Genomic DNA, 48438 nt, shown 5'->3' with positions numbered 1-48438 from the left:
CGTTGCATGAGCTCATCTAAGCTTTGTTTTGCAACTTTCGCCTGCTGTAAACGTCCTAAAACACCGGTAATTTGTGCAATTGGCCCTAACATTCGTGAAGATAAAATTGAACAGGCCACTAAAGCACCCGTAGTCATTTCACCCTCCATTACCGCAAAACATCCCACTAACACTACAATCGCATAGGTCAGACCCTGAAGCATTTGAGTCCATGACATTAAGGTACCAACGATTTTACGCTGTCTCATGCCAATATCGGCTGAAACTTCATTCATGTGGTTCCATTGGTTTTGGAAACGCGATTCTGCACGCAACAGCTTGATATCTTCAATACCCTGCACCGCTTCAACAAGAATGGCATTACGGATTGAAGATTCTCTCATACCTTCCTGTGCGAGTTGCGCTAGCTTTTTCTGCACCAGAATACCCGGCAAAAGCATAAGTGGCACAACCAGTAGCATCACCCAAAACAGCTTGCCGCCAATGATGGCAAAGATGATCAGGAACAGGAAAAAGAATGGGAAATCGGCAATTGCACTAATGGTGGTTGAAGTCACCAGTTCACGAACACCTTCGAGCTCACGAATCTGGGAAATAAAACTACCAGTAGACTTTGAACGGTCTTTATTCTTGATTCTTAAGGCATGACCAAATACACGGTCAGAAACCCGTAAATCAGCACGTTTACCAATAATGTCGGATAAATACACCCTTGATATACGTAAGGTAAACTCAAAAATAGCAGCAATGAGTACACCGCCAGCCAGAACCCATAAAGTCGGGATGGACTGTGATGGAACAACGCGGTCATAGACTTGCATTGAGAAAATAATGGTTGCCAGTGCCAATACATTGGCAATGAGTGAGGCAAACATAATATCAACGTAGCGCTTCCAGTCTCTTAGAACAATTGACCAGAACCAGCTTGCTTCATACGGTTTGATATATTCATCAATACGCGCATCGGGAATAGAAGTTTCAGGACGCAGAATATAGACATTCTTAATCGTATTTTTTAAGACATCTAGGCTTAAATTTTGAGAAAGGCCATGATCTCCACTCAACTGGATACTGACATTTCCCTGGGTATCGGCTTTATCAATAACACCGACCTGTCCGTCATTAAACTCGACCATAACAGGTAAGCGCCACGGGTTCAGCACCTCTAAAGAAAATGGTACTTTACGTAAATTTAGTCCAACCTGACGGGTAATGAGCTGTAAAACATCATCAAGGTTTTGATTCTGGTTCCAGTCAAGTTGTAAACGGATTCTTTCTTCTGAAGGCTCAATTCGATAATGTTTAGCAATCGTTAAGACCGACTGTAACCAGGGCTGGTAGTTTATTTTTGTCATCATGGTTGTACTTCGAACCCCTGAATTGAAATATTATTTAAGTCATAAGCTTGGCGGGAACGTCCTGTTGCCGAAATGTACTGAATAATACTGTTATAGATGTCATAACGTGCTGATTCGAGTTCTGAATTGGCACTATGAATGGCCTGTTCTGCATTCAACAAATCGACCAATGAACGTGTCCCGAGCTTGTACTGCTCTTGATAAAGCTCACGTGTACGAACGGTTGTTGCCTGACGATCGGTCAGCACCTGCATTTGACGTTGTTTATTTTCAATTTGCTCACGGCTGGTTCTAATCTGGTCGAGAACATCCATATAAACAGAATTCACTTTAGACTTTGCTGCTTCTTCGGCATAACTTGCCATTTTAACCTGAGAAGAAACTGCGCCACCTTGATAAAACTGACTGCTTGCTTCAAGCATGACGGAACTATATAGACCGTCATCTTTATCATTGTTTGGATTTCTGCCATTAATGGCCTGACTTAAGGAACCTTTTACCGCCAAAGTCGGATACCGACTCAGTCGAGTCTGTTCCTTTTGTGCCTTGGCAACTTCAACACTTGCTTGTGCTGCAATCATTTTTGGGATGGTATTGAATTCAGGTTCACCATATAAATCGGACACTTTCACCAGATCATCTGAAATAATCCAGCCAGTCCGAGATACATCTGCACCCAGCAATGTTCTTAAATGTTGTTGGTACTGACGTAATAAAGATTGCTGAGCAATCAAACCAGACTGGGCAGCTTGCAAATAAGACTGGGCTTGAATTGGATCAGCTTGGCTACTAATACCTGCATTTGCACGTAAATTAGCAATGTCCTGAATTCGTTGAATACCTGCAATTTGCTGCTCGGCAATTTTATTTAATTGAAGATAGCGCTGAATATTGACAATCGATTGTGCAACATCAAGTGCAATATCATCAATGCTGACCAGTACATTGGCCTGTTCAACCTGGACCTTGGCTTGCTCAACATCTACGCCTGATTTAATTTTACCAAAATCATAGAGCATTTGAGTCGCATTTAGGGTCAATAACTGCCGACCACGCTCACCGCTACTCAAGTCACCTGTGGTGATACCACCTGAAAGCTGTGGATAATAACCTGCCTTGGCAAAATCAATACCCGCATTTTGGCCAGCTAAAGTGGAAATGGCTTGAGAAATATCAGGGTTGCGCTGGATTGCGATTTTCACCGCTTCCTGCAAAGTCATTTTCCTTGATGGCAAATTTGAATAAGATGAAGCTGCTCTATCATTGAGTTGAACAGTAGGAAACTCCTTAACTCTAGATTGATCTAACTTAAAATTACTCAGCTCTTGCATCTTGGCAACTTTAAATTCATCACTACTTTTAGGGGCAAAAAGTTGTGATAAGTTGTCTTTTAAGGTGTGATATTGCTCACTGGGTTTAGCAGCATATATCACCATAGGTACATGCAATGAAGTTAAAAGCATCAACCCTTTCAGGAAAGCCGGCTTTTTACATGTCCTTGTTACTCTTCTCTGGTTATATCCAATCATGCTTGTCTTGTTGATCTTGTTTGTTATCGTTTAAAAGCTTTTACATTCTACATATTTTTTTGCATAAAGAAGCATAATTACAGGAATAATTCACACATTATATTTTCATCAGGTGAATGAATTAATTTATTGTTTTTAATAGATAAATATAAAAAAACTAAAAAGAGGCATTGACCTCTTTTTAGACAAATAGATTAACTATTTTATTTAAACTGTAAAATCGTCACCTAAGTAGACTTTACGGACTTGTTCGTTATCCAGAATTTCTTGTGGTGTACCTTCTGCAATTACCGCCCCTTCACTCACAATATAGGCACGTTCACAAATTGCCAAAGTTTCACGTACGTTATGGTCAGTAATGAGTACACCGATACCACGATCTTTCAGAGTCTGGATAATATCTTTAATATCTCCAACCGAGATTGGATCAACGCCGGCAAATGGCTCATCAAGTAACATAAATTTAGGATCTGCAGCCAAAGCACGTGCAATTTCAGCGCGGCGGCGTTCACCACCAGACACACTCATTCCCAATGAATCTTTAATATGACTAATTTTAAAGTCATTTAATAATTCAGTAAGACGTTGCTGGCGTTGTTGCTTATTTAAGTCTTTGCGTGTTTCTAAAATAGACATAATATTTTCAGCAATGGTCAGCTTTCTAAAAATAGAAGCCTCTTGCGGAAGATATCCAATTCCCTTACGTGCCCGTTCATGCATTGCTAAATCGGACATATCAAGATCATCAAGGTGAATTTCACCTTTGTCCATACGCACTAGCCCTACAACCATATAGAAGCTTGTTGTTTTACCTGCACCGTTAGGACCAAGCAAACCAACAATCTGTCCACTTTGCATACTAAAAGATACGTCTTTGACGACCCAACGCTTACTATAGTTCTTTCCTAAGTGCTTAATACACAAAGTTTGGGGTTGTTGAAGAGCTTGCTGCATTAGTCACGCGCTCCTGGAAAGCTTTTTGAACTTGATGGTGGAATAATAATTTGAACACGATTTGTCGATGAGCCTTGAGCTTCAACATCACCTTTGTTCATACTATATTTCAATGAATTACCACGAATGCTTGAACCATCTTGATATAAATATGCACCACCATTCAATGTAATAATGCCTGTATCTGCATTATAAACAATGGTCTGCCCCTCACCACGTGCCACACCTTTATCAGCACTTATTTGTTGCTGAAACTTAGACGGTCTGCCCTTGGCAGTAATGGTTTGAATTTCACGTTTAGAGTTTAGCGTAGCAACAATTGAATCGGCTTGAAGCTTCATCGTGCCTTGCTCAATCACAACATTGCCCGTGTAAGTCGTCAAACCAGTTTTTTCGTTATACGTAGCACGGTCTGCCACGAGTGAAATTTGTTGACTACGGTCAGACGGCAATGCAAAAGTCGAAGCTGATGATAAAGCAACGAATGTAATGACCGCAGCTTGTTTTAGGAAAGCTGAAGAACGTTTTAAATTAAGACTTTGGTGCATACTTTCCTCGAATATTAAAAAATTCGTACTGACCGTTATTCAAATTGGCTTTTAATCCTTTGCTGACAAAACTGCCCTGTGGAGACTGAACAATCACTTGATGATTCGTTTCAATTTCTCTGGTCTTTGGATATCCAGTTAACTCATCGGTCTGGAATTCAATTTTCCCCTGTTGAGCAAGTTTAGTTGCTACCACATCACCCGATAATATAACTTTACGGTTATCATCATAGCCATTTGCCTGTTTTGCAAAGAACGTTGCATCAACTTTGCCATCTTTATACATAGAGGCATTAAGTTGATCCAACTTTGATGTTTTTTGTTGCATATCCTGTTCAAGCTGACGAACTTCAGCACGAATATACAAATTGCCTTGATCATCAGTTTGAGTCAAATGGACGCCCTGCGCCGAATATGTCATATTCTTCGCCGAACCAATGTCTAGTTTTTTTGCTTTGCCACTATAGTAGTAATAACCACCACTTATAGCAGCAATAACTACAGCAACAATAGATAAAACTCTGGTATCCATGAGCAGGAATAGCCTACCTTTTTAAGTAATCTTATTATTAATGCGGTACTGCAAGATATTTTTCAAGAAGTTCTTGGTAAATGCCTTTTGCGATCAGTAACATATCACAGACTTCACGTACAGCACCACGCCCGCCCATTGACTGGGTAACTAAATGCGCACGGCGACGCACTTCTTCATGACCATTTGGCACCGTGACACTCATTCCTGCTATTGCAAAAGCAGATAAATCAGGCCAGTCATCACCCATATACAAGCAATCGGCAGGCAAAATATTAAACTGTGCACAAGCTTCGCGTAATGCAGAGCCTTTGTCTTCACGGCCTTGAAAAACGAGATCTACACCTAAATCAAACATACGTTTTTCAACGATATTACTTTTTCGGCCTGTGATAATAATGATCTTCATGCCCGCTTGCTGTGCAAGTTTCATTCCTAAACCATCACGAATATCAAAAGACTTAATCTCATCGCCACTATTCGTTAAAGTTACAAAACCATCACTCAAAATACCATCAACATCCAGAACCAATGCCTGTAAATGACGTGCTTGTTCTAACAATGCATAAGATGCCATTGATTAATTTACCCCTGCCTGAATAAGGTCATGCATACTAATTACACCAATCACTTTATTTTGGTCATCCACCACAACAAATTGACTAATTTTTTTCAGGTTAAGCTGTTGTAGAGCTTCTACCGCACGTGCTTCTTGAGAAATAGTTGACGGTTTTTTTGTCATTACTTCAGAAACAGGTAAATTCACATCGAAACCTTGCTGTTTATCAATTAAACGACGCAAGTCACCATCGGTGAAAATACCAAGCAAATGTTCCTCATCATCTACAATCGTGGTCAAGCCTAAACGCTTATTAGAAATTTCGTAAAGCACTTGATTCATTGGCGTATTTGGTGAAACTTTTGGCAATTCATCGCCTGTATGCATCAGATGTTTTACATGTAAAAGTAAGCGCTTACCCAATGCTCCAGCAGGATGCGAGCGAGCAAAATCATCTGCGGTAAAACCACGAGCTTCAAGTAAAGCAACAGCCAGCGCATCACCCAATACTAACGTCGCTGTCGTGCTCGATGTCGGAGCTAACCCTAATGGGCACGCTTCGTCAGACTCACCTAAAGTTAAAGCAATGTCGGCATTTTGAGGCATTGGCCCTTTATCAGTACGGCTAATAGTAATAAGAGGTACACCAAGATGTTTGATGAGTGGCATTAACATCATGATTTCATCACTTTTTCCAGAATTGGAAATCGCAATTAATACGTCGCCACGAACCAGCATTCCCAAATCGCCATGCCCAGCTTCGCCCGGATGCATAAAGAAAGATGGTGTGCCAGTTGAAGCAAAAGTCGCAGCCATTTTACGGCCAATATGCCCGGACTTCCCCATGCCAGTAATCACAACACGGCCTTTACACTGTAACAATATTTCACAAGCCTGATTAAAACTGTCATTAATTTGTGTTGCTAACACGTCTATGGCTTGCTGCTCAATACGCAATGTTGCTAATGCGCTGCTTTGAAAATCTGTAGGGTTGGGCATACGAGTTTGACTCAAAATAATTGATCTGATCTCTTGTGAAGATCGGTGATTTTAATCAAAAGATTTGGGGGCATTCTAACATAACTCAATCATATACACGTTTTTAAATGTATAAGATTTCACAAGCTTATAAAATTCTTGCATAAAACTTTGTGAAAAATGATGCATCAGTTATGATGTAACACTGTTTTTGTTGAGTGTTTGAAAACCCTTATGCAACCGTTTTTTTTATATAACTCTGAGCAACGAAAAAAAGTTGAATTTGTACCTCGCAAAGAAGGTCACATCGATATGTACGTCTGCGGAATGACCGTTTACGATTACTGTCATATCGGGCATGCTCGAGTTATGGTTGCATTTGACTACATTATACGTTTCTTACGTAGTCAAGGCTGGAGTGTTCGTTATATTCGCAACATTACCGACATTGACGACAAAATTATTAAACGTGCGAATGAAAATGGTGAAACCATTCAGCAGCTCACCACTCGTTTCATTGATGCAATGAACGAAGATGCAGCAAATTTAGGCTGTGCTGCACCCGATGAAGCACCTAAAGCGACTGAATATATTGATCAGATGCAAAATATGATTGGCAATCTGGTCAATAAAGGTTCTGCTTACCCTGCTTCAAATGGCGATGTTTATTTTGAAGTCACCAAATTTGAGAAATATGGTCGTCTCTCTGGACGCAAGCTTGATGATATGCAAGCTGGCGCAAGTGACCGTGTCGACGTAGAAGTTGAAAAGAAACATCCGTTTGACTTTGTACTTTGGAAACATGCCAAAGAAAATGAACCATCGTGGGCGTCACCTTGGGGCAATGGCCGTCCGGGTTGGCACATTGAATGTTCTGCAATGTCGACTTGCTGCCTAGGCAATCACTTTGATATTCATGGTGGCGGTTCAGATTTAATGTTCCCACACCATGAAAATGAAATTGCGCAAAGCGAAGCGTCAACTGGTGAGCAATATGTAAACTACTGGATGCATGTTGGCTTCATTAACGTTGATGGCGAAAAGATGTCTAAGTCTTTAGGCAACTTCTTTACCATTCGTGATGTGATGGAGAAATTCCACCCTGAAGTGATTCGCTACTTTATTGTGTCTTCACATTATCGTAGTCCTGTGAACTTCTCTGATGTGGCATTGAAAGAAGCAAAAACTTCTTTAACTCGCTTCTATCATTCATTTAAAGCTTATCAACAAGTGTACGGCCAAACGACAATTGAAACGCTTAATCAAAGTTTTATTGAGCGTTTTAACAATGCGATGTGTGATGACTTCAACACTGCCGAAGCAATGGCTGTATTGTTTGAACTCAACAAAGAATTGAACCGTGCTGTAAAAGAAGAGCAAGCTGACCAAGCGACTGTGCTTTATTCAACGTTACGTCACCTCACCAACATTTTAGGTTTGGTACAACACAATGTAGATGATTTCTTAAAATCAGATATTGGACAAGAAGCGCTTACTTTGTCTGATGCTGAAATTGAAGATTTTATTCAACAACGTGTTGATGCAAAAAAAGCAAAAGACTTTGCAAAAGCAGATGGTATTCGCCAGTCGTTGCTCGACCAAGGTGTTGTATTAGAAGACACTCGCCAAGGGACAGTTTGGCGTCGTGCTGATTAAATGTTCAATTAAATCACAAGAGTGTTGACACTTTAGTGAAACACTCTATAATGTGCTCACATTGCGGGAATAGCTCAGTTGGTAGAGCATAACCTTGCCAAGGTTGGGGTCGCGAGTTCGAGTCTCGTTTCCCGCTCCAAAATTTAAAGACCACTTAATTCGAAAGAATTAGGTGGTTTTTTATTGTCTATTGGTTAATTCAAAATTCGCATTAAAAAACGCTTTAATTTCCACTGCAGTACCATGAAATTTGGAGTGTTATTATGCAAAAGCCGGTTAAGCATGGAAATGTATGGCGCATCACTGCTCGTTACTTAGGCAACCGTTACACAGCTACTCGAGATACAGCGAGTGAGTGTGAACAATGGGCCGCTAAAAAATTATTAGAATTACAATCTGAACAGGCTAATCCTGAGCCTGAAAAAATCCATATCTCCTTCTATGCCCTTTTTGAACAGTACTATCAAGAAGAAGGCAGAAAAATGAAGAGTACCCGCTTAATTGTTCAAATGCTTAAATGCCTAAAGAATAATGAATAATGAATAATGAATAATGAAAATATAATTAATATTTTATGATTAAACCCATCATTAAGTTTTTATTGATATTGAAATTAAAAATTGACTTAAAATTAAAAAATTAGCTTAAAAGTATATTATCGCAAAGTCTCCCCCATTGAGGAGACTTTCTAAGTATTAAATGAATTAAGGATGAATTTTTTTCAATCCATCTTCTATAGCAAATTTAGCTTCCTCCCACTGTAAACGTGAACTGCCTTTAACTTGTTCCCATTTAGTTTTCAATTTAGATTCAACCTCGGAAAAATTAATTTCTGCATTATTAGGTACACGATTTTCATAACCTAAACGATAAGCCGCCCGATAATCACGATCATATTCTAGATTCTTATTTTCAGTATAATATGGCATTTTTTTATAGTTTTCTCGCCAATAATTATCTTCTTCTTGCCAGTAATTACTATCATCTTTTTGATTATTTGTTTGAGCTATATCATTACCTGCTATTCCCCCTACCACACCACCAACAATCCCCCCAACAACAGCACCTGGAGGCCCCCCAACAACACCGAATGCAGCACCTATAGCCGCTCCTCCCAAGGTTCCTGCACTTACAGCTGCCAAATTTTCTCCCCCTTCATTCATATCAGGTATATGATTGTTATTGGTCGGTGGTGAGTTTAAATCTGGACAAGCATTATCATTTGTGGATGAAGTATCTTGTATTAGTTTGCTATTTAATACATTACTATTGGAAGATGGCTCTTTTTGAATCGTATGATTACCATCTGAAATTGATTGTTTTGTATTTACCATTTTCTTACTCCCTATATTTTAAAATCTAGTGTCTTTTAAAAGAGCTAGAACATAAAAAGGATTTTTGGAATATGCTGAACAATTATTAGTATAATTTACGTTTCGGTTAGTTGTGTTTTATAAGTGTCCAAATTAAGTGAGGAGATGTTATTAATTAATAAAAAGTATTTCTCATTTATAAAAATTCTTGTCCAGAGAGTCTTCACAATTACATCATGCTTCATCTCACAATCGTTATATTTCGCTAGAGTAAACATTGCTGATAACATTCCAGCTTTACCCTGACCGACAAGAAATTATGATTTTATTTATACACAATTTAAAAAGCCTAGTTAATTAATACTAGGCTTTTTACATGTATTTTTAAAAGATAATAATTGTATATTATTTCATCTTCTTAAATGTATCTTCAGCTGCTTTTAGGTGTTTCGCAACAGCATCACGTGTTTGTAGGAGCATATTTTTTAATTCAGAACTTCTCGTGTTTGGTATTAACTGCTTATCAATTATCATCAAAACTTTACGGTGAACTTTAACTTGACTCATCATATAATTTTTATCAGTATCTGATGTTATTTGATTAAGCTTACTAACAATTTTATCACTATCATTTTGCAATGATTTACTAAGATTACTGGTTTGTGAAATCAACTGTAACCGACTTGCCAAAGCTTGTGCATTTTTTTCATTGGCTGAATGTTCTTTAATCATCATTTCAGCATATTTCTTAGCTTCATCCATTTTTAGTTTTGGCAAGGCAGTTTTTGCCTGCTTAATTTCACCATTATTAGCTGTACTTAATATCTTGAAAATTTGACTATCAGTCAAATTTTCATGGTTTTCATTTAATATTTTAGAGTGATTATTCCCATCATTTATAGTTTGTTGATTTGCTGCCATAATCTCAAATGCACTGAAACTTAAAACACCACTAATTGCGATACAGCTAATAATTTTCTTCGTTAAAATAGCTTTCATACCAATATCCTTTAACTTAATTCATGAGTATTTCCACTTATGGGTAGCTTTTTCACATTTCCATTCTATATCCCTACTTGTAAATTCAAGGTTGGGTTTATTTATTCATTATTTCAATCAAACATATTTAGACCGCTCGTTGAATATTCTTCGCAAAGGGTAAATAGCTTATTTAAAGTAGATGATATAAATTTAATAATGAATCAAGCATCTGTATCCAATCTTATTAATGTAAATATAAAACATATATAATTTTAAAAAACATTAACTTAAAAACAATTTTTATTTTTTATTTTTACAAAAATAACAATAAAGCTCGTTATATTAACTTATAGATACTAAAGCTAAAATTAAATATATTTAAAGAAAATTTGAACCAATTTAACTTATTCCCACATCTATAAGAAAGCGTTCTCCTAAAGACTTTAATTCACACACTGCACACAAACAGTGACATGCACTTTTGTAGATATCGTATGAGCTGTGCATCCTGAAAGCAGAATGCACAGTAAAACCAGAACCTTCATAGTGAAACGCGGTTAGCGATCCAACCATAAAAGAATTGCTCTTGGGTAGGATTCCTTTCACAGATTTCTATGTAACGCTGGCCCTGTATGATATTAAGTACTCGCACTAATACTTTCTCTCCTTCTTTACCGCGCTTAGCCAGTGTTAGTGAAAAGGCTTACTATCCTTAATTCCATCTACTCTCATGCTGAGTTATCTACTCCTCCATTTATTATTGACTCTCCACGACAACAAGATATTAATTCTGATAATTATCATAATATGCTTAATATTTTAATTAGTAATACACCTGACGATGTACAGTTAATTATTGCGGCAGTGCAAAATAACTTTATTGACAGCATTAAAGGAAACTTTGAAGAAATTAACCTTGAATCAACACCTTTAACTGCAGAAGAGTATGAACTTGCCAATTTCTTAATCTTACATAGTTAAATAATTTGACCTTAACTTATACACAACAAAAAGCTCTCTGAAATTCCGAGGGCTTTTTATAACTAAGAGGTAAGTAAGAATCAAAAACCTATTTTCCAAACCCCAGCTAGCTATTCCCCACTACCCCCTCAAATATCATTAGCCAATTCTTTTGCTAAACATTGTTCATGCCAAGTGGTTTGAAAGTTCTCGACAGCTTTTGACTTAATAAGAGGGTCTTCAAATAACTTTGAAGAATATGCAGATTTGATAAGCTCTTGATAAAGTTGTTTGGCTTGTTGCTCTTCAAGATGATTGGCGATGTCATGTAACTCTTTAGCGGACACTTCATGTTGTCTAGCATCCATCACACCACTCGCTGCTTTTTTTACAGTTTCACAGTAATGAAGTTCCATTGCTTCTGATGCTGCATAACATTGAATTGAAATCGCGCTTATAAAGAGGAATATAAATCTCATAATCTCACCTTAATTTGACGCGCAAGGTTATCAATTAATCTCTGCAAATTTAAGTTAAAAAAGGTTATTTTTGTTTTCTCTTCTTTTATTTCACCTTTTGCACTTCAGTATTAGAAGCTCTCAGCACTGTTCCATCTGCCGCGACTGGTGCCATAAATGGAATTTGCTGCCCCGTATTTTTATCAATTAACAGAGAATGGCGCTCACCACCTTCAAATAGGTTGTGCTCTCCCCATTGTCGTAAAGCCACAACAACTGGAAACAAACTCTCCCCTTTAGCGGTCAATACATATTCTTGATAGGCCGTACCATCCGAAGCATCTTGCATTTCAAGCACGCCTGCATCAACCAGCTTTTTCAGTCGATCAGAAAGAATATTTCGCGCAACTCCCAGACTTCGCTGGAAGTCTCCAAAACGGCGCATTCCATCAAAAGCATCACGCACAATAAGCAGTGACCACCGATCTCCGATGAGATTAACACAGCGTGCAACAGGACAAGGCTCATCTTTTAAAGATGTAGAGTTCGCCATTAAATTTCCTTATGGGTGATTAGGAACAAGATACCTAGTTGCATTTTAAAACTAGTAGACTTAACATTCAACTAGTTTCATTTTAAAACTAGTTTAGAATTATGAAGTCTTCTCACACCTCCGCATTGCCGGCAAGACAGAACAATGCAAAAGTTATAGAGATGTCTCAGAGCTTGATATTGCTGTTTGCTATTGCAAGTGGTGCAAGCGTAGCAAATGTCTATTATGCCCAGCCTTTGCTCGACATATTGGCTAGGGACTTTAACATTAGTCATTCCGCCATCGGTGGTGTAGTTACAGCCACTCAAATTGGTTGTGCGCTGGCGCTAATCTTTCTAGTGCCGTTGGGTGATCTTGTAAATCGGCGTCGTTTAATGGCTATTCAACTCGTAGCATTGATATCTGCATTGCTAGTAGTTGCTTTTGCTCATTCTACGGTTGTTCTTTTGGCAGGAATGCTTGCCGTAGGTTTACTCGGCACAGCCATGACACAAGGGCTTATTGCTTATGCTGCGAGTGCTGCTGCTCCGCATGAGCAAGGACATGTGGTCGGGACCGCGCAAAGTGGTGTATTCATTGGTTTACTGCTTGCCCGAGTGTTTTCAGGAGGAATTAGCGATTTAGCAGGATGGCGTGGCGTTTACTTTTGTGCAGCTGTAATCATGCTGGTAATTGCTTTACCACTTTGGAAACGTCTCCCTCGTTTAAATGTTCAGCCCGTTTCAATGCGCTACCAGCATCTGCTAGTCTCTATGCTAAAACTACTACGCCAAGAAAAAGTGCTTCAAGTCCGCGGTGTCTTAGCTTTACTCATGTTTGCGGCATTCAATATTTTTTGGAGTGCACTAGTATTACCGTTGAGTAAGCCACCTTATAGTTTTTCACATACGATTATCGGGTCTTTTGGTCTTGTCGGAGTTGTTGGCGCTCTGGCCGCTGCACGTGCTGGACAGTGGGCCGACCGCGGATATGCTCAGCGTACAAGCTTGGCGGCACTCGTTATATTATTAATCGCTTGGGGGCCACTTTCACTCATGGCGTACTCACTCTGGGCTCTGGTAATTGGCATCGTATTATTAGACTTGGGCGGACAAGCTCTTCATGTGACCAACCAGAGCATGATTTTTCGTACTCGTCCCGAAGCTCATAGCCGGCTTGTTGGGCTATACATGCTATTTTATGCAATCGGCAGTGGACTAGGTGCTATCAGTACAACAGCTACCTACGCCTATGCAGGATGGCTTGGTGTGTGTGCTCTAGGTGCAGGTGTTAGTCTGTTGGCGCTATTATTTTGGTGGAGAACGCTACGCGCCTTAAGTCATTCTTCATGAAATCTCCTCTGACAAACTAAATGTTGATATGAAATGTTAGTCAGTTACTATTAGAAATAGATAAGCCCCGTATAGGAACAAAATTGGGTATTAATAATAAATTGATTTTCGCAGTTGTATTTGCCCTTCTGGCGGGATGTCAGCGGCAAGAGGCAAACGAAAATACGAGTGCGGTGAAACTGCCTGTTTATCAATCTAACGGCGTTTTTGCATCAGCACGCTTAAAAGGAATATTGCAGCTAAAACAAGAATGCCTCTATGTGAACGATATCCTCATTATTTTTCCTGAAAACACTGCTCAGTGGGATTCTGAAAAAGACACTTTAAGTTATAAAGGTAAACTTATCGCCATAGGTAATGAGTTAGATATTGTTGGGGGTTTTGGTAATTTTGAGCAAGACAACTTACGTATTAAACATTTGAGCCCAATGTGTGATCATCAAAACATTTGGTTTGCAGAATAATCTATAGTTGGGGCGAGGCCAAATCTCTCTCCCCGCCCAAACTGATTTATTAAACTAGATTGGCATCAGTTTTATATATTTTTCTAACAGGTAACCAGAAGTAAATATAAATTAAGAGAATGACCCAACCCAACAATACATCTCCAATTAAATGTGGAGTTTCATGTGTCATTACTAACCCCATAACAAGCATTGCACCGAAATGAGCAATATTGGCAAACATTGTAAATTCAAAAAATAGATAGTTTTTTAGAGGGTCATTGGCCGCTTTTAGTATAAACCATCCCCATACAATATAGATGACTGAGATCATCAACTCGTAATGTTCACCCCCACCATGCAGCTCTCCCCAGCGAACTAATCGAACAAGAAATTTACCCCATTCGAACTGAAGTAAAATTGCAGGAATATTTAAAAAGATAAAAAGCGCTGCACCTGCAAAAAATAGAAGAAAGCTAATTCCCATAATTTTTGCAACGAGACTAAATCTAGATATTTTTATCTGATGAGTTGCCGACATAATTTATATCCTCATTGATATAAAACGTTAATTTATAATTTTAAGACGCGCGTAACCGACGAGTTTTGAATATACCTAACCCTTTATCTTTAATATCCAGAATAAAAGATTTAAGTCCATTTTCCTCGGGAATTGGTAAGCGCCCACGCCCCAATCGGTGCATTTGACGTGTATACCAAGTAATTTCTAATGACCCCAAATTATCAATAAACTTAAATCCAGTCGTTAAAGGTTTGACTTGGTTTATGGTTTCAAGCCCGCTTAATAAACGCTTTGAAGCCAACGGTTCAATTGCAAAAATTCGCCCAAGGCCAACAAAATCTAAATCATTATTTAATAATGCGCTTTCAATACCTTGCAGACTTCTAAAACCTCCAGTCACCATAAGTGGAATTTTACTTTGTTCACGAACTTTTTTAGCAAAATCTAAAAAGTAGGCTTCACGAGAGATTGTTGATTCTTTCGGAGTTCCCAACTGCATAATGGGTTTTTCGTAGGTCCCGCCAGAAATCTCGATTAAGTCGATTCCCACCTCATCCAGTGCTTGAATGGTTGCCAGCGATTCTTCTTCGGTAAAACCACCTCTTTGAAAATCGGCTGAGTTCAATTTAATACTTACAGGATAGTCAGGCCCGACTCGATTGCGAATTCCTTTGTAAACCTCAAGGACAAATCTACGTCGATTTTCGATATTTCCGCCCCACTGATCTGTACGGCGGTTATGATGCGGAGAAAGAAACTGGCTAATTAAATAACCATGTGCGCCATGTAACTGAACACCTGTAAAACCTGCTTTCTTGGCAATTTCGGCAGTGTTTGCGTAGCGTTGAATAAGGTCTTGAATTTCGTCATGAGTCAGCTCTCGCGGTGTAGCAAAAACGGCTGCCACTTTAGGGCCAAATGGCACGGCTGAAGGCGAAACAGTTTCTTTATTTAACCCTCTAATTGCTTGTTTACCGGGGTGGTTTATTTGCATCCAGACTTCACTACCACCAGATTTAGCAACTTCTGCCCATTCTTTAATTAGGGCTAAATCTTTTTCGTCTTCAATAATGACATTACCCGGTTCGCCAATTGCTCTAGAGTCAATCATTACATTACCGGTAATCAAAATCCCGACTCCAGATTGCGACCAAGTTCGATATAGTTGAATCAACTCTTTACTTGGCCGTCCATCTGTATGCGCCAGCCCTTCACTTAAAGCTGATTTAATCAGCCTATTCTTGAGCGTAAAATTATCTTTTAAAACAAATGGTGTCGCCAGTTTTAATTCATTGTTCATTTTAGACCTCCAGCTTTATTTTTATGCAGTGAGCTTTTGAATATAGTTACGAATAGGCTTTGCGATTAAATCAGGATGGCTAGCAATTCCCCAGTGACCCGCATGAATATCAGTACGTGTAAAAGATGAATTAACCCATCTGTCCTGTTTATCTACAATATGTTGAGGCACAAAGCGGTCTTTGGTCATTGATAAAACATGTACAGGTACCGAGGTATAACGCTTTTTAGAGTTGATTAATGGCTTAAATAAATTCAATCGATAGAAACCTAACCCACGTATGGCATTTTTAAGTTGATTAGGATGTGGTGCAACTTTCTTACCTTCGATTTGAGAAACTACTTGTGGCCATATTTTTGATAGCCCCAGATACCAACTTAACTCTGGAAGAATTGGAATATTAAAAAATAACATGTAACTCGAAGAAATCATTTGCTTGATAGCCGCAAACTTTTTCGCAGGCTCTTTACTGTTCAGATTTTCTTTAAACCATATACCTGCATGATCAATACTTGGGGCTAAAGCCGTATAACTTTTGATATGTCGTTTTAACTTATCATCCAAAATAGCTTCCCAACCTTGAAGAGCACCTAAATCATGGCCAATCAAATGTACGGGTTGATGTGGACTAGTTTGTTCAATAACTGCTTTTAAATCAGAAATGAGATAATCCATCTGGTACCCTGCTTGTGATAACGGAGTTCCAGATAAACCTGTGCCTCGCACATCGTAAGTCACAATATGAAAATCTGATTTCAATAATGAAGCTAAGTCATCCCAGATCTGTGCCTCGTCTGGATAACCATGAATAAAGACCAGTGTTTCACGGCCTACGGATGCCTGCCCCCATTCATAAATAGATAGAGTGACATCAGCTGACTGAATATACCTTTGTTGTTTTTCAATAGTTGTATTCATATTAGCTTACCAGTCCTTTTTGTATTTCTTCATAAAGTTTGACCGCTGGTGAACGATTTATATAATCCAATGCAAGCTCGGTTGAACCTTCATAGTAAGGATGATATGAAGGTTTAAAAAAGTTTTTAGTGATCGTCATAAACCATATAGGACTTGGTACCAACTGCTGGGAGCTTGCTTTAAACCATTGTCGCCAAAAATCAAGACGGCCTAAGCTTTGCTGAGATTTAGGTAAACTACAATCTACTGCTGCAAGCTCTTGTGTACCTTTAACCATTAAATAAGTAAAAATGGGTGCCGTAATACTCATGATTGCAGCGCGTAATGTATAACTACCGCCTAAATGCTCAAATAAATCAAAAGCAACTGTTCTATGTTCAACTTCTTCTGCACAATGCCAAGTAAATAAATCACTTACTGCTGGGTCACAACCTTTTTCTTCCCAATGTGCTTTTGTCAAAACATATTGGCCTAATGCACAGGTGTAATGTTCAGCAGCAGCGACAATGCCCACACGAAACAATAACCAAGGCTTTTGCATACGCTTTGGTAGCGCTTTTCCAAGAGGCTTATCTGCAAGCATATAATCAAATAGTTCAATTACGCGCTCATACTGCTTTTCAATATCAACTCCGTAACGCTGAATATATTTTTCAACAGATTCTTTGTGTGCTTGAGCATGAATCGCTTCTTGGCGGATAAAAGTTTCTACATCTTTTTTTAATTTTTCATCGGTTATAAAAGGCAAAGCCTTATTAAAAATACGGCAGAAAAAGTATTCTCCTCGCACAAGCGTAAAACTGAAATGATTTACAGCATGACTTCCTATTGGAGATTGTGGCATCCAGTGTAGTGGTGATTCATTCCACTCAAAAGCAACACGGCGTGGAAATAAAGGCCATAAAGTTTTAGAAGCCATATCTTTGAATGTGTTTGGGTACATGTTCTTTTTCTCTTCCTCAAGATAAATACACATTAAGTTCTAAAAAGGAACTTGTTAATATCTTTAAAGGACAATTCCGGTGTCAGAATAGTCAAAACCCCAAATCACATTTGAAAAATAAATAATCAGGCTTAAAACTGCGGCAAGAACATAGATTAAAAAAAGCCCCCATCTGGGAGCTTTTTATGGAAGTAGGCTCAGTGTGAGCATCTCTACCAAAAATTAAGTTGGATTAATCTCTGCTGTTAATCTTTGCAAATCATGACCTGAAGGTGCTTGGTAAACACGTAAACCAAATTCAGGAAGAATCGCAATTAAATGATCAAAAATGTCTGACTGAATTGCTTCATAAGCAACCCATGCAGTTGTATTGCTAAATGCATAAATTTCTAAAGGCAAACCTTGGCTGGTCGGCTGTAATTGGCGAACCATAATCGTTTGATTTTGAGCAATACCTTTATGCTGGCGCAAATAAAATTCAACATACGCTCTAAATGTGCCGATATTGGTTAAACGGCGTTTGTTATAGCGTGACTGATTACTTAACTGCTTATTAAACTCTTCAATTTCAGAATTCTTTGCATCAAGATATTGGTCTAATAATAAAAATTCTTTGAGCTTTTGTTGTTCTTCATCAGTCATAAAATGAACACTACTTTGATCGAGAAAGAGTGAACGTTTCATTCGACGGCAGCCAGAATTACTCATGCCTCGCCAGTTTTTAAAAGTATCGGTAACCAGCTTATTGGTGGGAATAGTGGTGTACGTTTTATCAAAATTTTGAACAGTCACCGTGTGTAAAGAAATATCAATTACATCACCATCTGCATTCAGTGAAGGCATCTCAATCCAGTCACCAATACGAACCATGTCATAAGATGCAATTTGCACACTGGCAACCAAAGATAGAATGGTATTTTGGAAAACGAGCATTAATACCGCTGCCATCGCACCAAAACCTGCAAGTAAAGTGAACACATCCTTTTTGAGAAATGTCCCTAAAATCATCAGGCCACAAACGACAAATAAAATTAATTTAACAAGTTGTAAGTAACCTTTAATCGGCTTGTTTCTAGATTTCGGATTCCGCTGATAAATAAGATTGAAGATATTTAACAGCTCACTGACTGTAAGCGCGAGTGTCAGAAAAATAAATGCCTGCGCCCCCATTTCTACAAAAGAAATAACCTTCTGCGTTAGATGTGGAACGGTTGCAATACCGTTCATAATGACAACGGCCGGCACAATATTGGCAAATTTCTTTATGACACTATGTTGAGCAAAAATAGATTGATTTGGTGATTTGAGTTTTGTAATTAAGTGCCGAACGCCCCGAACAATAATCCGTTTAGCAATAAAATTTGCCATTGCTGCAAATAAAATCAAAATCGTGAGTGAAACCAACATCTCAAGCCATGGATAATGGCTTAATTCAACTTTTAATTCACGAAAAAAACTTAAAAAATCCAATCTTCTACCCCTTAAAACTTTATTTTCGAGAATTTTAGGCGTTAAGTGAATTTATAATAAGAGTTATTTACATATGTAGTCACAAATACAACAAGTAGGTTATATACTTGGCTCCATTGACTGTATTCCTGTTTTTCGCTCATCTGAGTTATTCAGGTCTACCGCCATTTATTTACGGCGATAACATTTTTTATTTTATGGATAAAGACTGAAAATCTAAAAGTGATCATCCGTAAGAAAGATCATAACAAATACAAAGTAGGTAAAATAATTAATATTAAGTATGACCCTAAAAATCTAAAAAAAATATTTCTATATTAGATCAAATCATGCTTTGACCTCTTACAGATTGTTTAAAAAGTACGATAGCCCCTCTGGAGTGCGTCCGTTTAATCTGCTACTTGTTGTCACTCGTACTAAATTACTCCACGTAATACTCCTAGATTTTCTTTTAAATTTCTCAATTAAAGAAATATCTTCGTGACACGAAATAGGCTCAAAACCACCCACCTCAAGATAAACCTCCGCACTGAAACTTAAGTTTGCCCCATGAATATGCTGATGATTCATTTGATCTTGATAATGCGCTAAATATTTCTGCTGCTTGATCATGGATAAATGACTTAAATCATCCAGACTTACCGTACCGCAAATTGCATCTGTGGGTTGATGTTGAATTTGATATAGCAACCAATCAGGACTTACTACACTATCTGCATCTGTGCATGCAATCCAAGTTACTCCGCGTTCAATTAAATGACGAATACCCACATCTCTCGCCTTTCCAACACAAGCATAGTGACACTCAATCCAATTAACCTGATGGCTTTGTACCACGGACCATGATTGATCTGTACAATTATCAAGTACAACAACAACTTCCACTTGATAATTACTCACGTTTTCTCTGGCAACGTGAATAGAGTGTAGACAGGCTGATAAATATTGCTCTTCATTATGAGCTGGGACGACAACGCCTATTTTCATCTTAGCTCTTCCTGCTGTGCTAATGAAGATGAGTTCACTGTCCAAAGATCAACCATGAAATCTGGATCGTTTAAACTTAAATAATGATGAAATGGAAAATGTTGTTGAAAGCTTTGATGTACTTGCTGAGCATTTAATTCAAAGTCTTTAATTTCATGGCGCCAGTGGCAGCAAAGAATTTCCCCATCGACATTTAAACTATGCTTTAATTTTTCTATAAACTGATGTAATTCGGCTTCGGATAAATAATAAGCCACTTCACTAATAAGAATCAGATCGAATTTTTGAACTAAATATTCTTCTGGTATTTTTCTATTTTCAACAACCACATGTTCAAATGCCTGCAAACGTTGAGAGGCAAGTTGAACAGCATAATCAGAAACGTCTAGGCATAAAAGCTGGGCAGCACGTTGAGCTAAATGAACACTCAAATGCCCATTTGAACAGCCGACTTCTAAAACTTTTTGATAGTGTGGTCGTGTTAATAATGCAAGACAAATTTGTCTTTTGCGAGCTTCATACCAATGATAATCATAGCCCCATGGATCATTATTATTACGATACAACTCCTCAAAATAGACGCGAGAATGAATCACTCAGATAAACCTCATAAGGCATTAATAAACGGCTAATTGTATTTGGAGATAAAATTGCAGCCTTTCCCGTGCTTTGATCTACTTCAATTTGGGTTTTAAACTGCAATATTGCTTCATGTTTTTTTGCTAATTGTTCTTCTGTCAGCTTATAAGCTTTTGCTCGATGCCAATCAATTCTCGGATCTAAAGGCATAGCCCAATGCCACGCCCAGATTAAGACGTGTAAACACACTAACTGCCGATCTTCTGCAAAAGCTTGTACTATTTTCCCCACGGCTTCATGGTCTGGGTGACCATCAAATGCATAGCTACAAATGAGGATATCCTCTGCTTGAACTATTCTGCTTAAGCCCTGCCAAAGTTGTGTAGTCTGGCAATGTATCTGCCCATCTAATAAATTGAGTTCAATTCTCTCGACAGCTTCTGAAACACCTAAACACTTCAAAGCAGCCAAACTTTCTTGTGGTCGAAGAATATTGAGCTCATCTGGACTATATTTATTAGAATCAGGATGACTTTGTGTTCCATTACTGACTGCTAAAATAATAATTTTGCAATTCTGCGCCATGAGTTGCTGCATTAATCCCCCACAACCCAGAATTTCATCATCTGGATGTGGAGCTACAATCACCACTCTTTTAAAGTGCAATGACTCAAGATTAAGAGAATCTAAGGGATGCTCTTCAAATGCCTGTAGCCACTTCTCCTTCGGTGTTCCTTCGCCCGAAATCATACGGTCTTCTACAAGAGGATGATTTAAAGTTCCCATAAACTTTCCTCCGGCAAACAAAGCTCCGCAATCTGCTCATAATCAAAAGCCGCATGACTTTGCCGAATAAATACAGGCAAATCAGCCATCAAATTTGCAAAAGTAGATTGCTCACAAAAAGGGCTAGCGCCTAATGCTTTTCCGACCAGTTCAATGGCTTTCTGACAACATTGCTCCGTTTGCGCACGTAATATACGCACTTCTCGCTCATGACTTAACATGGACTGCTTATCAATCAGAGCCGAGACATATTGAAAATATTGTTTAGTGATTTCTAACTGCTGAGTTAATTCACCTAAATACATTTTTTTAAATGCACTTGGATTTACCTGACAACTCTGTTGCAAAAAAACCGCTAAACGAACGGCGGCACCATACCAACAAGCCGCCACCCCAGCAGCGCCATGCCAAAACCCCGGACGCTCTAAATAAGCGTTAGGCTGACCGATGGGTTTAACTGGCGTATTTTCAAAAATGACTCTGGCTGTCTGCGTAGCGTGCATCCCTACTGCATGCCATTGGCTTAAATCGGTACTAATTGATGAATGATTTAAATCAACAATACAAAGCTGTGATTGGCCTTCGTTATCTTTATAACTTATTAAAGCTTTTTGAATAAATTCCGCCCCAGAGCACCAAGGTTTTATGCCCTTACAAAGATTATCTTTTATTTGCAAAGGCGCTGGTCCACCGTCTGCTGCCCAAACCGCCCAAATCTGATTATCTATTTCAGCTTGGTAACCTAATTCGTTTAAAATACTTAGAGCATCACAATGTGATTCAAACAATTTAGCTAGACTTAAATCAAAACCTGCAATCTGAGCAAAAAGCTGCCAACGTTGATAAGTTTGTCCGGAAGCAGGATAAGGTAAGTTCGCTGCTGATTTTACCAAGTGATAGAGTAAATTTAGACGCTGCTTACTTTTATCTTCAGCTAACGCATATTCAAATTCACTCAACATACTCAATATCGTCATGTTTATAGGTATTTTGCTATTCATTACGATTAATTATTTACAAGTATTAAATTAACCCTATCTGAACCCAACTGTTTAAATAAACACATAAATTGTAATAAAAAGATAAATATTATTAGATTTATATCTAATTATTTCATTGTTATTCAAATGCACTTATTAGGTGAACTTATAAACCCGTCATGTAAGGATTATTAAAAACCCAACATTTAGCCGATTATTTCAAGTAACTTAGTTTCTACCGTTTTTCTATTTGTAAAGAAGAGGTCCAAAATGAATACTTTAAATATTAATGATATTAAAAAACACGCAGATGTTATTGCTTCATGTGGTACTAAAGTAGGAACAGTTGACCATCTCGATGGTGAAAATCAATTAAAGCTGACTCGAGACGAAAGCGGCCAACATCACCTTATTCCTACTGGATGGATTGGGGAAGTCAAAGAAAACCAAGTCATACTCAATAAAAATTCAGAAGAAGTTAAAGATCAGTGGCAAGCAATCTAGACTTTTAAGCACGATAAGTGAATTACCGTGAACTTTATAATAAAGAGTTTCAGCTTAAAAAATAAATAGGCTTAAAAACTTTAAAGCTTAACTGACAAAAAATGAAGGCTCCTTTTAGTACGGGAGCCTTTTTTATTGATCAAACTTCTAATTTAGACCTTTTTTATCTCTATAAGCCTGTTGTTGGATGTTTTTGTCCTTTACTCACATGGTGATCGATTTTACTTAATGCTAAAAATTGTCCATTCACATTAAATTAACAATTATGAATAGGGTGACGTAGATGATCACAGGGAACCACCAGCTTAAAGCTCGAAAAGTATATTTTGATTTTGCAGAGTCATCTGTATGTTGGATGCCGAATGATCCGCTATGCTCACACGTAGCAAATGGTATTAATATGCTTTTGCCGGCTGGTGAATTTTGGTTTTGCCGTGTGTTTAATAAAACCCTTCCCTTCATTACCGATCAAACATTAAAACAAGAAGTAATTGGCTTTGTTCGTCAAGAAGCGGCACATGCACGTGCCCATGAAAAAGCTCAAGATTTTCTACGTGAAAATGGCTATGACATTCAAGACCCGCTCAACCGTGCCCATTTTGTTTTTAACATTTTATTGGGCGATAAACCCTTTGGTCTACCACTTGTAAAAGGTGAGAAACTTGAAGAATATTGGTTACTTTTTCGAGTAGGTGTTATTGCCGCAATTGAGCACTTTACTGGAACTATTGGACAATGGACACTCGACAGCAAGTCTTGGGATCACGCCGACCCTGCCATGGCTGATTTGTTCCGTTGGCATCTAGCTGAAGAAGTTGAACATCGCTGTGTTGCCTATGATTTATTTGAGCACCTATTAACAAACAAATTGGGTTTCTATGTGTCGCGCCAAGTCATTATGGCCGCTGTTTTTCCACTGTTTATTTTTTTCCTTGCCGATTTTGCTCGTAGCCTAGGCAAACAGGATTTAGAGCATAAAGATATTCAAAAATTGATGCGTCGTGGTTTCTTTAATTTCATTCGTGAATTTGAAAAAACGGCAACGCAGTCAGATAACCTTCCAACCATTAAATATTTGTGGAAAGCGACCTTACGATGGGTTTCTCCAAAATTTAACCCAATTCATGAAGGTGACACTGAACAAGCTTTGGCTTATATGGCTCGTTCACCTGCAGTTCAATATTTTGAGCAAATGGCACAGCAGCCCACACAACCTGCGACATTAAGCTAAACGCTTATTCTTTCAAAGAAAAAGCCTCCTTCATTGGAGGCTTTTTCTTAATTAAGTTCTATTTCGTTAGGTAAAGTTTAAAAAGAAATAATCCAACAGCCGTGCGCTTTCATCTACGCCATTTTCACCTAAAAGCTGAACCATTGCCCCATCAATCATAAATAAAAACATGTAAGCGTCTTGGATTAAAGCCGTCATTTTTAAGGTCAAAAGCAGTTTATATATTTCGCTAATTAACCAATTTCGATAATCAACTACGATTTTATAGGCAACAGGATAAAGCTTTTCAATTTCAAAAATTGCCTTAAATGGCAAATGATAAAAGCCATTTAAGTCTGCATGTAGAAAATAAATCTCCTTGAGTTTATCAAGCACCATTTGCTCTTTGTATGAATTAGAAATTGAAAACACCTTGTCTTTTAGCGCGTCTTTTTGAAAAGTGAGACACATTTCGATGAGTCGTGCTTTTGAGTGAAAATCATTATAAAAAGTAGCCTTGGCGACTTTGGCTTCCGCAATAATTCGGTCGACACCGACCTGATGAAAACCATATTGATTAAATAAGTCTTTAGCTGCGTGAAGCACTCGTAGCGCTCTAAATGAAGATTCTAAATTTGGCATAGATATACCGTTTAAATAATTTTTTGTTGTATATAAAAGAGATAGAAATACCGTCACTCTTAAAATGAGTGCTAAAAACAGGCATGCAAAAGCAGCACAAAAATGTGCCCTAAGCTATCTCAGGTTTTATTGTTGCTATGATTTTTTAGTCGTAACGAGCTAAGGTTGTAAAAAACCTAGAGTCGGTTAAACCGTTTTAAAGACCAGTTGGGCGGTATAGATAGAGAGAGTTTGGCAAAGACCAATAAATAAGAAGAATTAGTACGCATAGCGGACTCCTTGTGTGTAAAGAAGTTCTACCAGATCACTGTCAAATGATTATGGTGGTAGAACGAGAGAAGGTTGACAGACTGACACACAAGAATCAGCACGCACAAGGCGTCCCTCCCTCGCCCTACCGCTACGAAGGGGAACGAACGAGTTCGCCACCAAAAAGAGAACTTTTTGATGTCTTGTGTGTTAAATCGATCTGTCAAAATCGACTGGCGATGTAGGCCAGCACGCAAAGCATAATCGGAGGGGTTTTAGGTGTCAATGTGATATTGGATAGAAATAAAGCTTTAAAAAATTCAGTAAAATAATTTTAGTAAAAAGATTTATTAATCTAATACAGAAACTTTTATTTTTTGAGATTTAAAATATGAGTAAAACTTAAAAATGTACTCCACTATATTAATTCGTTAAGACTTTGAATACCGAGTTTTACACCATAGCTCCCTTCACTATTATCATCAAGCCAACCACCATTAATTAAAGCTGGTACTGTCTGATTTATCACTTTACCAGCTAATAGTTTGGCATCATCCCTACTTAAATAACCAACTGTTAAACCATTAATTTCTATTTTTATAGCGTTCTTGTCATAAGCATTAAAAGGTTCAGAAATAACTCTAGCCATGACTTCTACATATTTTGATTTTTCTTGTTTAGGTCCAGCAATCTTTCTTAAATTAGCTTGATAAGACTGTTCTCCAACAATATCAAACAAGTATTCTACTGGCTTTTCTATTATAACACTCTGTTTTTTATGCCTTTTAGTCAGTATAATCCATAAAATTAGTACACCAAACGCTCCAAGTATCATTTCCATCTTTTGCCTCTTATTATTCAAAGAAGATTAGAATATTTAAAAGAGCAAACCGCAAAACAGCTTACTCTTTTATACATTTACTTAATGACAGTGATGGTCTCCAGTTTTACTATTCGTATGGCATCCTTTAGAGTTTGTACCCCCAGAATGAGCATTAACCTGTGTCACTGCCAAACCGATTAAACAAATGAATAAAAGTTTTTTCATGAGTTTATTTCCTTCAAGTTGGAATTATAATTGAGTTTTTATTATACAAAATAAAATTATTAAGCTTTCATAAAACAGATGAGTAACTTATGAACTTTAGTCTAGTTTCTATTTATAAAATTTCTACTCAAGCACTATTCAAAAAAGATAAACCATGAAAATTTGTATTGTAGGCCCTTCTGGGGCTGGTAAAACAACTATCGCTAAGAAACTAGCTAAAGAATTAAAGATATCTGCTCATGCATTTGATGAGATCTACTGGAACTTAAGTGGAACTGAGTTTGTAAAAAATTCGGAAGAAACTATCTCAGTTGGTATTAAACAAATCACGTTACAAGATAGTTGGATTGCAGAGGGAGCTTACGATAAACGTTTACTTCCGCTACTTCTTGAGTGCTCTTTAATTTTAAAAATGGAAGTACCTCTTTATTTAAGAACAATAAGGCTCCTACAACGTTATCTAAAGTCTGTAGTTACAGGCAAAAGGCCCAAAGAAACTCTAAAAAATACAATCGAGCTGATTCAGTTCTCATACAGTTTTGATAAACGCTTAGAAAAATTTCTGAGTAGTAATCCTCAACTCTCTAGAAAGGTTATTTATTTTAATAACTTTTCAAAAGCTATAAATATTATTCAGACAGGTTTTAAAAATAATTTACCCGATTCATTAATTCATGATGAGAGAACGAAGAAAGGTTGAAAAAATGACACACAAGATTCAGCACACACAAGGCGTCCCTCCTCTGTTCTATCACAGAGAATAATAAGAGAGATTTTAAGTATCAATTTGATATTGGGCGACTTCTTAAAATTTATTTCTGGTTTAACTGGCGAATTATATATGGTAATACACCGATAAAATGAATAATTAAATCCATTTTATCGGCTTGCTAGAAGAGGTTTTTAAAACCTTATTTTATTTTTTAATATAGTTTGGAAATTCTTTTAAAACCCTACTACATAATTGACCTTTTGTATCTTCTTTCTTGCGCTCTTCAAATTGTTTCATACCAAATTTCATGACTTCTCTACCGTATTTATCGCCTAACTCATGTTTAGTACATTTTGCGGCAGCATCCTTTAACTCTTCTGAATAATAGTGATAGTTACAATCAAGTTGAGCGCGGCTTAAAAAACCATGTAGCTCTACTGCTTTCTCGCAGTGTGTTTGCCCTAGAAGGCTTTTAGGTTCTTGATTAGCATGAATTGATGTTCCTATCAATAAAGTGAAAACCGTTACTAAAATATTACGCATTATTTCCCCGACAAAGTTATTAAAAGTATTAGTGGTAATGTTGCGGGCGTATTAAATAATAATTACTTACAAGTGTCTATTAATAAAAAGAAAAATGAATGAATCTACTTCCGTTTTGAATACTTAATCACCTTATAAAAATTGTGTGATTAAGCTTTATCAATAAATGATATTAGATTTGTTTTATACCCATCTTTAATATAATCCAAGCTATTTAAGAAAAGAGTTTTAGTGATATTTAATTCATTTCTTATCTACTAAAACCTCTATTCATTACACCACTTTAAAAACCTAATTTCTTAAAGACAAAATAACCCACATGGCTTTCAAAGCTACCGTCATTTTGAATTTTGAAATATTTCTTAACGAGGTCAGATGAACCTTCCTGCAAATAGCGCAAAGTTTTGATTTGATCTTCAGGGGTTTTCATACGCTTTACCCAACTATCAAAGTCTAACGAAAGTGTTTGTTTATCTAGGCCGACTAAGTCAAAGCCAGCATCTTCGATAAAATAGACCCACTCTTTCACACTATAGTTTCGTACATGACTCGGGTCTCGAATCGTTTCGATCGTCTGTAAAAACGTATCTAATATAGGAGAACTAGAACTAATAATATCTACAAAAATAACAATACCATCAGGTTTAAGAACACGGTTTACTTCCTTCATGGCCGTCGGAACATGCTGCCAGTGATGGGCAGAATATCGGCTAATCACTACATCAAACTGCTGGTCACTAAAAGGCATATCTTCAGCAATACCCTGCTGCACAAAGATATTCTTTAATTTTCGCTGGCTAGCCGTCTTAGACACAGTGTCTAACATTTCATGAGATAAATCGTAAGCAAAGACTAGATCAGCATGGGGAGCAACGTTATAAGAGACATGACCACCACCACAACCTAAATCTAAGACTACAGCCTTCTCAATTTTTCGAATTTCATTAATAAATTTATTAAATTCAATACCTTCAGAATGAGCTTGGCTATTCAAATAGTCGAGAGATTTATTTTGATATTGTTTTTGATTTATATCGTGCTGGGTGATCATAACCTTGCTTCCTTCTTTGCAATGAAATCACCATAAAGGAAAAGTTAGATAAAAAATAATGATTAGTTTTTCTTCAATTGATAAATAAAAGTTATTATTTAATTTGTTTTAATACACTAGGACAATTAATAAAAATAGATTTAAGAACTTATAAGAAATTCGCAAAGAGCACTGTTTAGTCACCCTTACTGAAACAGTGCTCTTTGCTCCATCACCACCCTTATCCAGAAAGGTTCGATGCATAGAAATAGTGTATGTACCTTTAGCTCAAAATGTTTCCTGTATTTTTTAATATTTTTAAATGTTCGCAGCATAAAAATAAAGTATATTTAATTTTATCAGAAGATTCTTCTTTGGTTTATATTTTGAACAGAACAGAATACACACTAGATCGTATAGATCGGAAAATTTTATCTGCATTACGTGGTAATGGTCGTTTAACCGTTGCTCAATTAGCAGAAGAAGTCGGTCTTTCATCTTCACCATGCTGGACACGGCTAAAACGACTAGAAACTTTAAAAATTATTGAAGGATATACGGTAAACGTAAATCCTAAAGCGATTGGTATTCATGAAGTATTCTTTATTGAAATTACCTTAGAGCGTCATGACGATGAAATGCTGGAAAATTTCAGTGAAGCATTAGCAGATATCCCAGAAGTTGTAGAAGCTCATCTGGTTACAGGTGACTATGATTATTTGGTCAAAGTAGCTGTAAAAGATGCGGAACATTACGAACGTTTTTTACGGAAAAAACTTTATTCGATTAAAGGAATTCGGCACACACGCTCAACCTTTGCCCTACGCCCTCTTAAGTCTGCCAATACAGCTGATTTAATGTTAATTGAATAAAAGTCTTAACGCCTATAGCATATTAACTTAAACTATTGATTCTAAAATCTTTAATAAGCTAAGCGGCTTAGACCATAACAGATTAAGGCTCTGTTATATTTTTTTTAAAAAATTCTGTATCTATGATTACAGCCTCCTCATCTCCATAATAAAATTAATCTGAATTGGAGGCATCGCCATGAACATTTTGAAGAAAAAAAATAAGGCCAGTTTTGTATTCTTTATTATTACTCTCTACTCTTTTATTGGGTTTGGCTTAGGTTATATTATTTGGGAATACCTTTTAAAGAGCTAGTTTTCTCCAAAGAATGTATTAACGAACCTCAGAAATAATTTCTGAAGTAATTTCTTTACTACGATGGTATGCGGCCTTCATGGCTAAACGTATATCATCAGATACATTTCCTAATTCAAACATTCGTAAAGCAGATTCGGTAATTCCGTTAGCTAAAGTGACCTTTCCACATAAATCCGCAGGAGCAACATTGCTTTTACGAATCATTTCAACTGCTCCAGTCGCTGCTTGAAGAGCGAGATCTAAGGCAAATTGTTTGTCGAGCCCTAATGAAACACCTGTCTTAATCATGCTATCTAAAATATAAAAAAAGTAAGCTGGCCCTGAACCAGATAACGCAATGATGGCATCAGTTTGTGTTTCAGACGGTGCCCAAAAAGTCTGGCCTGTTGCAGAGTACAACGTTTCAATTAAGTCTTTATCAAGCTGGTCCATTTGCTGTGAAGCAATGAGCACGTGAGTACCTGTATGCGTAAGCACAGGTGGATTTGAAATCACACGAACGATTTTTTTCGAACCCGTAAAACGGGATAAGATTTCAATATCAATCCCTGCCATCATAGAAACAATAATTTTATTTGCTAACCATTTTTTAAACGGTGCAAGTGTCTCTTTTAATTGTTTTGGATCTAATAACAACACAACAATGTCAGCTTTTTTTAAACCATCTTCTCTTTGCTTCAATGCATTTGTATCATTAATTTTTTTCTCTTCAATCAAGTATATCTTTTCTTTTTTAAATCCTTTTAGAACCATTCCTCCTATTAAAGCTAAAGCTAAATTACTACTGCCAATAAAGCAAATATTAGGTTGTACTTCATTTAACATTTAAAATGTTTTCCTTTCTAAGGGAGGCTATAACAATGAATATTATCGATAGTTTAATTATAAATATTGAATTAAAGATGACCGAATTAATAAAGAAACCACTCCAATAAATGATATTAAAGTGAGTTTTGTTTTATTTACTCAATAAATAAAACAGCTTTAACTTAAGTCTAATGTATAACTATAGTTAGCAAAATCCACATACAAATTGTTAAAGTATGTAACTAGTAATAGAATATTGTAAATGCTACTTAATAAATAAAAAAAGCAAAAAATATTTACGTTCAAGATCTTAACTTTTCTTGTTAAAGATATTTCAATTAAATTCCTAAAATAACTTATATTAAATAAGGAAATCTTTAAATTAACAGACAATATAAAGGTAATTTGTTTTTTGAACTAAATATTTTCTTTTTTCTTCGTTAAGATTCGCTCTGCCTTTCTGGTTGCTTGCTCCAAGTCTAGGTCATCACAAACCCAAAAAGTAAAAAGTTTTCCAAATAAATGAAAGTGTTGTTTAATATATTCAGAGCTATTATCAGAATAATGGTCTTCCACTTTAAAATAATTTTTATCGTTTTCTACTTTTTGACCGTCAAAAATACCACCAATACAAATATCCATTTTAATACTACACACCTAATTGTTCATATTATAACATAAAATATAGAAGCATTTTTAAAACTATTATTTTCACTTCTTTTTATTTTAAATATAATTTTAATTAAAATTTATAAAAACCCACAAAAGTAAAGTGGGTTTTTAAACTCTGCTAAAATGCATTACTTTTCAAATAAAATTTATTTAAATACTTTATTTAAATACTTTATTTAAAAATATTCATGCATTTTATTTAATTATGAATTTTGAAGAATCACAATGTTTGAAGCTTGGGGGCCTTTTTTACCCTGAACTACGGTAAACTCAACACGTTGACCTTCCATTAAAACTTTAAAACCTTGTGTTTGAATATCAGTAAAATGAGCAAAAATATCTTTACCTTCATCAGTCACAATAAAACCAAAACCTTTAGTTTCATTGAACCATTTTACTGTACCAGTACTAGTAGACATATGTTAATCCTAACTCTTAAAATATTATAACTTATTATTGGTGAAACCAATTTAACTAAAAAATAGACGTCAAAACTTAAATAACTGAAAAACCGAAGGATTATAAATAAAACTGCGCAAATAGAAATTTATGATGACTAGAATATTTTGTTAGTTATTCTCGATAATACACACTTCAAAAACATTTGCAATCGATATTCAAAATAATTAAAGAAAGAAAAATTATATACTTCTCTTCCTTGGTCTTTCATATTGATTTAATTAAGATTCCTTTCAATTAAAAGTCAAATTTTGTTTCATTTTAATCGAAAGAAGTACTTCTGCTATTTCCCCACAAGACCATCAATAAAATTTCTTTTCACCAGCTGGGCGCGTCTTAAAACGTCGATGGAACCACATGTATTGCGTAGGAGCGATACGAATTTGATTCTCAATAATTTTATTGACTCTTTCAGCATCACTCACTTCACATCCACTCGGGAAATTTTCTAATTTAGGTTCTAACAGAACATGATATTGAGGGTTTCTGATATCGCCACTTCTGTAAAAGTACAAAGGTACTGCTGCCGCTTTTGAGATATCCATGAGTCTGCGGTGGGCCGTGACGGTAGCCGCCTGCACTCCAAAAAATGATGCCATTACACCTTGTTTTAAGCCAAAATCTTGATCTGGGCTATACCATATTGCATGGCCATGTTTGAGGTTTTGGATAAGTCCACGCATGTTGTCTCGAGCAATCTGGTTTTTATACACTCTTGCACGGCTACGATGAATCAGAAAATCTAAAAAGGGATTGTTTTGAGGTCGGTAAACTACGTCCATGTTAAAAAACAAGGTACAAGCGGCTCCGCCTGCATCTAAAAGGGTGCTATGAGTGCCTAGTAAAAGTACGCCATTTTCCTGATTGTTGGTTAAATTCTCTAATCCATCTATGTGAACACGGTTTTTAAACCAGTTTGGACTATACCAAGCATTTAAAGCCTCAAATACACCCGTTAAAGTATCAACAAAAACCTGTTTGGCTTTGACTTCAATTTGCATAGGTGTTTTTTCAGGAAAGCATGCTTCTAAATTACGTATTGTTGTTTTTCTTCTTGAACTTAAAGATTTCCACGCTATTTTTGAAAGAAAATCGGCAAGACGCCATTGAATAGCCCACGGTAACATCGCAAATAACATTAAAACAAAAGCTAAAACCCATAGACCCCAATATTTAAACGATAAAAAGGAAAACCGAAATTCGCCAGATTTAAACTGCCGTTCTTTTATCGTCATACTGTACATTTCTTGAGGTATAGACTTAGCATACTAACATGCCTACTTATCAGGGTTGTATGTTTATGTTGCAATAACTGCTATGCTATTTAAATAGATTATCTATTTATTTCACTCTTTATTTTTAATCAATAGCGTCCCTATTTATTTTTGCTAGGTATAACTTTAAAAAATATACTTAACCTTCTGTATACATAAAGTATTTTCTCATTTAAAGTAATCACATAATCTTGTCTCAATTGATAAATAGGATATATCAGCGTGAGCGGTCTTTTAGTTTTTATAACAATTGCATTTCTTACCTTATTAAGCCCTGGACCCGGTGTTTTATTTACTGTCACAAATTCAATCAATTATGGTGTTAAAACCGCTTTATTCGGTATTAGCGGCCTAATTATTGGTATGTTTGTAATTGCTGTAATTTCTGCTAGCGGTGTAGGTCTTATTATTACGAGTAACCCTACTATTTTTACGGTTTTAAAATTTATTGGTGCATTTTATTTAATGTATTTAGGATATAAAAACTTCAGTAAAAAAATTCCATCGCAAGATTTAATTACTGATCAGCAAAGCGATAAAAATGTAAGTAAATCGAAGCTATTTTATCAAGGTCTACTCGCATCTTTGCTTAACCCTAAAACAATCGTATTTTTTATCGCCCTCTTCCCTCAATTTATTGATATAAAGAAAGAAATTTTAAATCAGTTTTTAGTTCTATCTTTAACATTTTGTTTTATTGGCTTTTTAATTCATTTGGTCTATGCGAATTTCTCTTCAATTTTTAAAGAAAAGATGTTAGCTGGAAATAATTTTTCTATACTCAATAAAATCAGTGGGGCTATTTTCTTTCTTCTTGCAATTTTACTTATCGCACAATAAATCATTATTTTAAGAATGATGCTTTAAAAGCCTTAACTCATGTTTAGACTTTTAAAGCATTTCGATGATTCAGCATATTTTTATCTAATTACAATTTTTACAACGACACCCTGTTTAAAATCCAACCATAAAAGAAATCTTCATAATTTGGGTTCTTCTCTGTAATTTCGATATAGTGCTGCCCTTGCATAATATTTAAAATGCGGACTAATACCATTTCTCCATCTTTAGGACGCTTGTTCAAATACGTTGTAAGCGCTTGAAAAGTGAGAGGCCCGTATTGGCCATCTATAACAAGATTTGGCCAACCTTCTTTCCCCTGCTTATTCAGCAGATTTAAAGCACGTTGTAACAAAGGTTTTGCAAAATTGACGCCACAATTTACACCCGTATCAAATAACTCTTCTGCAATAGCTGAGCTAATCTCATTGATCTGGTCAAATTGGGGTTCAAACCAATATTGTTTTTTATAAATAGACTTAGCCACAGCTATTGGTAAATTTCGCATATCACCTTGATAGCCTTGTGATCGAGCGACCGATTCGGTAATGCCAAATTTGGTGACATGTCCACGATCTGATGGATGGTTAACATATCCACCTTCTCTGTTTATGATTGCGTCTAGGTACTGGTCAATATTCATTTTATTTTACCTATATAATTAAAACTGTTTTTAGCTATTTTGCAGATCATCTTTCGCTTTTTTTAAGTCTTTCATGACTTCTACAATTGTTTTACCTTCTTGTTTATTGATGAAATTAAATATCCATCTCACAATGGCCCAACCAGGCAAACCGCAAATGAAGAAGAATCCACATAGTGTGATCATTCCCCAAATATCTAATACCCATTCATGTAAATTCCATTTCATGATAATAAATGAGCCGCCTGTTAAGCTTGAAACCACTGTACATATCAGCCCAACAATCCATTCTTGCGGTGAGCGAGGGAAACGCATCATCAACACAACTGCGACAACTAAGCTGACTGCTAAGGCCACCATAATTGCAATGCTATAAAAATTTAAAAATGTGGCTAATCCACTTGTTGGAACTGTTGTCATAATCTTGTCCTGCTTTAAAGGGTAAAACTTGAAAATCCACCACGATAACCAGCGTGTTGTTTTTCAGTTTTTAAATACCCTTAGTTTTCTTTATTACAGTCGATAAAAATCACTAACACTTTAAAGCGGCGCTAAATTGCAAGACGAACTTACCTTGACCCGTTTAACTTTAGGGCCCAAGAAAGAATGTTTGTGTGCTAAAGCGGGTTAGTGTGCACTGTTTAAGGCTTGTTCAATCAACTCAATTACGGTGATTGCACCTATCGCTTTTTGCATCGAGACTTGATCATCGAATTCGAACGCTTCATCTTCAAGCTCACTTGCAATTTGCTTCGCCTCTTCAAGTGCCCTTTTTATTTTTTGTACCTTATATTTGTTTATATCTTTTGCAATTGTTGGGACATACCCTCCACGTTTTGCATTTTTAAGTTGTTTAGCTCTGTTCTGCATTGCTGTAGTCATTCACTATCTCCAACTCAACTTACTCGTTTAGTAAGGCATCTTTATCGTTTGTTATTCTTGAAGTTTCGATCTATTCTTTGAGCAATATATTTAAGTCATAGCTACAATTTTGTGTTCGAAACGTTTCATCTGGTACAACAAACATATAGAACCAAACAATATGCATTTAAGGCTTTAATTTAAAAATAAATATTTCCTTTTTTGAAATTGTAAAAAAGTATTAAAGTTCTTAAATTTAAGCTTTTTTCGAACTTTAATTTTTGACCAAAAAGTTCAAATAAGGCTTTGCCGTATATCGGAAACTTTTGTTACGCCTCAAAATCTTTGTTAAATTCTTCATGTTCTTGATACCCTTTATCGACGAACATTAAGCCTGATCCACGGAATCGGGCTTTTTTTATTCCAATTTTTGTTTTGATAGCCTATCTGCACATACTAATTGAGCTATCTCCCTTTTATTTTGCCGCCTAGAGAAACAAAATAAACTTAGCTTTCATCTCAACACGTTGATAAGCCTATAAATAGAGACTTAAATACTATTTAAACTTTATCTATTCATCTTAAGATATAACTGATATTATAACTATAGTTGTTATTAGTCAATAACTATAGTTGTTTTACTCGATATAACTTTAGTTATATATTTGTTATAAGTTTGCTGGTGTGACCATTATGGCTCTTAAAGACCGTTTAAAAGACTCTAGAATTAAAGCGAAAAAAACTCAGGCGGAAGTGGCAGAAGCAGTAAAAATGTCTCAGCCTGCCTATCAAGCTTTAGAGTCAGGGAAAAATTTGAAATCTGCTTTTCTTCCATTAATTGCCCAATTTTTAGGTGTGGACGGGTATTGGTTAACCACTGGAAATACAGAGGATTCTTTTAGAGAAAGTGAAGTATTTAGCCCTACTGTTGTGAGTGCTGAATCCACCGATCAATATGTCTGGATTGAAGTTGTAGAGGCTAATTTCTCTTGTGGTACAGGTGAGTCCATCGAGTTTCACTTCGATGCAATTAATGGAAAAATTCCTTTTCCGGCCTCATTTTTTAAAGAAAAACGGGTTGCTCAAGAATGCATGCGTATTATTAAAGCTAAAGGCGATAGCATGACAGACTACATTAAAGATGGAGATTTAGTCGGCATTGATATCTCTCAGACTGAAGTGATTGATGGCGAGATTTATGCGGTTTACTTTGCAGGCGAAGGAATGATTAAGCAAATTTTCAAAGAAGCAGATGGCTCTTTAATTTTGCATAGTTTAAATGAGAAATTTAGAGACCGACGTGTAACCGAAGAAAATGGAAAGAACTTTAAGGTTATGGGCCGTCAATTCTGGCGAGCAGGTTAGTTTAGCTATAAATATAATTAAAATAATAATTCTATCGACTGGATATACTTTTGTTTTTTATAATTTTAATTATTTATAACCCATCTAGATATAAAAAAACCTATCTCCTTTAAAAGAGATAGGTTTTTAGCTTTAGAACTAAACATTTTTATCAACAATACGTAGCTAAACGATAAAGCTGATTAAATCCAGCATAAAAGCTTTTACCATCTTGGTTTAACTCGATTTCTTCACCTGTTTGAAGTTGAATTTTCTTACCAACTTCGACCCAACGATATCCATCGAGAGAGTTTTGCTTACGCACATGAGGAACAATCCTCACATTAATCTCATTGCCATTTACGGCTGTGGCAATTAGCCACTCATTTACTATATTCACAATCATTCACTCATCACTGAGCTCATGTGATTTGACGGTATTTAATTAGAACGCTAGATTTAAGGTATGGACAGTCAGTCTAGAATTTAATATTTAGCTTGATATAGGGTTATTTATAAGCTAATGCTTTTCATAATTTTCGCATTATGAAAAGTGGTACATCACAGAGCATAATATTTTGGTTGCGGGGGTCGGATTTGAACCAACGACCTTCGGGTTATGAGCCCGACGAGCTACCAGACTGCTCCACCCCGCAATTGGAAGTAAGCTTTATACGCCCATATATTTTATAAAGCAAACCCTTTTTTTTAATCTGTTGTAATTCATCAGTTTTATCTTTTTTAATTAATTTTATATTTTGAATTAACGAGTCATCAACAAGCTAAATTTAAAATTAAACTTTTGAATTGTTGTATTTATTTTAAACAGAACCCTAAATTCACAGACAACAATTGCCTTGGGTGGGTTGCTTTTTATACTATCTAGTTTATTCCTCTAATTTTTATTTTATATGACTGAACCTCAGTTTTCCCTTAGTGAATATCTCGGCACAGTTCAGGAAGTTATACGTCTGGCCTTTGATGAGCCAGCTTGGGTAAAAGCAGAGATTCGAAATTTAAATATTAAAGGAGGTCATTACTATTTAGAGCTTGCAGAAAAAGATGCAGATACTGATAAGGTCATTGCAAGTTGTAAGGCCACGATCTGGAAATTTTCGGCAAGTAAAATCGTTTTAAAGTTTGAGCGTGAAACTGGTATTGAGATTTCGAGTGACTTAAATGTTCTAATAAAAATTCGAGCACGTTTTGATCCCCAATATGGATTTTCAGTCAATATTGAAGAGATCGATTCAAGTTTTACCTTAGGCGAAATTGCTAAACGTTATCGGCAAATTATTGAACGACTCACTCAAGAAGGTTTAATTCACAAGAACAAATTTCTCCCTACTCCTTTTGATATTCAAAATGTTTTAGTCATTGCCCCTCAAAATGCTGCGGGACTTGGTGACTTTAAAAAAGATGCGGATGCGCTAGAAAGAAATGGTGTTTGCCATTTTGTCTATCACACAGCTACTTTTCAAGGAAATACAGCCGCAACCAGCTTGATAGAGTCTTTAGGTACAGGTTTAAGACAATGGGCCAGCACATTTAAATTTCCACCTGACCTCATTGTAATTATTCGTGGTGGTGGATCGGTGAATGATTTAGCGTATTTGAATGATTATGAACTTGCAGCCCTACTCTGCAAACGCACTGTACCCATATGGGTTGGCATTGGTCATGAAAAAGACCGTACCATTCTTGATGAAATTGCTCATCGTTCATTCGATACGCCAAGTAAAGTGATTGCTGGTATCCGTAACCATATTGTTGAACGCGTACAAGAAGCGGTAGATAGTCTGCAAACGATTAAGCTTCTTTCGCAACATCAAATCACGACTTATCAAAGTAAGAATGATCAGCTACTTCAGCACATTAAATCTTCGGCCCAAGGTCAACTTAATTCAGCACATCACCTGCTTAACCAGATAAAAGAACGTATTCAGTTTAGTTCACACCAACAAGTTAAATTTTCATTAGCCCAAATCGAATCGTTAATGAAAGAAATTCTTTTACAAAATCCGAAACAGGTTCAAGCCAAAGGCTATGCAATTGTTAGATCAGAAGGAAAAGCAATTCGCTCTATACATCAAATTTCAAACCCCGCCATTGCTATTGAAATGCAAGATGGTGTGATTGAAGCCAACATTACACAGGTAATTCCAAATGAAAAATGAAGAGTTAACGTTTAAGGACGGCCATGACGTTTTGAAAAAAAATGCCGAATTATTAGAGTCTCAAGAAAGTCCAGATATTGATAATTTAATGAAAATTGTTGAAGAATCGATTACTGCTTATAAAGCTTGTAAATCACGTATAGAAGCTGTTCAACAAGCTTTAGATGAAACATTTAAAGAATAAAATACAATAGAAAAAGCCCATTCCTACTTCTCATTGAAGGAATGGGCTTAGTGAAAACCACTTAGTCCTGAAATGCAAAAGTGTGGATTAGGTCACACTTTCACAAAAAGCATGGTCCCACAACTCTTTGGGATCTTCAATATTTTAATTGTGTCTATTACGTTAGTTTGACTTTATTTTCAGCACTTCTTAACTAAAAGTCCTTCGATTAAAATCATCCTAAATACACATTCTACTTTTGTTTATTTTCAAATATGCTTTAAAAGCTATTCCTCACTGAATGCTCCAATCAATTGATAAATTTTCCCGTTTTTAGGGTTTTCATATAGCAAATCCATATTGGGTAAAATAATGTCATCATCAATTTCAATATGTTCAACACTTTTATGAAGCTCAAGGGCGTGGTCATTCATAGGCCGAACTTTTGCTAAAGCAATCGTTTCTTGGTTAAACTGGTCCTTAATAATTACTTTTAATCTTTTCATAAAAATCTCCTGAAAATTAAAATTTTTAATATGAATAATAGGTTAAGTTTAAAATGAGCTAATCGCTGAACAGCCGATTGGCATAGCAAAGAAAAGTTAAAATAAATGCATCCTTACATTGTAAATTACGTTGGTTTAACCAAGTTACTTTGTTTGAAATGAATACAGTTCCAAAAGCAATTTAATTATGCTAGACGAAATATGTCAAAAAGGAGCATCTATTGTCGATAAAATGGTTGTAACAAGAAGTATTGAAATTAATTTTTTTATTTTAAAAGCAAACAATTAACTTAAACTGACCATAAATTCACTTACGATTTCAATCATTTTAAATATGCAAAATCTATCACAAAAATACAAAATAATGAGCTATTTCTTCTAACTCATACTAAATTAATTTGAGAATTTTTTACTCAAAAAAATCAGCTGTTATTTTTAATATTTTGAACTTATATGACTTAATAAATAATAGTTTTTCCCTCACTTGAAATTTCAAAATTGAACAATATATAAACAACTAGAAATCGTGATTTTACTGAATATGATGTCTCACTCCCCATCAATTCATTGATTGTCGCTTTCATCAAATAAATCAAATGATGGAGGATGCATGATGAATGCTTATGTTCGCCCTCATCCCGATGGTTTTAAATCTTACTTAGGAAAGAATCTAAAAACTGGCCTTTACACTGTACGGGTTGGTTGGACGGTTTACGAAACGAATGCCAATGGTTCTGTCCTGTACGTTGTCAAGAATGAAGATAAGATTCCATTGGATGTACAAAAGTTTAAAACTGATCGTCCCAAAATTTATACTGCCCTTCTTAACGAAGTACAGTTTCAACGCAAGAAACAGCTGGCGATTGATCTCCAGCAATCCAACATCCCTTCTTATGACCGCAAAGCCTATAAAAAACGCCGTGGTTTTTAGATTCTTAAACATATCTATTTTGAGCAAACATATAGAAAAAGCACCCTCGGGTGCTTTTTCTTTTAACGACCAGTTGTAATTAATACAAACATACTGAGTATTAATGTGCTTAATGATCGTTTGCAATGGATGTGGACTTCATGCTCAGCTCCGTGAGCGTATTGATTAACGTTTTCCATTTCGTGTCCTTTAAAGTTCACATTCCTAATTTGCCTAATATTCACACAATAAGAAATTAGCCAAAAGTATTATATGCAATTAAATTTAACACAATCCTTAAATTTTATTCACACCTATTATCATCAAAATTAAGAGTCTTTAAGCTAAAAACTGAATGTAACATTCTACTACGAGGTTAATTGTGTATTACCGATTTGTAGCCCTTTCATCTCAAACAGCCCTTGCTTAAAAATGATCTTCTAAAATAGAAAATATAACGATATTCCATTTTTTAATAATAGTCTTCGATAGGAGAATTCTTATGGAAATTCAACAAGAAACAGCCTCCTCTTTATTTTGTCACACCTCTACCTCAATTCAAGCCTGCATTGAATGCATGATCGCTTGTAAAACTTGTGCGGCAGCATGTTTGCAAGAGGAACATGTTCATATGATGCGAGAATGTATTAAGCATTGCATGACATGTGTAGAGACGTGCCAACTGTGTACATCTTTAGAGTTAAGAAATTCCGAGCTGGCTGAATCGGCAATGCAATTGTGTGCCAATGCCTGTCAACTTTGTGCAGCAGAATGCAGCAAACATGAACATGAACACTGTCAGATCTGTGCTAAAGCATGCTTGGCTTGTGCTAAAGCTTGTTTAGCTTATCGCGCCTAAATAATTTTACACACATAAGCCTACGCAACCTTTAGATCGTAGGCTCATTAAAATTTTATAAATAACAAAACATTAGATATTTTTTAATTAAATTAAGTTAATAGTCAACTTTTTATAGGCATAAAAAAAACCCGCATCTTGGGGAAGAATGCAGGCTCTTAGATCTCCCACAACGACCATGAGTTCATTATTACACTTGAACTTTAAACCGTTAGCTAAATGTACCTATAAAAAATTTAAATTGCAATACAGAAGAGTCTGTATATTTAAAATATTTTATTATTTCTTTATCGTTTTATTTGCTGAACAAGAAATGAAAAATAACCCTATAGAAAAACATTATTTATGCAGTGCCCCCCCATAAATAGCTTTTTACAGGTATTAAAAAAGCCCGTTTCACGGGCTTTTCTGCAACGGTGAGCAATCTAAGATTTGTGTCTATCCATCTCTTACATGCTCTTTGCTAGCTATATGTAAGGTCTTATCGTATCTTTTGCCCTGTCCCAAGTTTCCCTGTGGATCGAGGAGATATTACGATTACCTTAAGTACAGTTATAGCACATTATTTATTCATGGCTAGTACTGTTCACGTTTTTTTACAAATGAATAAAATTTGGCCAAACCTTAATATTTAAGGACTTTCCACACCGTTTGGATATTGATGAGCATCATCGCAAATTGAATACCATTTAACTTTTGAAGTGACAAAAGCATGAGAGTTCACTTGGGTCGATATTTCTTCATTAACCAGCCCTACCCTTAAACGCACCACTTCAGGTTTATCTAAACGTTCACTCCAGACAGGCGAGCCACAAGTTTTACAGAACATCCTCTTTTTATTAGGAGATGAAAAATAAGCCTGTAACAGGTTTTCTCCCTGCAAAATATTTAAATCACTTTTTTGTACTTGTGTAATGGCAGCAAAAGCAGCACCTTGGGCTTTTTGGCATTGATTACAATGACAAACCATAATGGGTGCTAATTCCGCATCAATTTGGAGTTGAATACCATTACAAAGACAAGAAGCTGTATAAGCCATGATTTTTCCTTTTTTATTTTAATGAGGTTTAGCTTACACCCACACCTTTTTCAATGTGATCTAAAATGGCACAAGAAGCCTGTTGGTTACCACAGCAATCATCGGCTGAAGCCTGCAAAATAGAAACCATTTCTTGTAGATGAGCAATTTTTTGATTGAGTTCCGCAATATGTTTTACGGTTAAGGCTTTCACCTCTGCACTCTGTCGATCTGTATTTTTCCAAAGCGAAATTAGTTCTTTCATTTGTTCAGATGAAAAACCCAACTCTCTGGCGTGTTTTAAGAAGTTCAAAGTTTTCAGGTCTGTTTCTGAATAAATACGATAACCCGAAGCAGAACGCTGTGCCGCTTCAAGTAAACCGATTTCTTCATAGTAACGAATCATTTTTGCAGAAATACCAGACTGTTTGGATGCCTGACCGATATTCATCTCACACCTCAAATATTAAATTTGGTTTAAGACCTGATGTTTTGATCTTAAACCAAAATATGATTTTCAGCACGCTTACTGCACGGGTGCATGAAAACGTTTTAAACGTAGCGCATTTCCTAAAACAAAGACTGAAGAAAGCGCCATCGCACCTGCTGCAAACATAGGTGAAAGCAATATACCAAATGCTGGATATAGCGCACCTGCCGCAATTGGAATAAGTGCAACGTTATATACAAATGCCCAGAACAGATTTTGACGTATGTTTCGCATGGTGGCTTTACTTAAAGCAATTGCATTTGGTACACCTTTTAAACTACCAGACATAAGCACAACATCGGCAGCTTCAATGGCGACATCTGTGCCTGTACCAATGGCTAAGCCGACATCTGCTTGCGCCAAGGCTGGTGCATCGTTAATGCCGTCACCTACAAAGGCCAAGCGACCATATTGTTTTTGCAGTTGGCGAACTGTGTCTACTTTGCCTTCAGGTAAAACCTCTGCCACAACTTCATCAATATTGAGTTTTTTCGCAATCGCCTGTGCGGTATGTCGGTTATCCCCTGTAATCATGGCAACTTTTAGACCTAACTGATGTAAGGCCTCAATCGCAGCATAAGTTGTTTCTTTAATTGGGTCTGCAACGGCAATAATCGCAGCAAGTTGCTGGTCGATAGCAACATAAAGCGGCGTTTTACCTTCTTCACCCAACTGTGCAGCAATCGCCTGGAATGAGTTGGTGTTTAAACCGAGCTGATGCATATAACGATCTGCACCAATTTGTACTTTTTGGCCCGCTACTTCAGCTTCAATACCTGAACCTGTAATCGAGTTAAAAGCTATTACTGGCAATAAGGTTAGGCCCTCAGCCTGTGCTGCTTGAACAATAGCGAGTGCAATCGGGTGTTCAGATTTAGCTTCGACCGAGGCAACTAAAGTCAGCACTTGCTGACGCTCAAAACCTGATTGCACATTAAAGTCTGTTAGTGTTGGTTTGCCTTCAGTGAGCGTTCCAGTTTTATCAACAGCAACCACCTGCGCTTCTTGTAAAAGCTGCAATGCCTCGCCTTTACGGAACAAGACACCGAGCTCAGCACCACGTCCAGTACCGACCATAATCGAAGTTGGTGTTGCAAGTCCCATTGCACAAGGACAAGCAATAATCAGTACTGCAACGGCGTTGACCAAACCAAAAGTCAGCGCAGGCTCTGGCCCAAAAATAAACCAGACCATGAATGTTATTACAGCAATTAACATCACCGCTGGCACAAACCACATGGTGACTTTATCGACCAAACCCTGAATGGGTAGTTTAGAACCTTGGGCTTGCTCAACCATGCGGATAATTTGTGAAAGTACAGACGAAGCACCAACTGCGGTTGCCTGAATGTTTAGTGTTCCGTTTTGATTGACCGTACCACCAACCACTTGCTGCCCTACTATTTTTTCAACGGGAACAGGCTCGCCCGTAATCATAGATTCATCAATATAACTATGCCCTTCAACCACCTCACCATCGACAGGCACACGTTCACCCGGACGAATTTCTACAATACTTCCGCTGACTACTTCGGCAACAGTAACTTCCACCACTTGACCATCACGCTGAATGCGGGCAGTTTTGGGTTGCATGCCAACTAGATGTTGAATGGCTTGTGAAGTACGGCCTTTAGCTTTTGCTTCAAAATATCGCCCAAGCAAAATTAAACTGACAATTACAGCAGCCGCTTCAAAGTAAACATTGACCGTACCTTGTGGTAATACATGCGGCATAAAGGTTGCCACGACAGAGAAGCTGTAGGCAGCCAAGGTTCCAACAGCGACCAGCGAGTTCATATCTGGTGCTAAACGCCATAAGGCTGGAATACCTTTTTGGTAAAAACGGCGACCAGGAAAAACGAGCACCAATGTTGTCAAAACAAACTGTAAAAGCCAGCTATTGTATTGACCAATCGTGTGCATGACCCACATATGAAAAGCTGGAATTAGATGTGAACCCATTTCCAAAATAAACACTGGTAAGGCTAAAACAATGGAAATAATCAAATCTTTTTTAAGCTGATCTAACTCTGAAGCTTTTTTATCGAGCTGCTCATTTTGATTTTTTTCAGCTGCTTTGGCGTCGTAACCTGCTTTTTTAACAGCACGAATCAGGTCTTCAACATTGACTGTTGCATCTACCTGAACCCAAGCCTGTTCTGTTGCCAAGTTGACTGTTGCCTCTTGAACGCCGTCTACTTTCTTCAGCGCTTTTTCAACACGTCCGACACACGATGCGCAGGTCATGCCCTCAATAGACAATTCCACTGGCGCAGCTTTTGGAACATCATAACCCGCACGTTCAACTGCTTTGACGAGTGCTTCACGCTGAATTGGTTGATTTGAATATACAACGGCTTTTTCTGTCGCCAAATTAACGTTAGCAATTTCTATATTTTCAACTTTCTTAAGTGCCTTTTCGACACGTCTGACACAAGAGGCACAAGTCATACCTTCGATTGGTAGTGTTTCACTATATACTGGCAATTTTGTGTTTTTTGAGTCCATCAAACACCTCTGCAAATCTGCAAAATTTAATATTCTGTATTGAGCATACAGATTCCCATCATGGGAAGGTCAAGCATATTTTTTAAAAAATTGGTCTTGACCTTACAATCATGACAAGGTTTAGACTTAAGGTTATCCAAACAAATATCTCGTTCTTGATGGAGTATGAATATGAAACTACTTATTGAAAATATGACTTGTGGCGGCTGTGCTCGTGGTGTGACAGCAACGATTCAAGATGTCGACCCAAATGCAAAAGTAGATGTAGATTTAGCGACAAAAATCGTGACTGTCGAAACCAGTGAAAGTGTCGACAAAATTACTGAAGCGCTTGACGAAGATGGTTTCCCAGCTCAAGTGCAGTAAGAAGTTACCTAACGCATAGCTTCAAACTTTGAGGCTATGCACTCGTTTTTATTTAAAAATCAATACCGTCTGAATCATCGATTGGATTCTGATCGAGTGTAAAAACAGTACGTTTATAAGGTATTCCTTCTAAATCATAAACTTGATAAATACAGTCAAATAAGAGTTGTAAGTCTTCACTTCTATCCATTGCACGTGCAGTAATAAAAATCGGACTGACTGCCCCATTATCGAGAATCGGAATGTAATTTAAATGAGGAAAGCGAATGGTATCGGCACTGGCTGGAATAATACATAAGCCTTCACCCGCTGCGACCAAACCCAGAGCCAGTTGAATTTCCCGTATCTCATGCATATTTTTTGGAACCAAACTATGCTCGGCAAAAATATTCAAAAGCTGGGTCGAAAAATTAGGTTTCGGCGAAGTGGGATACATAAACATCTTTTCATCAATTAGATCGGCCAGATACACCCCTTCCGTACGCTGAGCAATGGGATGGCTGGTATGTGCAGCAACCACTAATCGTTCTTTACGCAGCAGAATTCGTCTCACGGCTGGATCACTAATTCTTAAGCGTCCAAACCCGACATCAATACGTCCTTCTTTTAATGCCTGTAGTTGCTCAGTTGTACTCAACTCCATCAGTTGAATATTCAAATGCGGTTGCTGCTGCCTAAATAAATAGATGATTCGAGGCAACAACCCATAGAGTAACGACCCTACAAAACCAATCGTCACACTTCTTTCAATCAGACCAATCCGCTTAGTCATACTTTTTATTTCTTCAGCATTCGACAAAAGTTTAAGAGCATGTTGATAAAAGAAATGTCCGGCTGGCGTTGTATGTAAAGGACGACTTCCACGCTCAAATAATTGAATTCCAAGCTCACTTTCCAGATTTTGGATCTGTCGACTCAAAGGAGGTTGAGCAATAAATAGTTTTTCAGCAGCCTTGGTGAAGCTTTGTTCTTCAACCACCGCCACAAAATACCGTAAATGTCTTAGTTCCATAAGGCTTCCATACCTTTAAGATATAAAAAAATGCAAATTCAGTCTTAGACACAGTTTAACCATTCTTTTAAGGTATATACAAGCAACAAACCGATGAAGTGATGAATTGCTTTGTGAAAAGCCTTCTTGCCAATATTCAAGTGATTCATCTTCATCAATCTCGGTTAAACACCCGTCGCGCTCATGCGCTTCATTGACAATATTAGGATATCAAGACCTTGTAGATCTTAGCTAAGGCCTTGGTGACTTCCACACTTTTGGAAAGTCGGAGAACGGACATGCCACGTATTCCTGTAATCAATACTAGCCATCTTGACCGTATTGATGAATTACTTGTAGATAATATCGATACAGGTGAATTTAAACTTCATCGCTCAGTGTTTACTGACGAAGCCCTATTTGACCTTGAAATGAAATACATCTTCGAAGGTAATTGGGTTTACTTAGCACACGAAAGCCAAATTCCAAATAATAATGACTACTACACCACTTACATTGGTCGTCAGCCCGTCATTATTGCCCGCAACCGTAACGGCGAATTGAATGCGATGATCAATGCGTGTTCACACCGCGGAGCGCAACTTTGCCGTCACAAGCGTGGCAACAAAGCGACGTATACCTGTCCTTTCCACGGTTGGACTTTCAACAACTCTGGTAAATTACTCAAAGTTAAAGATCCGAGTGAAGCTGGTTATTCTGATTGCTTTAATCAAGAGGGCTCACATGACCTTAAAAAAGTGGCTCGTTTTGAGAACTACAAAGGCTTCTTGTTTGGCAGCTTAAATCCGGATGTTCCTTCACTTGAAGATTTTTTGGGTGAAACCAGCAAAATCATCGACATGATTGTTGACCAGTCTGAACATGGTCTCGAAGTTTTACGTGGTTCATCAACCTACACTTACGAAGGTAACTGGAAACTCACCGCTGAAAATGGTGCCGATGGTTATCACGTTTCTGCTGTTCATTGGAACTATGCAGCAACGACTCAACACCGTAAAGAAACTCAAGCTGCCGATAATATTCGTGCCATGAGCGCAGGTGCTTGGGGTAAACAAGGCGGTGGTTCTTATGGTTTTAAAAATGGTCACATGTTGCTATGGACACAATGGGCCAACCCTGAAGACCGCCCAAACTTCCCGAAAGCAGACGAATACACCGAAAAATACGGTGAAGCGATGTCAAAGTGGATGATTGAGCGCTCACGTAACCTGTGCCTCTATCCAAATGTCTATTTGATGGATCAGTTCGGTTCACAGATTCGTGTACTTCGCCCACTTTCAGTCAATAGAACCGAAGTCACCATTTACTGTATTGCACCTAAAGGTGAAGCACCAGAAGCTCGTACACGTCGTATTCGCCAATATGAAGATTTCTTCAATGCATCAGGCATGGCAACACCAGACGATTTAGAAGAATTCCGCGCTTGTCAGGCAGGTTATGCAGGTATTGCACTTGAATGGAATGACATGTGCCGTGGTTCTAAACACTGGATTTATGGACCAGACGATGCAGCAAACGAAATTGGTTTAAAACCAATGTTAAGTGGTATCAAAACTGAAGATGAAGGACTTTATCTTGCCCAACATCAATATTGGTTACACACCATGAAACACGCGATTGCGACAGAGAAAGAAATTGCTGATCAGGGAGAAACAGCATGAGCACTCAAGACAAAGCAACTTTAGAATATATTGCTCAGTTTCTCTATCGCGAAGCTCGTTTTTTAGATGATGAACAATGGGATGACTGGCTTGCATGCTATGCACCGGAAGCTTCTTTCTG

At 37.0% G+C, this 48438-nt stretch carries 57 protein-coding genes, 2 tRNA genes and 4 pseudogenes (1 of these 63 running past the window's edge); 21 read left to right on the top strand and 42 right to left on the bottom strand.

All coding sequences use genetic code 11. The features are described from left to right. From MSG66_RS08640 to MSG66_RS08610, 7 genes are all read right to left on the bottom strand, one after another. Positions 1 to 1358: ABC transporter transmembrane domain-containing protein (locus MSG66_RS08640; RefSeq protein ID WP_324653639.1), on the bottom strand; the 1358-nt coding region annotated here is incomplete at its 3' end. Then, on the bottom strand, positions 1355 to 2821 hold the full coding sequence (locus tag MSG66_RS08635) for a TolC family outer membrane protein (RefSeq protein ID WP_202742916.1): 1467 nt from the start codon (positions 2819 to 2821) through the stop codon (positions 1355 to 1357). The genes MSG66_RS08640 and MSG66_RS08635, both read right to left, overlap by 4 nt. A 273-nt stretch (positions 2822 to 3094) precedes the next feature. Further along, positions 3095 to 3841, bottom strand: a complete 747-nt coding sequence (lptB, locus tag MSG66_RS08630) for an LPS export ABC transporter ATP-binding protein (protein ID WP_003650837.1) — start codon at positions 3839 to 3841, stop codon at positions 3095 to 3097. Then, entirely contained in the window at positions 3841 to 4389 is a 549-nt protein-coding gene (gene lptA, locus MSG66_RS08625; protein WP_042897994.1) for a lipopolysaccharide transport periplasmic protein LptA, read from the bottom strand. The genes lptB and lptA overlap by 1 nt, the downstream gene beginning before the upstream one ends. Next, positions 4373 to 4921, bottom strand: coding sequence for an LPS export ABC transporter periplasmic protein LptC (gene lptC, locus MSG66_RS08620; protein ID WP_133974423.1), 549 nt, complete (start codon positions 4919 to 4921; stop codon positions 4373 to 4375). Before lptC ends, lptA begins: the two co-directional genes overlap by 17 nt. A 37-nt stretch (positions 4922 to 4958) precedes the next feature. Continuing rightward, positions 4959 to 5498: a KdsC family phosphatase gene (locus tag MSG66_RS08615; protein WP_262473009.1), complete on the bottom strand. Its 540-nt coding sequence runs from the start codon at positions 5496 to 5498 to the stop codon at positions 4959 to 4961. 3 nt (positions 5499 to 5501) lie between these two features. Beyond that, on the bottom strand, positions 5502 to 6479 hold the full coding sequence (locus MSG66_RS08610) for a KpsF/GutQ family sugar-phosphate isomerase (RefSeq protein WP_042897992.1): 978 nt from the start codon (positions 6477 to 6479) through the stop codon (positions 5502 to 5504). 213 nt (positions 6480 to 6692) lie between these two features. On the opposite strand from MSG66_RS08610, the gene cysS reads away from it, so the two are divergent. From cysS to MSG66_RS08595, 3 genes and pseudogenes are all read left to right on the top strand, one after another. Further along, positions 6693 to 8114: a cysteine--tRNA ligase gene (gene cysS, locus MSG66_RS08605; protein ID WP_324653633.1), complete on the top strand. Its 1422-nt coding sequence runs from the start codon at positions 6693 to 6695 to the stop codon at positions 8112 to 8114. A 63-nt stretch (positions 8115 to 8177) separates the two neighbouring features. Next, positions 8178 to 8253, top strand: a tRNA-Gly gene (locus MSG66_RS08600). A 124-nt stretch (positions 8254 to 8377) separates the two neighbouring features. Beyond that, a pseudogene (locus MSG66_RS08595) lies at positions 8378 to 8647 on the top strand (site-specific integrase); the annotation flags it as partial. A 171-nt stretch (positions 8648 to 8818) separates the two neighbouring features. On the opposite strand, the gene MSG66_RS08590 reads toward MSG66_RS08595, so the two are convergent. The 3 genes and pseudogenes from MSG66_RS08590 to MSG66_RS08580 all read right to left on the bottom strand — a co-directional run. Then, positions 8819 to 9448 carry a hypothetical protein gene (locus tag MSG66_RS08590; RefSeq protein WP_324653631.1) on the bottom strand — a complete coding sequence of 210 codons (630 nt, stop codon included), beginning with the start codon at positions 9446 to 9448 and terminating at the stop codon, positions 8819 to 8821. 384 nt (positions 9449 to 9832) lie between these two features. Beyond that, positions 9833 to 10426, bottom strand: coding sequence for a DUF4142 domain-containing protein (locus tag MSG66_RS08585; RefSeq protein WP_324653629.1), 594 nt, complete (start codon positions 10424 to 10426; stop codon positions 9833 to 9835). Positions 10427 to 10949: 523 nt separating this feature from the next. Next, positions 10950 to 11096 (bottom strand): annotated as a pseudogene (locus MSG66_RS08580) (putative peptidoglycan-binding domain-containing protein); the annotation flags it as partial. Positions 11097 to 11215: 119 nt separating this feature from the next. On the opposite strand from MSG66_RS08580, the gene MSG66_RS08575 reads away from it, so the two are divergent. Then, complete coding sequence (locus MSG66_RS08575) at positions 11216 to 11389, top strand: hypothetical protein (RefSeq protein ID WP_227549200.1); 174 nt, start codon at positions 11216 to 11218, stop codon at positions 11387 to 11389. 128 nt (positions 11390 to 11517) lie between these two features. On the opposite strand, the gene MSG66_RS08570 is transcribed toward MSG66_RS08575, so the two are convergent. Continuing rightward, entirely contained in the window at positions 11518 to 11847 is a 330-nt protein-coding gene (locus tag MSG66_RS08570) for a hypothetical protein (protein WP_324653626.1), read from the bottom strand. 85 nt (positions 11848 to 11932) lie between these two features. Next, positions 11933 to 12379, bottom strand: a complete 447-nt coding sequence (locus MSG66_RS08565) for a helix-turn-helix domain-containing protein (protein ID WP_324653625.1) — start codon at positions 12377 to 12379, stop codon at positions 11933 to 11935. Between the two features lie 161 nt (positions 12380 to 12540). Here MSG66_RS08565 and MSG66_RS08560 point away from each other — a divergent pair, with 161 nt between their 5' ends. Next, positions 12541 to 13710 carry an MFS transporter gene (locus tag MSG66_RS08560; RefSeq protein WP_420714253.1) on the top strand — a complete coding sequence of 390 codons (1170 nt, stop codon included), beginning with the start codon at positions 12541 to 12543 and terminating at the stop codon, positions 13708 to 13710. Positions 13711 to 13781: 71 nt separating this feature from the next. Next, positions 13782 to 14174, top strand: coding sequence for a hypothetical protein (locus MSG66_RS08555; RefSeq protein ID WP_420714254.1), 393 nt, complete (start codon positions 13782 to 13784; stop codon positions 14172 to 14174). 49 nt (positions 14175 to 14223) lie between these two features. Here the strand turns inward: MSG66_RS08555 and MSG66_RS08550 are convergent, their stop codons facing one another. From MSG66_RS08550 to MSG66_RS08530, 5 genes are all read right to left on the bottom strand, one after another. Next, positions 14224 to 14694 (bottom strand): DUF6632 domain-containing protein, encoded by a 471-nt coding sequence (locus tag MSG66_RS08550; RefSeq protein ID WP_324653622.1) that lies wholly within the window; start codon positions 14692 to 14694, stop codon positions 14224 to 14226. A 40-nt stretch (positions 14695 to 14734) separates the two neighbouring features. Further along, positions 14735 to 15976 (bottom strand): NADH:flavin oxidoreductase/NADH oxidase family protein, encoded by a 1242-nt coding sequence (locus MSG66_RS08545; protein ID WP_324653620.1) that lies wholly within the window; start codon positions 15974 to 15976, stop codon positions 14735 to 14737. Positions 15977 to 15997: 21 nt separating this feature from the next. Beyond that, a complete protein-coding gene (locus tag MSG66_RS08540) occupies positions 15998 to 16894 on the bottom strand; it encodes an alpha/beta fold hydrolase (RefSeq protein ID WP_324653618.1) in 897 nt (298 codons plus the stop codon). A 1-nt stretch (position 16895) separates the two neighbouring features. Then, positions 16896 to 17837: a metal-dependent hydrolase gene (locus MSG66_RS08535; RefSeq protein ID WP_262472999.1), complete on the bottom strand. Its 942-nt coding sequence runs from the start codon at positions 17835 to 17837 to the stop codon at positions 16896 to 16898. A gap of 222 nt (positions 17838 to 18059) precedes the next feature. After that, positions 18060 to 19307 carry a mechanosensitive ion channel family protein gene (locus MSG66_RS08530; protein WP_133974448.1) on the bottom strand — a complete coding sequence of 416 codons (1248 nt, stop codon included), beginning with the start codon at positions 19305 to 19307 and terminating at the stop codon, positions 18060 to 18062. Positions 19308 to 19514: 207 nt separating this feature from the next. Between MSG66_RS08530 and MSG66_RS08525 the strand changes: the two are divergent. Beyond that, positions 19515 to 19645, top strand: a pseudogene (locus tag MSG66_RS08525) (hypothetical protein); the annotation flags it as partial. A 4-nt stretch (positions 19646 to 19649) separates the two neighbouring features. On the opposite strand, the gene MSG66_RS08520 reads toward MSG66_RS08525, so the two are convergent. From MSG66_RS08520 to MSG66_RS08505, 4 genes are read right to left on the bottom strand one after another with little or no spacing between them, the layout of a single operon-like run. Continuing rightward, positions 19650 to 20294 (bottom strand): glycosyltransferase, encoded by a 645-nt coding sequence (locus MSG66_RS08520; protein ID WP_042897981.1) that lies wholly within the window; start codon positions 20292 to 20294, stop codon positions 19650 to 19652. After that, a complete protein-coding gene (locus tag MSG66_RS08515) occupies positions 20291 to 20890 on the bottom strand; it encodes a class I SAM-dependent methyltransferase (RefSeq protein ID WP_133974453.1) in 600 nt (199 codons plus the stop codon). Before MSG66_RS08515 ends, MSG66_RS08520 begins: the two co-directional genes overlap by 4 nt. Continuing rightward, positions 20865 to 21659: a PIG-L deacetylase family protein gene (locus MSG66_RS08510; RefSeq protein WP_133974456.1), complete on the bottom strand. Its 795-nt coding sequence runs from the start codon at positions 21657 to 21659 to the stop codon at positions 20865 to 20867. Before MSG66_RS08510 ends, MSG66_RS08515 begins: the two co-directional genes overlap by 26 nt. After that, positions 21647 to 22660: an acyl-CoA/acyl-ACP dehydrogenase gene (locus MSG66_RS08505; RefSeq protein ID WP_202742902.1), complete on the bottom strand. Its 1014-nt coding sequence runs from the start codon at positions 22658 to 22660 to the stop codon at positions 21647 to 21649. The genes MSG66_RS08510 and MSG66_RS08505 overlap by 13 nt, the downstream gene beginning before the upstream one ends. 249 nt (positions 22661 to 22909) lie before the next feature. Here MSG66_RS08505 and MSG66_RS08500 point away from each other — a divergent pair, with 249 nt between their 5' ends. Both MSG66_RS08500 and MSG66_RS08490 read left to right on the top strand, forming a co-directional pair. Further along, a complete protein-coding gene (locus tag MSG66_RS08500) occupies positions 22910 to 23143 on the top strand; it encodes a DUF2171 domain-containing protein (RefSeq protein WP_042897977.1) in 234 nt (77 codons plus the stop codon). A 283-nt stretch (positions 23144 to 23426) separates the two neighbouring features. After that, a complete protein-coding gene (locus MSG66_RS08490) occupies positions 23427 to 24374 on the top strand; it encodes a metal-dependent hydrolase (RefSeq protein ID WP_324653612.1) in 948 nt (315 codons plus the stop codon). 66 nt (positions 24375 to 24440) lie between these two features. Here MSG66_RS08490 and MSG66_RS08485 read toward each other — a convergent pair whose 3' ends face one another. The 3 genes from MSG66_RS08485 to MSG66_RS08475 form a co-directional block, all read right to left on the bottom strand. After that, positions 24441 to 24995, bottom strand: coding sequence for a TetR/AcrR family transcriptional regulator (locus MSG66_RS08485; RefSeq protein ID WP_324653611.1), 555 nt, complete (start codon positions 24993 to 24995; stop codon positions 24441 to 24443). Positions 24996 to 25662: 667 nt separating this feature from the next. Beyond that, on the bottom strand, positions 25663 to 26085 hold the full coding sequence (locus tag MSG66_RS08480; protein ID WP_324653609.1) for a hypothetical protein: 423 nt from the start codon (positions 26083 to 26085) through the stop codon (positions 25663 to 25665). Between the two features lie 81 nt (positions 26086 to 26166). Next, the gene (locus MSG66_RS08475) at positions 26167 to 26292 is read right to left on the bottom strand and encodes a YHYH domain-containing protein (protein WP_005076872.1); all 126 of its coding nucleotides are present in this window, start codon (positions 26290 to 26292) and stop codon (positions 26167 to 26169) included. Between the two features lie 154 nt (positions 26293 to 26446). On the opposite strand from MSG66_RS08475, the gene MSG66_RS08470 reads away from it, so the two are divergent. Next, complete coding sequence (locus MSG66_RS08470; RefSeq protein WP_324653607.1) at positions 26447 to 26992, top strand: AAA family ATPase; 546 nt, start codon at positions 26447 to 26449, stop codon at positions 26990 to 26992. A 216-nt stretch (positions 26993 to 27208) separates the two neighbouring features. Here the strand turns inward: MSG66_RS08470 and MSG66_RS08465 are convergent, their stop codons facing one another. Beyond that, complete coding sequence (locus MSG66_RS08465; RefSeq protein ID WP_324653605.1) at positions 27209 to 27547, bottom strand: hypothetical protein; 339 nt, start codon at positions 27545 to 27547, stop codon at positions 27209 to 27211. Between the two features lie 283 nt (positions 27548 to 27830). Continuing rightward, complete coding sequence (locus tag MSG66_RS08460) at positions 27831 to 28598, bottom strand: class I SAM-dependent methyltransferase (protein ID WP_324653603.1); 768 nt, start codon at positions 28596 to 28598, stop codon at positions 27831 to 27833. Between the two features lie 365 nt (positions 28599 to 28963). Between MSG66_RS08460 and MSG66_RS08455 the strand changes: the two genes are divergently transcribed. Continuing rightward, positions 28964 to 29449: an Lrp/AsnC family transcriptional regulator gene (locus MSG66_RS08455; RefSeq protein ID WP_034677787.1), complete on the top strand. Its 486-nt coding sequence runs from the start codon at positions 28964 to 28966 to the stop codon at positions 29447 to 29449. Between the two features lie 178 nt (positions 29450 to 29627). After that, positions 29628 to 29744, top strand: coding sequence for a hypothetical protein (locus tag MSG66_RS08450; protein WP_324653599.1), 117 nt, complete (start codon positions 29628 to 29630; stop codon positions 29742 to 29744). 18 nt (positions 29745 to 29762) lie between these two features. Here MSG66_RS08450 and MSG66_RS08445 read toward each other — a convergent pair whose 3' ends face one another. The 4 genes from MSG66_RS08445 to MSG66_RS08430 all read right to left on the bottom strand — a co-directional run bounded on the left by MSG66_RS08445 (position 29763) and on the right by MSG66_RS08430 (position 32920). Continuing rightward, complete coding sequence (locus tag MSG66_RS08445; protein ID WP_324653597.1) at positions 29763 to 30572, bottom strand: pyrroline-5-carboxylate reductase family protein; 810 nt, start codon at positions 30570 to 30572, stop codon at positions 29763 to 29765. 399 nt (positions 30573 to 30971) lie between these two features. After that, positions 30972 to 31196, bottom strand: a complete 225-nt coding sequence (locus tag MSG66_RS08440) for a hypothetical protein (RefSeq protein WP_324653595.1) — start codon at positions 31194 to 31196, stop codon at positions 30972 to 30974. 233 nt (positions 31197 to 31429) lie between these two features. Next, the gene (locus MSG66_RS08435; protein ID WP_133974472.1) at positions 31430 to 31645 is read right to left on the bottom strand and encodes a cold-shock protein; all 216 of its coding nucleotides are present in this window, start codon (positions 31643 to 31645) and stop codon (positions 31430 to 31432) included. Positions 31646 to 31987: 342 nt separating this feature from the next. After that, positions 31988 to 32920, bottom strand: coding sequence for a lauroyl acyltransferase (locus MSG66_RS08430; RefSeq protein WP_133974475.1), 933 nt, complete (start codon positions 32918 to 32920; stop codon positions 31988 to 31990). Between the two features lie 261 nt (positions 32921 to 33181). On the opposite strand from MSG66_RS08430, the gene MSG66_RS08425 reads away from it, so the two are divergent. After that, positions 33182 to 33799: a LysE family translocator gene (locus MSG66_RS08425; RefSeq protein WP_202742893.1), complete on the top strand. Its 618-nt coding sequence runs from the start codon at positions 33182 to 33184 to the stop codon at positions 33797 to 33799. A gap of 97 nt (positions 33800 to 33896) precedes the next feature. Here the strand turns inward: MSG66_RS08425 and MSG66_RS08420 are convergent, their stop codons facing one another. The 3 genes from MSG66_RS08420 to MSG66_RS08410 all read right to left on the bottom strand — a co-directional run bounded on the left by MSG66_RS08420 (position 33897) and on the right by MSG66_RS08410 (position 35324). After that, positions 33897 to 34442 carry a glycoside hydrolase family 108 protein gene (locus tag MSG66_RS08420; protein WP_262472992.1) on the bottom strand — a complete coding sequence of 182 codons (546 nt, stop codon included), beginning with the start codon at positions 34440 to 34442 and terminating at the stop codon, positions 33897 to 33899. A gap of 30 nt (positions 34443 to 34472) precedes the next feature. After that, positions 34473 to 34862 (bottom strand): hypothetical protein, encoded by a 390-nt coding sequence (locus MSG66_RS08415; RefSeq protein WP_075431324.1) that lies wholly within the window; start codon positions 34860 to 34862, stop codon positions 34473 to 34475. A 207-nt stretch (positions 34863 to 35069) separates the two neighbouring features. Then, entirely contained in the window at positions 35070 to 35324 is a 255-nt protein-coding gene (locus MSG66_RS08410) for a hypothetical protein (protein ID WP_042897964.1), read from the bottom strand. A 672-nt stretch (positions 35325 to 35996) separates the two neighbouring features. On the opposite strand from MSG66_RS08410, the gene MSG66_RS08405 reads away from it, so the two are divergent. Continuing rightward, positions 35997 to 36668, top strand: coding sequence for an XRE family transcriptional regulator (locus MSG66_RS08405; protein WP_324653589.1), 672 nt, complete (start codon positions 35997 to 35999; stop codon positions 36666 to 36668). Positions 36669 to 36819: 151 nt separating this feature from the next. Here the strand turns inward: MSG66_RS08405 and MSG66_RS08400 are convergent, their stop codons facing one another. Beyond that, a complete protein-coding gene (locus tag MSG66_RS08400; protein ID WP_133974479.1) occupies positions 36820 to 37053 on the bottom strand; it encodes a transposase in 234 nt (77 codons plus the stop codon). Positions 37054 to 37226: 173 nt separating this feature from the next. Then, positions 37227 to 37303 (bottom strand) — tRNA-Met (locus MSG66_RS08395). A 255-nt stretch (positions 37304 to 37558) separates the two neighbouring features. Here MSG66_RS08395 and xseA point away from each other — a divergent pair. Both xseA and xseB read left to right on the top strand, forming a co-directional pair. Next, on the top strand, positions 37559 to 38824 hold the full coding sequence (gene xseA, locus MSG66_RS08390; protein ID WP_324653587.1) for an exodeoxyribonuclease VII large subunit: 1266 nt from the start codon (positions 37559 to 37561) through the stop codon (positions 38822 to 38824). Beyond that, the gene (gene xseB, locus MSG66_RS08385) at positions 38814 to 39008 is read left to right on the top strand and encodes an exodeoxyribonuclease VII small subunit (RefSeq protein WP_042897961.1); all 195 of its coding nucleotides are present in this window, start codon (positions 38814 to 38816) and stop codon (positions 39006 to 39008) included. Before xseA ends, xseB begins: the two co-directional genes overlap by 11 nt. A 266-nt stretch (positions 39009 to 39274) precedes the next feature. Here the strand turns inward: xseB and MSG66_RS08380 are convergent, their stop codons facing one another. Further along, on the bottom strand, positions 39275 to 39493 hold the full coding sequence (locus MSG66_RS08380) for a hypothetical protein (RefSeq protein ID WP_133974483.1): 219 nt from the start codon (positions 39491 to 39493) through the stop codon (positions 39275 to 39277). Between the two features lie 48 nt (positions 39494 to 39541). Continuing rightward, a pseudogene (locus MSG66_RS08375) lies at positions 39542 to 39674 on the bottom strand (LysE family translocator); the annotation flags it as partial. A gap of 429 nt (positions 39675 to 40103) precedes the next feature. Between MSG66_RS08375 and MSG66_RS08370 the strand changes: the two are divergent. Both MSG66_RS08370 and MSG66_RS08365 read left to right on the top strand, forming a co-directional pair. After that, positions 40104 to 40424, top strand: coding sequence for a hypothetical protein (locus MSG66_RS08370; RefSeq protein ID WP_324653584.1), 321 nt, complete (start codon positions 40104 to 40106; stop codon positions 40422 to 40424). A 481-nt stretch (positions 40425 to 40905) separates the two neighbouring features. Further along, complete coding sequence (locus MSG66_RS08365) at positions 40906 to 41262, top strand: four-helix bundle copper-binding protein (protein ID WP_324653582.1); 357 nt, start codon at positions 40906 to 40908, stop codon at positions 41260 to 41262. Between the two features lie 631 nt (positions 41263 to 41893). On the opposite strand, the gene MSG66_RS08360 is transcribed toward MSG66_RS08365, so the two are convergent. From MSG66_RS08360 to MSG66_RS08350, 3 genes are all read right to left on the bottom strand, one after another. Continuing rightward, positions 41894 to 42301 carry a GFA family protein gene (locus MSG66_RS08360; protein WP_324653581.1) on the bottom strand — a complete coding sequence of 136 codons (408 nt, stop codon included), beginning with the start codon at positions 42299 to 42301 and terminating at the stop codon, positions 41894 to 41896. Positions 42302 to 42329: 28 nt separating this feature from the next. Next, a complete protein-coding gene (gene cueR / locus MSG66_RS08355; protein ID WP_042897953.1) occupies positions 42330 to 42731 on the bottom strand; it encodes a Cu(I)-responsive transcriptional regulator in 402 nt (133 codons plus the stop codon). Between the two features lie 75 nt (positions 42732 to 42806). Next, positions 42807 to 45278 carry a heavy metal translocating P-type ATPase gene (locus tag MSG66_RS08350; RefSeq protein WP_324653578.1) on the bottom strand — a complete coding sequence of 824 codons (2472 nt, stop codon included), beginning with the start codon at positions 45276 to 45278 and terminating at the stop codon, positions 42807 to 42809. A gap of 165 nt (positions 45279 to 45443) precedes the next feature. Between MSG66_RS08350 and MSG66_RS08345 the strand changes: the two genes are divergently transcribed. Beyond that, entirely contained in the window at positions 45444 to 45644 is a 201-nt protein-coding gene (locus MSG66_RS08345) for a heavy-metal-associated domain-containing protein (RefSeq protein ID WP_080026604.1), read from the top strand. Positions 45645 to 45696: 52 nt separating this feature from the next. On the opposite strand, the gene MSG66_RS08340 is transcribed toward MSG66_RS08345, so the two are convergent. After that, entirely contained in the window at positions 45697 to 46656 is a 960-nt protein-coding gene (locus MSG66_RS08340) for a LysR substrate-binding domain-containing protein (protein ID WP_324653575.1), read from the bottom strand. 44 nt (positions 46657 to 46700) lie between these two features. After that, a complete protein-coding gene (locus MSG66_RS08335) occupies positions 46701 to 46811 on the bottom strand; it encodes a hypothetical protein (protein WP_133976355.1) in 111 nt (36 codons plus the stop codon). Positions 46812 to 46934: 123 nt separating this feature from the next. Between MSG66_RS08335 and benA the strand changes: the two genes are divergently transcribed. Together benA and benB are read left to right on the top strand one after the other, a co-directional pair. After that, the gene (benA, locus tag MSG66_RS08330; RefSeq protein ID WP_324653573.1) at positions 46935 to 48317 is read left to right on the top strand and encodes a benzoate 1,2-dioxygenase large subunit; all 1383 of its coding nucleotides are present in this window, start codon (positions 46935 to 46937) and stop codon (positions 48315 to 48317) included. Further along, positions 48314 to 48438: the 5' portion of a benzoate 1,2-dioxygenase small subunit gene (gene benB / locus MSG66_RS08325; protein ID WP_420714252.1), read on the top strand. It continues 376 nt past the right edge of the window; only the first 125 of its 501 coding nucleotides appear in the window; it begins with the start codon at positions 48314 to 48316; its stop codon lies off the right edge, out of view. Before benA ends, benB begins: the two co-directional genes overlap by 4 nt.

The sequence above is a fragment of the Acinetobacter sp. IK31 genome (assembly GCF_035615195.1).
GTDB classification, from domain to species: domain Bacteria; phylum Pseudomonadota; class Gammaproteobacteria; order Pseudomonadales; family Moraxellaceae; genus Acinetobacter; species Acinetobacter calcoaceticus_C.
Note: the sequence above shows the minus strand (reverse complement) of the source record. Positions and strands in the feature narration are given on the sequence as shown.

Excerpts from the sequence above, each read along its gene's own strand:
- MSG66_RS08485 (WP_324653611.1), bottom strand. The coding sequence starts at position 24,995 with ATGCCAAATTTAGAATCTTCATTTAGAGCGCTACGAGTGCTTCACGCA.
- MSG66_RS08340 (WP_324653575.1), bottom strand. The coding sequence starts at position 46,656 with ATGGAACTAAGACATTTACGGTATTTTGTGGCGGTGGTTGAAGAACAA.
- MSG66_RS08410 (WP_042897964.1), bottom strand. The coding sequence starts at position 35,324 with ATGACTACAGCAATGCAGAACAGAGCTAAACAACTTAAAAATGCAAAA.
- MSG66_RS08590 (WP_324653631.1), bottom strand. The coding sequence starts at position 9,448 with ATGGTAAATACAAAACAATCAATTTCAGATGGTAATCATACGATTCAA.
- MSG66_RS08450 (WP_324653599.1), top strand. The coding sequence starts at position 29,628 with ATGAACATTTTGAAGAAAAAAAATAAGGCCAGTTTTGTATTCTTTATT.
- MSG66_RS08345 (WP_080026604.1), top strand. The coding sequence starts at position 45,444 with ATGAATATGAAACTACTTATTGAAAATATGACTTGTGGCGGCTGTGCT.
- MSG66_RS08370 (WP_324653584.1), top strand. The coding sequence starts at position 40,104 with ATGATGAATGCTTATGTTCGCCCTCATCCCGATGGTTTTAAATCTTAC.
- MSG66_RS08405 (WP_324653589.1), top strand. The coding sequence starts at position 35,997 with ATGGCTCTTAAAGACCGTTTAAAAGACTCTAGAATTAAAGCGAAAAAA.
- MSG66_RS08420 (WP_262472992.1), bottom strand. The coding sequence starts at position 34,442 with ATGAATATTGACCAGTACCTAGACGCAATCATAAACAGAGAAGGTGGA.
- MSG66_RS08565 (WP_324653625.1), bottom strand. The coding sequence starts at position 12,379 with ATGGCGAACTCTACATCTTTAAAAGATGAGCCTTGTCCTGTTGCACGC.
- MSG66_RS08465 (WP_324653605.1), bottom strand. The coding sequence starts at position 27,547 with ATGCGTAATATTTTAGTAACGGTTTTCACTTTATTGATAGGAACATCA.
- MSG66_RS08520 (WP_042897981.1), bottom strand. The coding sequence starts at position 20,294 with ATGAAAATAGGCGTTGTCGTCCCAGCTCATAATGAAGAGCAATATTTA.
- MSG66_RS08570 (WP_324653626.1), bottom strand. The coding sequence starts at position 11,847 with ATGAGATTTATATTCCTCTTTATAAGCGCGATTTCAATTCAATGTTAT.
- MSG66_RS08610 (WP_042897992.1), bottom strand. The coding sequence starts at position 6,479 with ATGCCCAACCCTACAGATTTTCAAAGCAGCGCATTAGCAACATTGCGT.
- MSG66_RS08335 (WP_133976355.1), bottom strand. The coding sequence starts at position 46,811 with ATGAAGATGAATCACTTGAATATTGGCAAGAAGGCTTTTCACAAAGCA.
- cueR (WP_042897953.1), bottom strand. The coding sequence starts at position 42,731 with ATGAATATCGGTCAGGCATCCAAACAGTCTGGTATTTCTGCAAAAATG.
- MSG66_RS08445 (WP_324653597.1), bottom strand. The coding sequence starts at position 30,572 with ATGTTAAATGAAGTACAACCTAATATTTGCTTTATTGGCAGTAGTAAT.
- MSG66_RS08505 (WP_202742902.1), bottom strand. The coding sequence starts at position 22,660 with ATGAATAGCAAAATACCTATAAACATGACGATATTGAGTATGTTGAGT.
- MSG66_RS08585 (WP_324653629.1), bottom strand. The coding sequence starts at position 10,426 with ATGAAAGCTATTTTAACGAAGAAAATTATTAGCTGTATCGCAATTAGT.
- lptA (WP_042897994.1), bottom strand. The coding sequence starts at position 4,389 with ATGCACCAAAGTCTTAATTTAAAACGTTCTTCAGCTTTCCTAAAACAA.
- MSG66_RS08545 (WP_324653620.1), bottom strand. The coding sequence starts at position 15,976 with ATGAACAATGAATTAAAACTGGCGACACCATTTGTTTTAAAAGATAAT.
- MSG66_RS08535 (WP_262472999.1), bottom strand. The coding sequence starts at position 17,837 with ATGTACCCAAACACATTCAAAGATATGGCTTCTAAAACTTTATGGCCT.
- lptB (WP_003650837.1), bottom strand. The coding sequence starts at position 3,841 with ATGCAGCAAGCTCTTCAACAACCCCAAACTTTGTGTATTAAGCACTTA.
- MSG66_RS08460 (WP_324653603.1), bottom strand. The coding sequence starts at position 28,598 with ATGATCACCCAGCACGATATAAATCAAAAACAATATCAAAATAAATCT.
- lptC (WP_133974423.1), bottom strand. The coding sequence starts at position 4,921 with ATGGATACCAGAGTTTTATCTATTGTTGCTGTAGTTATTGCTGCTATA.
- benA (WP_324653573.1), top strand. The coding sequence starts at position 46,935 with ATGCCACGTATTCCTGTAATCAATACTAGCCATCTTGACCGTATTGAT.
- MSG66_RS08575 (WP_227549200.1), top strand. The coding sequence starts at position 11,216 with ATGCTTAATATTTTAATTAGTAATACACCTGACGATGTACAGTTAATT.
- MSG66_RS08365 (WP_324653582.1), top strand. The coding sequence starts at position 40,906 with ATGGAAATTCAACAAGAAACAGCCTCCTCTTTATTTTGTCACACCTCT.
- MSG66_RS08615 (WP_262473009.1), bottom strand. The coding sequence starts at position 5,498 with ATGGCATCTTATGCATTGTTAGAACAAGCACGTCATTTACAGGCATTG.
- MSG66_RS08440 (WP_324653595.1), bottom strand. The coding sequence starts at position 31,196 with ATGGATATTTGTATTGGTGGTATTTTTGACGGTCAAAAAGTAGAAAAC.
- MSG66_RS08635 (WP_202742916.1), bottom strand. The coding sequence starts at position 2,821 with ATGCTTTTAACTTCATTGCATGTACCTATGGTGATATATGCTGCTAAA.
- MSG66_RS08435 (WP_133974472.1), bottom strand. The coding sequence starts at position 31,645 with ATGTCTACTAGTACTGGTACAGTAAAATGGTTCAATGAAACTAAAGGT.
- xseA (WP_324653587.1), top strand. The coding sequence starts at position 37,559 with ATGACTGAACCTCAGTTTTCCCTTAGTGAATATCTCGGCACAGTTCAG.
- MSG66_RS08480 (WP_324653609.1), bottom strand. The coding sequence starts at position 26,085 with ATGGAAATGATACTTGGAGCGTTTGGTGTACTAATTTTATGGATTATA.
- xseB (WP_042897961.1), top strand. The coding sequence starts at position 38,814 with ATGAAAAATGAAGAGTTAACGTTTAAGGACGGCCATGACGTTTTGAAA.
- MSG66_RS08400 (WP_133974479.1), bottom strand. The coding sequence starts at position 37,053 with ATGATTGTGAATATAGTAAATGAGTGGCTAATTGCCACAGCCGTAAAT.
- MSG66_RS08350 (WP_324653578.1), bottom strand. The coding sequence starts at position 45,278 with ATGGACTCAAAAAACACAAAATTGCCAGTATATAGTGAAACACTACCA.
- MSG66_RS08540 (WP_324653618.1), bottom strand. The coding sequence starts at position 16,894 with ATGAATACAACTATTGAAAAACAACAAAGGTATATTCAGTCAGCTGAT.
- MSG66_RS08475 (WP_005076872.1), bottom strand. The coding sequence starts at position 26,292 with ATGAAAAAACTTTTATTCATTTGTTTAATCGGTTTGGCAGTGACACAG.
- cysS (WP_324653633.1), top strand. The coding sequence starts at position 6,693 with ATGCAACCGTTTTTTTTATATAACTCTGAGCAACGAAAAAAAGTTGAA.
- MSG66_RS08470 (WP_324653607.1), top strand. The coding sequence starts at position 26,447 with ATGAAAATTTGTATTGTAGGCCCTTCTGGGGCTGGTAAAACAACTATC.
- MSG66_RS08550 (WP_324653622.1), bottom strand. The coding sequence starts at position 14,694 with ATGTCGGCAACTCATCAGATAAAAATATCTAGATTTAGTCTCGTTGCA.
- MSG66_RS08500 (WP_042897977.1), top strand. The coding sequence starts at position 22,910 with ATGAATACTTTAAATATTAATGATATTAAAAAACACGCAGATGTTATT.
- MSG66_RS08380 (WP_133974483.1), bottom strand. The coding sequence starts at position 39,493 with ATGAAAAGATTAAAAGTAATTATTAAGGACCAGTTTAACCAAGAAACG.
- MSG66_RS08490 (WP_324653612.1), top strand. The coding sequence starts at position 23,427 with ATGATCACAGGGAACCACCAGCTTAAAGCTCGAAAAGTATATTTTGAT.
- MSG66_RS08360 (WP_324653581.1), bottom strand. The coding sequence starts at position 42,301 with ATGGCTTATACAGCTTCTTGTCTTTGTAATGGTATTCAACTCCAAATT.
- MSG66_RS08510 (WP_133974456.1), bottom strand. The coding sequence starts at position 21,659 with ATGGGAACTTTAAATCATCCTCTTGTAGAAGACCGTATGATTTCGGGC.
- MSG66_RS08415 (WP_075431324.1), bottom strand. The coding sequence starts at position 34,862 with ATGACAACAGTTCCAACAAGTGGATTAGCCACATTTTTAAATTTTTAT.
- MSG66_RS08430 (WP_133974475.1), bottom strand. The coding sequence starts at position 32,920 with ATGACGATAAAAGAACGGCAGTTTAAATCTGGCGAATTTCGGTTTTCC.
- MSG66_RS08560 (WP_420714253.1), top strand. The coding sequence starts at position 12,541 with ATGTCTCAGAGCTTGATATTGCTGTTTGCTATTGCAAGTGGTGCAAGC.